Origin of the sequence: Lampropedia aestuarii (assembly GCF_004803635.1) — a bacterium.
GTDB classification, from domain to species: Bacteria; Pseudomonadota; Gammaproteobacteria; order Burkholderiales; family Burkholderiaceae_C; genus Lampropedia; species Lampropedia aestuarii.
Genome location: NZ_SSWX01000017.1, coordinates 32,891 through 90,561 on the forward strand (window position 1 = coordinate 32,891; position 57,671 = coordinate 90,561).

The following is a 57,671-nucleotide window of genomic DNA, read 5'->3' on the forward strand; positions in this document are numbered from 1 at the left end:
CGCTTTTGTGCCGCTGGATGTCCAGCGGTTTCATGTGCCCGCGCATGGCTTCAAACTGTTGATCAACCTGCTGCAAGAGGCGTTGTTGCTCGCTCAGCGTATCGCCTTGTTGGGGCTTGCGTTGGTAGAGCTGCAGCAGGGGTGTGAAGCTGCCGGGTTCGTAGATGGTGCTGGTGGTGCCGTGGGGGCTTTGGGTGCAGGTGAGGCGGTCGCCATCCCAGCCGTAGTAGGTGGTTTCTGGCTCGCTCAGCGGGTTTTCTTGCCCGTCAATGGCATCGCGCTGCACGGTTTGTGCCACGCGTCTGCCTAGGCTGTCGNTTCATTGAGCGGACATCTAGTGTGACAGTGAGTGACAGGTCACAAGCCTGTCCGACTAAAATTTTTTCATTTTCAATTAAATATTCAAAATATTATTTTATATATACATATCAGCACAAAAAATATTATTTGAATGGCATAGAAAAACAAATAAAGCAACTTTTTTTCAAGCAAAGCATTTTCTATTCCTATTTTGTATAAAAGAGAAAAATAAACAAAGGAATAAGTTATTATTAAAAAATAAGATGGCTTGCTAATTATAATTCCCCGGTATATTACGGATGATAAAACAAGACAAGCAAATGCAGATAGTTGATGCGAATATTTCTCAAGCAATTTTAGTGCAGACCCAATTTCAATCACGACTAATTTCCAATGCTGATTCTGTTATTGATTTTCCTGATGAAAAGCCCTGAAAAGCATCTAACGCAAGTTGTTGCTTTTTTGTAAACATTGTGCTAACAGGTAGTCCCCAAGGCTTATCTATATCCATTCCCCAAGTGAGAGGTAATTTTATTTTTGTGTCGATAGGAATTCTTCCACTGCCTAAATCAATGCTCATGTCTAAGATATCAGCTACGGCCATTGCTTCTGAAGAACAACTTATTGGAGAAATTAGTGCACGCGGTAGCGTTGAGTACATCCTCAGGGATGTCGTAGCTATCATCATCACTCCATGCCCTTGTGATCCCATACCAACTAGCGCCCCATCCGTACGTAGATTTAGACAAAACGACCGCTCCGCCAAATTTTGATAAAGTGGTAGGCTCTGGTGCTGCCAACAACGCGCTCCCTACAATCATGCCCGCTCCGGATGCGAGCATACCCAATGTATTGAGCGCGAGGCTACCCCATCGAACCAATCCAAGCGGATCACTGTCATTCGTCGGGTTGTTTGGATAACTGTAATGATTGAATCCACCAAACAACCCAATCGGATCCTGATTAATATAAGCCCCCAGCTGCGGGTCATAGTACCGATAGCGGTTGTAATACAAGCCCGTCACCCTGTCATGGTGCTGCCCCGGCATCCGAATATCCTGACGGATGGCATCAGGATCGGCGTTGTATTCATCTTGCAAATTGCCCCAAGGGTCGTATTGCCCGGCCCAAATGATGTGGCCTTGCTCGTCGCTGAGCGCTAAAGGGGTGCCAATCTGGTTGCAGTGGTAGTAACGAATTTGCAGCGGGTTGGCGGCTGCTTCATCGTCGTGCCATTTGCCCAGGTGTTTGAGTTGGCGCTCCACTTCTTGCAGCACCGCGCTTTTGTGCCGCTGGATGTCCAGCGGTTTCATGTGCCCGCGCATGGCTTCAAACTGTTGATCAACCTGCTGCAAGAGGCGTTGTTGCTCGCTCAGCGTATCGCCTTGTTGGGGCTTGCGTTGGTAGAGCTGCAGCAGGGGTGTGAAGCTGCCGGGTTCGTAGATGGTGCTGGTGGTGCCGTGGGGGCTTTGGGTGCAGGTGAGGCGGTCGCCATCCCAGCCGTAGTAGGTGGTTTCTGGCTCGCTCAGCGGGTTTTCTTGCCCGTCAATGGCATCGCGCTGCACGGTTTGTGCCACGCGTCTGCCTAGGCTGTCGTAGCGGTAGAGGCTGATGCTGCTGCGCTGGCCTTGGGCGTTGAAGGTGGCCACAGCGGTGAGTTGGTTGCTGCTGTCGTAGTACAACTTTTGGCGGCTGCCATCGGCCAGTTGGACGCTGGCGGTGCGGTTGCCTTTGCCGTCGTAGCGGTACAGCGCCGCTTCGCTGTAGGCCACGCGGTTGTGCGGCCATTGGTGCACGGCTTCGTTCGGTTGCATTTGCCCTTGGCCCAGCGGGTTGAAGTGCGGGTTGCTCCATTGCGCGCGCACTTGTTCGGCCCAGTTGTCTTGCGCCTGGCGGTCATGGCCTAGGCTGGGCAGGCGGTTGCCTGCGGCATCAAAGCGCCAGTAGTGCGGCTGGCTTTGGCTGCGTTGCTGCGCGGCCGTTAAGCGGCCTTGGCTGTCGTAGCGGTAGTAGGTGTCGTAAGGGGTGTGCTGGCCGTGGGTGATGGCGCTGATTTGGCCCAGTGCGTCGTAGTGGTAGTGGCGCTGTTGGATCTGGCCGATGAGGGGCTCGGCCACGGTCAGGTTCTGTTGGGCGGGCAGTTGCCAGTGCTGTTGGTGCAACTGGCCCAGGGGGGTGTAGCTTTGCACTTGACTGGCGCCGTTGCCGTAGCGCCGCTGGGTTTCGCGGTGCAGGCTGTCGCGCTCAATGGCCAGCACTTCGTGCTGGCCTAAGTGGATGCCGTGCACGTGGCCTGCGCCGTAGAGCAGGTATTCGATGGCGGGCAGCTGTGGGTGCCGGCTGCGTACGCGGTTGCCCAGCGCGTCGTATTGGTGGCGGATGTGGTATTCGTGCTCGGGTGGGTTTTGATTTTGGCGAGCTTGTGGTGAGGAGGTTCTGAGGGGGCCTCGCTGTCGGGTTGGGCCCACAGGCGTTGGATTTCGCCGCTGGTGCGTCCATACGGGTCGCGCTCTAGCAGGGTTTCGCTTTGCAGCCAGGGGTTGGCATCACCGGGCTGCTGCAGGTAGCTGCAGGCGCGGCTGAGCAACCCGGTGCTGTAGTGCAGCTCTTGCAGGCGCTGCACGGTGCCTTCTGCGCTGTGTTGGCTGCTGATGGCCTGCAGCAGTTGCCCGTCTGCGCTCCAGCGGTATTGGCTGTAGAGCCAGTGTTCTTTAGGGCTTTGGGCGTGGCCGTCGCGGTGGGCGCTGAGCTGGCCGGCTGCGTCGTACTGGTAGCGTTGGATGCGTCCGTCAAAGCCTTGCTCTTGGGTTTGGCGGTCCATCACGTCCCAGTCAAAGTAGCTGCTGGCACCGTTTTCGTTGATGAGCTCGATCAGGCGCCCGGCGCTGTCGTAGCGCATGTGCAGGCTGCTGGCACCTTGCTCGCGGTGGGTGAGGCGGCCCCAGAGGTCGTAGTGCAGTTGCACTACGGAGTCGGCGATGGCCTGGCCTTGACTGTCTTGCAGCCAGCTGCGGGTGAGCAGGCCCGCTTCGCTCCATTGGTTGCAGATGCGTTGGCCGTTGGCCAGCTCGGTGCCCAGCAGTTGGCCGGCTGCGTCGTAGTGGTGCTGTTGGCTGTGGCCTTGGGCGTCGCTGGTGCTGCTGAGCTGGCCCCAGGCGTCCCAGCTCCAGTAGGTGCTTTGGCCTGAGCAGTCGCTGTAGCGTGTTTGCTGGCCTGCGCTGTTGTAGCGCAGGTGTTTGTTGCCGCCACGCGCATCGGTGATGGTGGTGGGCAGGTGGGCGATCAGGGGCTCTTGCGTGGGGTCGGGGTAGTGGTAGCGCTGGGTGAGGGGCTCTTGCTCGCGCCCCATGCCCCGGGCGGTGGTGGTGGTGAGGACAAGGCGCCCGTAGCGGTCGTAGCTGTAGTCGGTGCGGATGCCTTGGGCGTCTTCGGTGTGGCTGAGTTGGCCCAGGGGGTTGTAGCGCACTTGGGTGTTCAGACCTTGGGCGCTTTGCGTGCCCATGACGCGCCCTTGTCCATCGCGGCGGATGTAGCTGGTGTGCCCCAGGGCGTTGGTGGTGCTGCCCAGGTGGCCAAAGCCGTTGTAGGTGTGGGCGATGCTGGTGCCGTCGGCGCGGGTGTGGCGCGCCAGGCGTTTGAGTCCGCCCAGGCCGTGGTAGTCGTAGCGCTCTTGGCGCCCGAGGCTGTCGGTGACGAGGGTGCTGGTGCGTTTGGGGTCTAGCCGATCGTGCTGGTAGTCAAACTGCCAGCTCAGGCCTTGTTCGTTGGTGTGGATGCGCACGCGGGCGCCGGGCAGCGCGGGGCTGTGGTTTGCGCTGGCGTCTTCGCTTTCACTTTCATACACGTAGCGGTGCCAGGGGCCTTGGCGATGGCGGTGCGCGACCATGAGGTGGTTGGCGTATTGGAATTGGCGCACCAGCGCGCCGCTGCGGTCGTAGACGGCGCTGAGGTCGCCCTCTGCGCTGTAGGTGTAGCGCACCAAGGCAATGGGCTGGGTGGCGAGCGGGCTGTCGACTTGGGGGCTGTGTTCGAGCGTGATGCAGCTCAGGCGAATGCCACTGTCCATCTGCCAGCCCGCTTGGCCCCGGTGGCCTGTGCTGCAGTCCCACTCGGGGGGTGGCTGGTCGTTGGCCAGGGCGCGCTCGCGCGCTTGCTGGCGTTGCTGCCAGGCCGTGGCTGCGGCCGCGTTGCTGCAGTGGTAGTGCAATTGGTAGTGGCGACCTACCCCGTCTTCGATGGCCACCAGCATGTGCGCAGGCAGCGCCATGTCGCTGCTGTGGCCTTGGGCATCGAGCAGGCGGCGCTGGCCTTCGGGCAGGTGGGCGGCGTAGTGCAGGCGTTGCTGGCGACCAAGGGCGTCGCGCTTGCCGGTGAGCAGCCAGCGCTGCGCGGCCACCAAGGGGTGGGCAGTGGTTTTGGGCTCAAAGCACCACAGCACTTGGCCGTTGCCGCTGGTGGCAATGATGCAGTGGGGGTTGTCCACCCACTCAGCGGGGATGTGTTGCCAGCGCTGGTGGGCGCCCCAGTGGGCCGCGTCGGAGGCTTCGATGTAGTGCACAAAGCTGACGGGCTCGTCATGCGCTTGTGGGGTGGAAGCTGTGGGTGAGCGTGAGGGCGGTGTGATGGAGGGGCTTGAGGCAGCCCGAGGCTTGAAGGCGGGCACGGGCTGGCCCAGCATGCCCCCGCGCAGCAGCCAGATGTCTTCGCTGGGGCTGTAAAGGCTGGTGCCGGGCAGCAGGCGGTCTTCGAAGGTGATCACCCGCCCGCTGGTGTCAAAGAGTTGGGCCTGTGCGTCGACCAGCAGCAGTTGCAGCTCCAGCGGGCTTTTCCAGCCATAGCCAAACACACCGCAGGCGCCGCCGTGCTCGGCGTTGACGTAGCTGGAGTATTGGCGCTGCCAGGCCAGTGGCATGACCCCGGGCAGGGCAAAGTCCAAGTCGATGGTGCCCCAGAGGACTTTGGCGCCGAGCGAGACGCTGACGGGGCTGCCTTTGGCCACACCGCCAGGGCACTCTGAGCAGGCCACCCCACCTTGGCTGCCAATGAGCACGGTGCGGCTGCCCTGGATGATCTTGCTGCCTTTGACTGCATCGCCCAGGCGGGCGGCTGGTTGACCGCTCATGCTTTCTTTCCTGCTCGTGGTGTTGTGTGGGAACGCGACGATGGCTGGATAGCCGCACTGACCGGGCAGATTCTAGGGAGCCAGGGGTGTTTAAGAAATGCTCTGAAGGTGAACGAGTGTGAATTTGAAGAGTGGGATTTACAGAGCTGAGAGTTTGAGGTTGTAGTGTTGCCGCTCAGAGCCTGTTCACACTCTTGACTGCGTGGGGGTGATGAACAGGCTCTCAGGGGCGGTGCTGGAGGGGCGCCATTTATCGGGGGCGCAGCAAGGCGCACGTTTTAAAAAATGCATGGGGCGTGTCTTGCAATGCAGGGCTGCAGGTGCAGGTGCAGGTGCAGGTGCTGGTGGTGAGCGTCAAGGGCGGGCTCGATGCATAGCGTTCTTGGGGGCAAATCGTGCCTGCTCGGGTATAAGCACATGAATTAATTGTTGTTGTGCTGAGGTGCATTCCTTTTTGTAATGGTCTTTTATTGACCAGTTTGGGCTGGCGGCGTGGTGTTGGCCAAGCCATTGCATTGACGGCTGCCGGTTTGAACTCACCTGAGAAAGTCCGATTGCATGCAACTGTCCACGTTTGATCTGCCAACGGCTGAGACTGAGTCGATACGGGCCTGCGCATTGGTGTTTAGTGACCCGCAATCGCAGCAATTGCTTGACCATGTTGAGCATATTGCACCCAGCGAGGCCAGCGTTTTAATGGTGGGGGAGACGGGCACCGGCAAAGAGTTGTTGGCGCGGCATATTCACAGGCTCAGCCATCGCGCAGATCAGGCGTTTGTGGCGGTCAATTGCGGGGCATTTTCTGAAACCTTGATCGAGTCGGAATTGTTCGGCCATGAAAAAGGTGCATTCACTGGGGCGATTTCCGCCAAAGCCGGGTGGTTTGAGGAGGCCAATGGCGGCACGGTGTTTCTGGATGAAATAGGCGATTTGCCGCTGCCGCTGCAGGTCAAGTTGCTGCGGGTATTGCAGGAGCGGGAAGTAGTGCGCCTGGGCTCGCGCAAAAGCATCGCCTTGGATGTGAGGGTGATTGCTGCGACCAATGTGCACTTGGACGAGGCGATTGTGGCGGGCACTTTCCGTGAGGATTTGTTGTACCGCCTGAATGTGGTGCATTTGCAGTTGTTGCCATTGCGTGAGCGCCGCGGCGATATTGTGCCATTGGCGCAGCATTTCATGGGTGTGTATTCGCGCCGTTTGCGTCGCCCCAGGGTGGCGTTGGATGAGTCGGCCAAGCACAAATTGTTGGCGCATGACTGGCGCGGCAATATTCGTGAGTTGGAGAATGTGATTCACCACAGTTTGCTGCTGGTGCGGCACGGCCGAGCGCTTGGGGCCGATGATGTGCGTTTGGCTCCTGTCAGCACGCGGGCGAGTCCTGCGGCGGCTGCACAGGCGAGTTTGGCAGCTCCTAAGCAGGAGGCGCCCAGCGGTTTAGAGCCTTTGGAGCAAGTGCTGCTGCGTTTGCTGGAGGACGGGGTGGAGCATTTGCACGAGCGGGTCAATGCAGCGCTGCTGCACAAGGCGTATGAGTTTTGCCATCACAATCAAGTGCATACCGCGCAGGCGCTGGGAATGAGCCGCAATATGTTGCGCAGCCGCTTGATGGAGCTGGGGATGCTGGCGGGCAATCGCCGTCGCGGCGCTGGTATGGGGCAACAAGCCAATGCTGCGACGCACAGCGCGTTGGAGCGTGTCAACACTATCACTAGGGTGCAGTGAGGCCGCACGCATGGTGCAATGCGGTGGTCATCCGGCTGCCCCACTTACGCCACCGGCCATGTCAGTTCAGGCAATGGCATAAGAGCCGCTGATTGAGGCGCTGAGTGAGCACAAGAGCGGTGGCTGCTACAGCATTCAAAGGCATCAGCCGTGCCCTGGGAGGGGCGCAGTGCCAGGAGCGCAAGCGCCCCTCCCTGGAGACAGCAGTATGCCTTTTATCGGCCCTATTCAAGCGTGGCGTACCCCGGCGCTCCATTGGTAGGGCAGCGGGTCACCGTTGAGCAGGTTGGCTCCTAGCGAGCGCAGCTTGTAAGCCAGCGGGTTGTGGGTGGCGATGGTGCGGGCATTGCGCCAGTAGCGGTCGTGGCCATGGGCGCTGCCAACCAGCGAGGCGCCGCCCACTTCAAAGAAGCGGGTGCTGGCGTCGAGTGTGAGGCCAATGACCACGTCTTGCGCTTGGGCAGCTGCACGTTCAGCCTCGTCCAGTAGCGCCGGATCGCTGCCGCCCGCATCGATCACATGGTCCAGCACATCGGCCACAGCCAGCACGGCTGCGCGTGTGCCAAATGCGGCGGCACTGAGTTTGCCGATGGTCTCTTGCACCAGTGGATCGTGCTTGGGCAGGGCCGCAGGCGCATGGCTGAAGGTGCGCGTGCGCTGGCGCACCCAAGCAATGGCGTCTTGCTCCACCCGTTGGGCAATGCCTGCCAGCGAGGCCAAGAGCACCAGCTGTAAATAAGCAGTGCCCCAGGTGGGGCCTGGCGAGCCGTAGCCGCCTGGGGCAATGTCTTCTTCGCGCACCGCGACATTGGCATAGGACGAGTGCCCGCTGGCGGTCAGGCGTTGGCCAAAGCCATCCCAGTCATCGCGCTGGCTCAGGCCGGGGGCATCGACGGGCACGACTACGCTGACGCGTTGGCCGTTGTGGTCGGCAGCGACTGCGATGTAGTCCGCGTAGAGGGAGCCGGTGCTGTAGTATTTTTCGCCATTGAGCCGCCAGCCCTCAGGCGTCTGGGTGACGGCGGTTTGGTAGCGCTTGGCCGCGCCTTCGCCCAATTCGGTGACCGCATTGCCAAAGAGTTTGCCCTCGACCACTTTCGCCAGCCACTGGCGGGCTTGGGCTTGGCCTTGGAGGGCTTGCAGGCGCTGGTCTTCGACAAACAACAAGTGCGAGCGAAAGGCCTGTGAGAGGTTGGAGTCGGCCGCGGCCAGAGCGATCAGGAGCTCAAAGGATTGGCGAATGCGCAGGCCTGCGCCGCCCCATTCTTGGGGCACGCGCAGGGCACCAAAGCCCGCATGGAGCAGGGCTTTGACCTCATCATGGGCGAGTTGGCGTTGCGCCTCACGCGCTAGAGCGCCTTGGGCGATGTGTTCAAACAAGGGGGTGAGGCGCGCTTGCAATGCGGCGTAGTCGGTGTTGCTGCTCATGCGGCTTCCTTGGTGGTAAAGCGGCTGGCGGGGGCAAAGCGCGCCAGCAGGCTCTCAATGGTTTGACCAGTTGCGGTTTCGATGTATTGCGCGCTGTCTTCTTTGGTGGGCTGACTCAGGAGGAGTGATGGCTCTGATAGAAAACGAAAGAAAGCGGCGCCTGCCTTGGCAGGCTCGACTGCGGCGGCGGGAAAGAACAGGCCGGCGTGGTCGGCGTATTTGGCATCGCCCAGGAACAGCCGAGTGACTTCGGTGGCGCCGTGGCCGTGGCGTTGCCAGTGGGTGTCGAATTGCTGGGTGATCCAGTTGGCATCGAATGCGCCTTGGTGCGCTTTGGCTGCATCGACCAAAGCGGCCACTTGTACAGAGATGTTTTGCGCGCCTTGGCCGGCAATGGGGTCGAAGCTGATGGCGGTATCACCCAGTGCAGCGATGGTATGGCCGCCGTGCGTGTAGCCCACCGGTTTGTGCACTGTGGGGACAACGGCGCCTTTGAGCCAGGTGTAGGGGTCGCTGTCAATGGTTTGCAGTTGGTTGATTTCGGCACAATCTTCCGGAAAGTAGTCGTAGAAGATTTTTTTGAAAATGGCCAGTGCCGAGGCGCTGTCATGGGCTTGGCTAAAGCGCTGCTGCCAATCGCTGCCGGGCTTGGCAAAACCAAGAATCACCCAGCTGGGGATGCCGTCTTTGTGTAGCAGGGGGCCGGTGAAGATTTCGCCTTGTGTGGCATGGGTGGTGAACAGGTTGTGCTTCCAGCCCACCTCGCTGCGGTAGTCAAAAGTGCTGCGGTCGTAGGCCAGGCCGGTGACGTTGACGGTGAGTAAATGGCGCTGCGGCTCTGTGTATACCGTGCGCTCTTGGTCCACTTCAAAAAGGCTGCCCAAGCCTTTTTTGCCGGTCGCCACCAGGGTCAGGTCATGGCTGGCGGCAATGGCATTGAGTGTGTCGGGGGGGACGGCTTGCACGCGCAAGTCGCCGCCTTTTTCAATAAAACGGGCAAGCCGGTCATCGGTGCGCAGTCGCACATCAATGGCTTGGGCCCGGTAGTAGTGGTAGTCGGTATCAAAGGCCAAGAGCGGCGTGTGATCGGCGTTGTAGGCGCGCACGGAAAAGCCGTCGATGTAGTAATCATCGCCGTAGAGGTTTTCGATGATGTGTGCATCGGCATCTTGAGAGATTTGGCCAAAGTAAATGGCGGTGCCTGTGGCGGGGGCTTCGTCGCGCAAGGCTTGGCGTGATTTGTCGCTGTAGAGCGTGACGGCAAAGCCGGCATTCACAAAGGCCAGTGCAGCACTGGCGCCTGCCAAGCCTGCGCCGATGATGGCGACGGTTCTTTGTTGGGGCATAGTCAAGAATCCTTGTTGAGGGTGGGGCTCTGAGGCGCGTTTGGGTGGGCGTTTGCGCGTTTGTAGGCTTCGATATCGCGGTACTGCGCGGCTGGATGGTTTTCGGGCAGCAAGGGGCCTTTACCGAACAGCTTGTCGCGCAGCGTGCCTGGGCGGTATTGCGTGGGGTAGACGCCGCGGCGTTGCAGCTCGGGCACGAGGTGCTCAACCACATCAGCAAAGGTTTCGTGGGCGACCGCGTAGGCAAGGTTGAAGCCGTCCAGGTCGGTGGCTTCAATCCATTGCTGCAATTGGTCGGCGACGGTGGCCGCTGAGCCGACAAACAGCGGGCCCAGGCCGCCAATGCTGGCCCATTGGGCGAGCTCTTGCACGGTCCAGGTTTTGCTGCCTTCGGCCAAGGCCTCGACGGCGGAGATGATGGCGTTGGTCTCGACTTTTTTGACGCTGTCACCCGGCGCGTAGCGGCCAAAGTCGATGCCCGTCCAGCCCGAGGTCAGCACCAAGGCCCCGTCGTAGCTGGCGTATTGCTGGTACTCTTTGAGTTTGGCGTGGGCTTTGGTGTCGCTCTCATCCACCACCAGGGTGACCAAGGCGTAAATGAGCAGCTTTTTAGGGTCCCGCCCCGCCAGCGCAGCACGGCGGCGTATGTCGTGGACGTAGGCGCGGGTCGTCGCTTGCGTGGGAGTGGAGATAAACACCAGCTCCGCATGGTGGGCCGCAAAATCTTTGCCCGCATGGGAGGCGCCGGCCTGGAATAACACCGGTGTGCGCTGTGGCGAAGGCTCGCAAAGGTGGTAGCCGGGCACCTCGAAATACTGGCCTTTGTGGCCGATTTCGTGGATTTTCTCGGGAATGGCGAAGAGGCCTCTCTCCCGATCGCGCACGACGGCACCGTCCTCCCAGCTGCCTTCCCAGAGTTTGTAGAGCACCTCCAAGTACTCGGCGGCGACCTCGTAGCGGTTGTCGTGGCGTTTGAGGCCGCCTTGGCCAATGTTTTTGGCTCCGCTTTCGAGGTAAGAGGTCACAATATTCCAGCCCACCCGGCCTTTGGTGTGGTGGTCAGCGGTGGAGAGGCGGCGTGCAAAGGTGTAGGGGTGTTCGAACGAGGTCGAGGCGGTGATGCCAATGCCCAGGTGCTGGGTGACCGACGCAATCGGGTTGGCTAGCTGCAGCGGGTCGTTGACTGGGATTTGCACGCCCCCCAGGAAGGCGTGGTCGTTGTTGCCTTTGTAGACGTCATAGTAGCCAATGACGTCGGCGATGAAGATGGCATCGAAAATACCGCGCTCCAAAATCTGCGCCAGATCGCTCCAATACGCGACATCTTTGTACTGCCAGGAGCGGTCACGCGGGTGGCGCCACAGACCGGGCGATTGGTGGGCGACGCAATTCATTTCAAAGGCATTGAAGCGGATGGGTTTGCTCATTGGAAGTTGGAGAAGATCAGATGCAATGACAGGGGAGCCGAGTCGCTTGACAGGGCCTGCAGAAAAACGCGACGTTGGTAGAGCCTGCGCCTGCGTTCAGCACGTTCATAGAGCCTGTAGCATGAGTTGTGCCAAATAATTGGTTATTTAAATTCAATAACTTATGTGAATTTTTTGGTGTTTGCGTGCTGTCCGGTGGACAGCTTGTTGCCGGTTTGACTGCTGTGCAACAGCTGGACCCATGTGCTTATCCCCTTGGGTCATGAAGCCGTGCGGGGGGATAGGTGCTATCGCATTGCGCCAGAGCCGGTCCGGTGATTGGCTGCTGCTGATGGCCGAGTGGCTAAACAGGCTAAAGAGGCTCTTAAGCCCAGGAAGCGGCTGGGCCACTCGCATCGGCCACGCTTTCCTGGCCCACGTAGTGCTGGCGCCAGTGGCTGGCCGGGTGAGAGGCGCGGGTTTGACCACCCGCGTCGCCCAGCAGCTTTTCGCGCAGCGTGCCCGGACGGTAAGCGGTTTGCACGCGACCGCGTTGGCGCAGCTCTGGCACCACGAAGTCGATGAAATCGGTCGTGGAGGCCGGTGTGACGGCATACGCCAGGTTAAAGCCATCGACACCGCCCTCGTCCACCCAGCGCTCTAACGCGTCGGCGATTGTCTGCGGCCCGCCAACCAGCACGGGGCCTAAGCCCCCGATGGAGCGCTGGCGAATCACCTCGCGCACGGTCCATTGTTGGCCATCAGCGACCAAGGATTCCAGCGTGGTGCGCAAGCTGTCGTTCTCCACGGCCTCGAGCGGTGCGTCAGGGTCGAGTGAGGCAAAGTCCAGCCCCGTCCACCCCCCATAGAGCGCCAACATGCCAGTGGGGCTGGCGTAGGAGAGGTATTCCTCATGCTTGCGCCGTGCGGCTTCGTCATCGGGGCCGGTGATGATGGTCAGCAAGGTGAAGATTTTGAGCGCATCTGGCTCGCGCCCGGCAGCCGCCACTTCGGCGCGGATTGTGTCGGTCAGGGCACGAGCCGATTCTGGGCTGGTGGCCAAAATAAACATCGACTCGGCATGGCGCGCCGCAAAAGCCCGGCCTGCGGTGGAGGCGCCGGCTTGAAAAATCACCGGTGTGCGCTGGGGTGAAGGCTCGGTCAGATGAAAGCCGGGCACTTTGAAATATTGGCCTTCGTGCTTGATGGGGTGGACCTTGCTGGCATCGGTGAAAACACCGCGCTCTTTGTCGCGCAGCACGGCCCCTTCTTCCCAGCTGCCTTCCCAGAGTTTGTAGACCACCTCCATGTATTCTTCGGCAAGGTCATAGCGCGCATCGTGCGCAATTTGCTTTTCCATGCCGATGTTGCGCGCCGCTGAGTCGAGGTAGGACGACACCACGTTCCAGGCGACTCGGCCTTTGGTCAGATGGTCCAGCGTGGACAGGCGCCGCGCCAGCAGGTAGGGGTGCTCAAACGTGACGGCTGCAGTGATGCCAAAGCCCACGTGCTGGGTGACCGCGGCCATGGCGGAAATGGCGCCAAAGGGGTCGTTGACTGGCACCTGCGCCGCATCGTGCAATGCGCCCTCCGCCGAGCCACGGTAGACGTCGTATACGCCCACAACATCGGCAATGAACAAGGTGTCAAAGCAGCCTCGTTCAAGCTCCATGGCCAGTTGGGTCCAGTATTCCAAATCGTTGTAGCGCGATGCTTGGCTGCTGGGGTGCCGCCAAGTGCCGGCGGCTTGGTGGCCGACGCAGCTCATGTCGAAGGCATTCAAAATAATGCGTTTTTTTGTTGTGCTCACAGGTTCAGTGCCTCAAAACAATGACAAGTTGCCAAGTTGGATGGTGTGCGGGGCATCCAGTGCACAGACAGGGCCTGATGGCGGCAATTGCGGTGGGTCTGCACACGGAACACAGTGCAACCATGCAATTTGCAAGCCAGTAAAAATATTGATTAAAATCAATTGGTTATATATTTTAGAATGTTTTGATGTGATGGAGCTCAGGCATTGTGTTGCGTCGCTGTTGCCGAGCAAACACTGCCAGGCATGAGCTTATGCCTGCGAAGGATGAGGTGCTTGTTGCTGCTCCTGCGTCTTGATGGGCACAACGGGCAACGCCGCAATGCGTTTTTTTGTGCCTTGTCTTTTGGGCTGCCACGCGGCTGCGTGGAGATGATGAACAGGCTCTAAGGTAGCAAAGGGACGACGAAACCGTCCGAACCGACGAGGACAGCAGCAGCGCTCGCGCCAAAAATACCCCTATCGAATCTGAAACTCTTGATGACTGATAGGTGGTAGACAATGTCCCAAGCATATATTGTGCAGGCGGTGCGCACGGCCGGTGGCCGTCGCAATGGCAAACTCTCTGGTTGGCACCCGGTCGATTTGGCCGCTCAGGTGCTCAACGCCTTGGTCGAGCGCAGCGACATAGACCCAGCGCAGGTCGACGATGTGTTCATGGGCTGCGTCAGCCAGGTCGGCGAGCAAGCAACCAATGTGGCGCGCAATGCGGTGCTGGCCTCGCGCCTGCCTGAGTCTGTGCCAGGCACCTCGATTGACCGCCAGTGCGGCTCATCGCAACAAGCCGTGCATTTCGCTGCGCAAGCGGTGATGTCGGGTGTGATGGATGTGGTGATTGCCGCTGGTGTTGAGTCCATGAGCCGCGTGCCGATGTTTTCGCCGAATGCGCTGGCGCAAAAAGCCGGCATGGGCTATTACCAAAGCCCAGCGATGAACAAGCGCTACAACGGCATTGAGTTCAGCCAGTTCATGGGCGCTGAGATGATTGCCAAAAAATACGGCCTGAGCAAGCTGCAACTGGACGAGTATTCGCTGCAAAGCCACCAGCGCGGTATTGCGGCCAGCCAGGCGGGCGTATTCAAAGACGAAATCCTGCCGATTGAAATTCGCAATGCCGAAGGTGAGGGCACGGGGGAGTGGCACACAGTCGACGAAGGCATCCGCTTTGATGCGACGCTCGAAGGCATTCAAAACGTCAAGCTTTTGCAAGAAGGCGGTGTGATCACGGCGGCCAATGCCAGCCAGGTCTGCGATGGCGCCACCGGCGTCATGATCGTCAGTGAAAAAGCGCTCAAAGCCCTGGGCCTGAAGCCACTGGCGCGCATTCACCACATGACGATGATTGGCCATGATCCGGTGATCATGCTTGAAGCACCGCTGCCAGCGACTGAGCGGGCGCTGAAAAAAGCCGGCATGCAGATCGATGACATCGACTTGTACGAAGTGAATGAGGCGTTTGCACCGGTGCCGCTGGCCTGGCTGCAAGCGCTGCATGCCGACCCGGCCAAAATCAACGTCCATGGTGGTGCGATTGCGCTGGGGCACCCGTTGGGGGCCTCGGGCACGAAGCTGATGACCACGCTGGTCCATGCACTGGGCCAGCGCGGCAAACGCTGGGGCCTGCAAACCATGTGCGAAGGCGGCGGCATGGCGAACGTGACGATTATTGAGCGCTTGTAAAGCGCCTGGGCCACCGAGGCACACAAGCGCTGTCGGTGGCTGCTTGCATGGCTAGAGAGAAAAAATAACAACGTCCATGCCTGCTGGCTTGGGCGATGCAGCACAGATCGGGGCTGAGGAGCAACAGCCTGCACACAAAAAAGGGGACCTATGAGCCACCCAACTAGACGATCAGAAGAGCCAGAGCGTTTGCTGTCGGTGCGCGATGTGACCGTGCGCTTTGGCGGTATTGTCGCGCTCGATGGCGTCACTTTCGATGTCTACAGCGGCGAGATTTGTGCCTTGATTGGCCCGAACGGCGCAGGCAAAAGCACGCTGTTTAACTGCCTCTCGCGTTTGTACGACTGCAATAGCGGCTCCATCACGTTTCGCGGCAAAGAAACGCATCGCATGGCCCGCCACCAGATGGCAGAAATGGGTCTGGGCCGCACGTTTCAGAACGTTGCCTTGTTTGCCAGCATGAGCGTGCGAGAAAATATTCTGGTGGGCTGCCACAGCCGCCAGCATGCAGGCTTTTTGCGCAATACCTTTCGCTTTGGCGGGGCCGCGCGCATTGAGCGCCACGCGCAGGCCAAGGCCGACGAGCTGCTGGCCTATTTGGAGCTGGAAGACGTGCAAGATCGCATCGTCTCTGACCTGCCATTTGGCACACAAAAGCGTGTTGAGCTGGGCCGCGCCTTGGCGGCTGAGCCGCATTTGCTGCTGCTGGACGAGCCTGCCTGCGGCCTGAACCACGAAGAGCTGCATGCCTTGGGCGCGATGATCCAGGACATCCGCGACCGCTGGCGCGTGACGGTCTTGCTGGTTGAACACAATATGAGCCTGGTGATGGGCATTTCCGACCGCGTCGTGGCGATGAATTTTGGCCGCAAGATTGCTGAAGGCCTGCCGACGCAAGTGCGCCAGGACCCCGAAGTGATTCGGGCCTATTTGGGAGAACCACAGGAGGTGCTGGTATGAGTGCAGCGATGTTGGAATTGCGCGGCCTGCATGCCCGCTATGGCAATACCAAGGTACTGAACGGCATCGACCTGGATGTGGCGCAGGGCCAGATCACTGTGGTGCTGGGCGCCAACGGCGCAGGCAAGACCACCACGCTGCGCAGCATTTGCCAAATGGTGGCGCAAACGACAGGCAGCATCACGTTTAATGGCCAGCGCATCGATGGCCAAAGTACCGAGAACATTGCGCGCGCTGGTGTTGGCCACGTACCCGATGGACGTGGCACCTTCATGGGCTTGACCACCGAAGAAAACCTGCGTTTGGGCACCTATGCAAGGCCAAGCCGCGCTGGTGTGGAAGAGGATTTGGAGCGCATCTACCAGTACTTTCCCAGGCTCAAAGAACGCTTGCACCAGCAAGCGGGCACCTTATCAGGCGGTGAGCAGCAAATGCTGGCGATTGGCCGGGCGCTGATGGGCAAGCCGCGTTTGTTGCTGCTGGATGAGCCCTCGTTTGGCCTGGCCCCGTTGGTCGTGCGCGATATTTTCTCGATCATGCAACGCATCAACCAGGAAGAGAGGGTTGCGATTTTATTGGTTGAGCAAAACGCCCAGCTGGCGCTGGAGCTGGCCGATTACGCGTTCTTGTTGGAGACCGGCAGCATTGTGTTGTCGGGCACGGCTGCTGAGATGCGCAGCAACGATGCGGTGCGCCGCGCCTACCTCGGTGATTGAAGGAGCTGCCAACATGACTGAATTTCTGCACCAACTGCTGGCAGGTTTATCGACCGGCGGTATCTACGCCTGCGTGGCCTTGGCGCTGGTGATGATTTACCAGGCCACGCACCACATCAACTTCGCCCAAGGCGAGATGGCGATGTTCTCGACCTTTTTGGCCTGGATGATGATCAATGCCGGCATCCCTTACTGGCTGGCCTTTGTGCTGACCGTGGTCGTGTCGTTTGTGATTGCTGCGGCAGTGGAGCTGGTGATTGTGCGGCCGATGCAAAAAGCCCCCGAGCTGTCGATTGTCGTGGTCTTTATTGGTCTGCTGGTGATTTTTCACAGCCTGGCTGGCTGGTTGTTTGGCTACACGATCAAGCAGTTTCCCAGCCCGTTTCCGCAAGATGCCTGGTATGGCTCGGCACTGATGTCGGCGCATGAAGTCGGCACCATTTTTGTCGCGCTGGCGATGGTCGCACTGCTGTTTGCCTTTTTCCAGTGGACACCGCTGGGTCTGTCGCTGCGCGCTGCAGCACAAAACCCCGCATCGGCCAAGCTGGTGGGTATCAACGTCGGCCGCATGCTGATGCTTGGCTGGGGCCTGGCGGGGGCGATTGGTGCAGTGGCCGGCATGATGGTAGCACCGGTGGTGTTCCTCGATCCGCAAATGATGATTGGCGTGCTGCTCTACGCTTTTGCCGGTGCCCTGATTGGCGGCATTGACAGCCCCATTGGCGCGGTCATTGGCGGTTTCATTGTCGGCGTGCTCGAGAACCTGATGGGCAGCTACGTTGTGGGCACGGAGCTCAAACTCTCGGTCGCCTTGATCCTGATTGTGGGTGTTCTGATTGTGCGGCCGCAAGGCTTGATGGGCCGTCGCATTGTCAAACGGGTTTGAACAAGGAAGCACCAGCATGAGCAATTCACTACCAACTTCTATGGCACGCACAGGTGTTGCTGTGCCAGTGGCGCAAGCCGTGACTCCATCGCCTAGCGAGCCTGCCCGCCCAGCGCCGCGCCATGCCAGCGCGTGGCTGCGCTGGGGCCTGCCCTTGCTGCTGACCGTGCTTGCCGTCGCCTTGGCTTTTTTGCTCAAAGGCTACCAGTTGTTTCAGGGCACGATGGTGCTGGCCTATGCAATCGCACTGCTGGGGCTGAATATTTTGACTGGCTATAACGGCCAGATTTCGCTGGGCCACGGCGCGTTTTTTGCGCTGGGTGCCTATTCGACTGGCGTGTTGATGGAGCATGCGAGTGCGCCGTATTGGGCGACGATTCCAGCCGCTGGTGTTGTCTGCCTGGTGGTTGGCTATTTGTTTGGCCGCCCGGCGCTCAAGCTCGAGGGCCTGTACCTGGCGCTGGCGACTTTTGCGCTGGGCATTGCGATGCCGCAATTGCTCAAATACAAGCACCTGGAGCAGTGGACCGGGGGCGTGCAAGGCATTGTGCTGATGAAGCCCGATGCGCCCTGGGGATTGCCGCTGACGCAAGACCAATGGGTGTATCTGTTTGCGGTGATCGTCACCGTGGTCATGTTCGCTTTGGGCCGCAATCTGATTGCCAGCGGCAGTGGCCGGGCGCTGCGCGCAATTCGTGACCAGCCTTTGGCTGCGCAGGCTTTGGGGGTGAACAGCAGCCACTACAAATCGGTCGCGTTTGGTATTTCGGCGGCCTACACCGGGGTGGCCGGTGCCTTGTTTGCGATTGCCGTGCAGTTTGTCTCGCCCGACTCGTTCACGATGTTCTTGTCCATCTCTTTCCTGGTGGGCATTGTGGTGGGCGGCGTCGGCACCGTTTACGGTGCGTTGTTTGGTGCGGTATTCATCATGTTTGTGCCGAATGTGGCCGAGCAGATCTCCAAAGCCGCGCCTTGGGCTGTGTATGGCGTGGTGCTGATTCTGATCATGTTTGTGATGCCAGGCGGGGTGATGGGCTTGCTGCGCACCCTCCAGACACGTTTGCAAAAGGACACGCGATGACAGCCCACACAGTCGTGCAACCGATTCGACCTTGCATTCAAGCCCATTGGTTGGCAGCCGATGGCGGCGTCACTGCGGTGACCGGAGCCTGAGTGGGCCGCGCCTACTATGAATGCAGCGAACGATCCCCCCTATTGCCATATCTACCTACTCTGATTTGAACATGACACCAGCTAGCCCCACTTCCTTGCTGCAATTGGAGCGTCAAGGCGCGATTGCGATCCTGCGCTTGAACGACGCCAAGCGCCTGAACCCGCTCAGTACGCCCTTGCAGCAGGAATTGCTGGCGGCTTTGCAGACGTTGGCCAGCGACACCAGCGTGCGTTGTTTGGTGCTGACCGGTGAAGGACGCGGCTTTTGCGTGGGTGCGGATTTGTCTGGCATGCAAGCGCCAGAAGGCCAAAGCCTTGGTGCGCACACTGGGCATGTGATGCGCACGCAATCGAACCCGGTGATTGAGCTGCTGCAAAGCATGCCGTTTCCAGTGCTGACCTCGGTCAATGGCCCCAGCGCTGGCGCTGGCGTGGGCCTGGCTTTGGCTGGCGATATCTGCGTGGCGGCCGAGTCGGCCTATTTTGTGCTGACTTTTATGCCGCGCCTTGGCATTGTGCCGGACCTGGGCATTACCTGGTGGCTCGAGCGCTTGCTGGGCCGTGCGCGCGCGATGGGCATGGCCTTGCTCGGTGAGCGCCTGAGCGCAGCCGATGCCAAACACATGGGCCTGATCTGGGACTGCGTGCCCGATGCGCAACTGGCCGAGCACACGCTGGCACTGGCTGCGCGGCTGGCGGCGTTGCCCAAACATGCGGCGCTGGAATTGCGCGCTGCCTATGCGCATGCGGCCAAGCAGGATTTGCCCGCGCAACTGGCTTACGAGGCCCAGCGCCAGCAGGACTTGATTGACCGGCCCGAGTTCAGCGAAGGCGTGGCGGCCTTTTTGGAGAAGCGCGAGCCGCGTTTTTAAGAACGTAAACACGTTCTGAGAGCCAGGTCCATGTGCTGCACTGCAATGCAGCCGCTACGAAAAAAAAGGCAGCGCAAGGCTGCTTTTTTTGTGTGCGCTTGTTGCGTGCATTTGGTGGCATTTTTCGTCGCTTCAGACGACGATCATCGCGCTCCAAAGCCCTAGCATGGCTTGCATAACGAGACAACGGTTTGTACCAGCCTGCCGTGGTGGCAGAGTCTGGCGACACAGGCTGAAACAGAGGATGACTATGCACTACACACGCCGCACCATCGCTGTGGGCTTATTGGCTCTGGGCCTGGCTGGGTTGCCTGCCTGGGCGCAAAAGCAATACGATCAGGGTGCCAGCGATAGCGAGATCAAGCTGGGCAATCTGGTGCCGTACTCGGGTCCGGCCTCGGCCTATGGTGCAGCAGGCAAAGCGATGCAAGCCTACTTTGAGCGTGTGAACGAGAAAGGCGGCATCAATGGCCGCAAGATTGTCTTTATCACGTTGGACGATGCCTACAACCCGGCCAAATCGGTCGAGCAAACCCGTAAGCTGGTCGAGCAGGACGGTGTGCTGGCGATGGTCGGCTCGCTGGGCAGTGCGCAAAATCTCGCGGTGCAAAAATACCTCAATGCACGCAAAGTGCCGCAGCTGTTTGTGAATGCCGGCACAACCCGCTGGGGCGACCCGAAAAATTTCTACTGGACCATGGGCTGGCAACCTTCGTACCAGTCTGAGGCACGCGCTTACGCCAAGCACATTCTGAGCACCAAGCCCGATGCCAAAATTGCTATCTTGCAGCAGAACGATGAATTTGGCCGTGACTACCTGCGCGGCTTTCAAGAGGCGATGGGCGAGCAGTTCAAAAAGCAAGTGGTCTCGCACCTGACCTACGAAATCTCTGACCCCACGATTGACAGCCAGATGGTGTCCTTCAAATCGTCTGGGGCCGATGTGTTTGTGAACATCACCACCCCCAAATTTGCTGCGCAAGCGATTCGCAAGGCCAAAGAGATGGACTGGCAGCCGCAGCACTATTTGGTCGCGGTGTCACAGTCCAAAGAGGCCGTACTGCGCGCAGCCGGTTTTGACAATGCCAAGGACATTGTCTCCAGCACCTATGTGATGATTCCTGGCGATGCCCAGGCCCAGGGCCATCCCGAGGTGGCTGAATACATCGAAACCCTGGCCAGGTATGCACCAGGGGCAGATCCAAACGATTCACTCAATGCGATTGGTTATGCGACCGCCGCGACGATGGCCAAAGTGCTGGAGCAGGCTGGCGATGAACTCACGCGCGAGAACATCATGAAGCAAGCGGCCAGTCTGGACTTTGTTCCTCCAATGCTGTATCCGGGGGTAGATGTCAAAACCAGCGCTGACGATTACTTTCCGATTCAGAAGAAAACCCTGATCCAGTTCGATGGCGAGAACTACATCGCGCTGGGCGATTTGTACGACTGAGCCTGTGCGCGGCCATCCTCTGCGGTGGCCTACAGATAAGAGGGAAGTTCTGCAAAGCGTCCCTAGAACCAAGACAAGAGACAAGCAGCCAAGGAAAGGATGCATATGACAATCAGCCGCAGAGAGGCAATGGGCTGGCTGGCCGCCAGCGCCAGCCTGTGGGCCAGCCGCAGTGCCTGGGCCCAGCAATACGACCAGGGCGCAAGCGACAGCGTGATCAAAATTGGCATGCCCGCACCTTACAGCGGTCCAGCCTCATCCTACGGCATCATTGGCAAGATCAATGAGGCCTATTTCAAGATGCGCAACGACCAGGGTGGCATCAATGGCCGCAAGGTCGAGTTTGTCACCTACGACGACCAGTACAACCCAGCGCGCTCCACAGAAGTTGTGCGCCGCATGGTCGAGCAAGATGGTGTGCTGGCAGTCTATGGAAATTTGGGCTCGGCCGCCAATGCGGCGGTGATGCGCTATATGAACATGCGCAAAGTACCTCATATCTTTTTGGCCGTGGGCGCTGAGCGCTTTGCCGAGCCTGAGAAGTCGCCCTGGACCATGCCCTTCATGCCCAGCTACCAGGACGAGGGCCGCACCTATGCGCAGCACATTCTGAAGACCCACCCGAGTGCAAAAATAGCGGTGCTCTACCAGAACGACGACTTTGGCAAAGACCTGCTGCAAGGTCTGCGTGATGGCCTGGGTGACAAGGCCAAGGACCTGCTGGTGGCGACTGCTTCGTTCGAGGTCAGCGACCCGACAGTGGACTCACAAATCATCAGCCTGCATGCGTCGGGGGCGGATGTGTTTGTGAATTTTGCCACCGCACGTTTTGCCGCGCAGGCGATTCGCAAGATTTGGGACATTGGCTGGCGGCCGCAGCAGCAATACCTGACCTATGTATCGGCCTACGTGAAGATGACCCTGGAGCCTGCCGGTCTGGAGAAATCCAATGGCATTTTGGCGATTGCATTTTTCAAAGATGCCATACAACAGCGCTGGGCAGGCGATGCTGAAACGCAGCGTTTTCTGGCTTTTATGCAGCAGTACGCACCCAACGAAGACATCCACAACTCGTCGGCTGTGTATGGCTACTGCGTCTCACAAACCATGGCCCATGTGCTTGAGCAATGTGGCGATGTACTGACCCGTGACAACGTGATCAAGCAAGCGGCCTCATTGCAGAACTACCGCCCTGAAATGCTGCTGCCTGGCATCGCGCTCAATACATCCGCGACCAACTACTGGCCGATTCAGTCACTGCAAATGGTGCAGTTCAATGGTGTGGAGTTTGAGCCGGTGGGGGACACGGTGCAATTGGGGGCTTGATGCCGTGTTGGCTCCAGACCCAATTAAGCGCGTTTTTAGAATCCGTGAAATTCAATCCTATGGGAGACACTATGTTGCAAGGTCTGATGCAGGATCGCCCGCTGTTGATCTCGTCTTTGGTCGAGCATGCCGCACGCTTTCATCCCGAGGCCGAGATCGTCTCGCGTTTGCCAGAAGGCGGCATGCACCGCACGAACTGGCGTGGCATTCAGCGGGGTGCCAAGCAAGTCGCCAACGCCTTGCAAACGTTGGGTGTCAAGCCCAGCGACCGCATTGGCACGCTGGCCTGGAATTCCTATCGCCACCTGATGCTGTACTACGGTGTCTCGGGCAGCGGCGCGGTCTTGCACACGGTCAATCCGCGTTTGTTTCCTGAGCAGATCGAATACATCGTCAACCACGCTGAAGACCAGGTGCTGTTTTTTGATGTGACGTTTGCGCCGCTGGTCGAGCAGTTGGCCGCCAAATTCACCACCGTGAAGCACTTTGTGTTGATGGCTTCGCGCGCGCATTGCCCGCAACTCAATATCCCGAATTTGCTGTACTGGGACGAACTGATCGACACGCAAAGCACAGACTACGACTGGCCCGAGTTTGATGAGAAAAGCGCCTCGTCGCTGTGCTACACCTCGGGCACAACCGGCAACCCCAAAGGCGTGCTCTACAGCCACCGCTCGACGGTGCTCCACACCTTGATGGAACTGGCGCCCGACACCTTTGGCATCAGCTCCAACGAAACCTTGCTGCTGGTCGTGCCGATGTTCCATGCGAATGCCTGGGGCTCACCGTATGCGGCAGCGATGGTCGGAGCCAAGATGGTGTTACCTGGACAGCATTTGGATGGGGCGAGCATTTACAGCCTGATGCGCGATGAAAAAGTCACCTTCTCGCAAGGCGTGCCGACGGTGTGGATGATGCTGTTCCAGTACCTGGATGCGAACCCACAGCTTGACCCCAGCGAGCTGGGGGTCAAGCGCGTGGGCATTGGCGGCGCCGCCGTGGCCCAGTCGATGCTGGAGCGTTTTGAAAACGAGTTTCAGGCCGAGGTCGTGCAAGGCTGGGGCATGACTGAGACCAGCCCGATTGGTGTGGTCAGCAAACTGCTGCCCAAGCACGCGGGCTGGTCGGCCCAGGAGTTGCTGCCAGTCAAGCTCAAACAAGGCCGCGGCGTCTGGGGGGTGGATTTGAAAATCGTCGGCCCAGACGGGCAGGTACAGCCTTGGGATGGCGTGGCCTCAGGGGCTTTGCATGTGCGCGGGCCCTGGATTGCCAGTGGTTATTTCCGCGCCGAAGGCGGTGCGGCGCTGGACGACGAAGGCTACTTTGACACTGGCGATGTGGCGACCATCTCGCCCGATGGTTATCTGCAATTGGTGGACCGCTCCAAAGACGTGATCAAGTCTGGTGGTGAGTGGATTTCTTCGATTGATTTGGAAAACACGGCGACCACGCACCCAGCGGTCGCCGAAGCTGCCGTGATTGGCGTGCAGCACCCCAAATGGCAGGAGCGACCGTTGTTGATTGCCGTGGTGAAAGACGGCCAGCAAGTGGACAAGCAAGAGCTGTTGGACTTTTTGGGCGAACGCGTAGCCAAATGGTGGGTGCCCGACGACGTGGTGTTTGTCGATAGCCTGCCGCATACCGCGACAGGCAAATTACTCAAGGTGCAATTGCGCGAACAGTTTGGTGCACACCGTTTGCCCACGCTGTAACGCGGCGCTGTATTACAGGCCTATTCTAGAGAGTGGAGGACACTATGGCAGGACCATTGCAAGGCTTGAGAGTGGTGGAGATGATGGGCATAGGCCCTGGCCCGTTTTGCGCGATGATGCTGGCCGATATGGGCGCCCAGGTGCTGCGCATCAGCCGGCCCGGCACGCAGGTCGATCCCACGGATGTGCTGGCCAGAGGTCGCACCACGCTGGAGTTGGACCTCAGAGCGCCAGGCGCTGCTGAGCAGGTCTTGGCGATGATCGCACGTGCCGATGTGCTGATTGAAGGCTACCGTCCCGGCGTGATGGAGCGCCTGGGTCTGGGCCCCGACGCGTGTTTGGCACGCAACCCTGGCTTGGTTTACGGGCGCATGACTGGCTGGGGCCAGCATGGGCCTTTGGCCAAAGCGGCAGGGCACGATATCAACTACATCGCCATTACAGGCGCTTTGAACGCCGTAGGGCGAGCGGGCAGCGCGCCAGTGCCGCCACTCAATTACGTGGGCGATTTTGGCGGCGGCGCGATGATGCTGGCCTTTGGCATCGTCTGTGCGTTGCAGGAGCGACAACGCTCAGGCAAGGGGCAGGTGATTGATGCGGCCATGACCGATGGCGCGGCCTTGCTGTCGGCGATGATGTACGGCTTTCATGCCAAAGGGCAGTGGAGCAACGAGCGCGGCGACAACCTGCTCGATGGCGCCGCGCATTTCTACGACACTTATGTGTGCGCCGATGGCAAGTTTGTCGCGATTGGTGCGATTGAGCCGCAGTTCTACGCCTTGCTGCGCGAGCACTGCGGTCTGGTCGATGACGAGGCCTTTGACCAGCAAATGGACCCTCGCGCGTGGCCATTTTTGAAAAGCCGGCTGGCTGAAGTGTTCCGCTCGAAAACCCGCCAGGAGTGGTGCCAGATGATGGAGGGCACGGATGTCTGCTTTGCGCCGGTACTCGATTGGGATGAAGCGCCGACTCACCCGCACAACCTCAGCCGCCAGACGTTTTATACCGAAGCGGGCGTGACTCAGCCCTCACCTGCGCCACGCTTTAGCCGCACACCGGCAGCGCAGCCGACGGCCGTGGCGGCTCAAACGCCAGAAGCATTGCTCAAACAATGGGGGGTGGCTGGCACCTTTTTGGCCGCTTGAGTGGTTGCCTGCGCGCAGTGGCCAGCAAACGATTTTTTGAATTCATGACACCAGGTTTTCCTTATGCCAATTTCATTTGAACGCAGTTGGATGGATGCCGATTTGGCACTCTACCAAGACACAGTGGTGCGCTTTATCGAGCAAGAAATGCAGCCCCATGACGAAGCAGCCCGCAAGCGCGGCCATGTCGGCCAGGAGATCTGGCGCAAAGCGGGGGCGCTGGGCTTGCTGTGCAGCGATATTCCCGAAACCTACGGTGGCGGTGGCGGTGATTTTCGCTACGAAGCCGTGCTTTACGAAGCCATGGCCCGCCGAGGCTTGAGCGGCATGAACAGCTCGGTGCATAGCATCGTTGCGCATTACTTTCTCAACCACGGCACAGAGCAGCAAAAAGCCTATTACCTGCCCAAAATGGCCAGCGGCGAGCTGGTGGGCGCCATTGCCATGACCGAGCCGGGCGCGGGCTCCGACTTGCAAGGCATTCGCACCACGGCCATCGCCCAGGACGGCGGCTACCGTATCAATGGCTCTAAAACTTTTATCTCGAACGGCTTTTTGGCAGGCGTTGTGCTGGTGGTCTGCAAAACCGACCCCAGCCAAGGCGCGCGCGGCACCTCGATCCTGATCGTTGAAACACAGGATTGCCCCGGCTTTCAGGTCGGCCGGGTGCTGGACAAAATGGGCATGAAAGCGCAGGACACCTCGGAGCTGTTTTTTGACAATGTCCAGGTGCCGGCTGGGCAATTGCTCGGCGGTGTCGAGGGGCAAGGATTCTTCCAGCTGATGGCCGATTTGCCGTATGAGCGCACCATCATCGGCGTGTCCGGCCTGGCCGCGATGGAAGGCGCGTATGAAGCGGCTCTGGCCTATACGCGTGAGCGCCAGGCGTTTGGCAAGAGCGTGTTTGATTTCCAAAATACCCGATTCAAACTGGCTGAGGTGGCCACGCAGATTGCCGTTGGCCGGGCGTTTGTCGACCAATGTGTTCAGCGCCTGGTCGATGGCAGCCTGGACACGGCAACGGCTTCAATGGCCAAGCTGTGGGTCTCTGAGACACAAGGCAAGGTGATTGACGAGTGCTTGCAGCTCTTTGGTGGCTACGGCTATATGAACGAGTACCTGGTCGCGCGGCTGTATACCGATGCACGCATACAGCGCATTTATGGCGGCACGAACGAAATCATGAAAGAAGTGATTGCGCGCAACCTATGAGTTCCGTGTGGGCCGCCAGCAGGTTCTTTCATAAGCCCAACCAGTGGGGCGCGATAGCCGACAGCGTTGTGCCGATACGGAAAGAGCGGGCAGATGGTAAACACGTTCTTGGAGCCTGTTCAAAGTCTCCACGCAGACCGCGTTGGAGCCCAAAAGGATACGCTGCGCGGCAAAAAACGCAGTCGGGCTATCTGCCCGGCGAGGATTTTTAACAAGGCAGCGTGCCTTTTGGGCGCCAACCTGAAGGGCAAGGCACAAAAAAGCGCATGACTGCGTTGCCCGTTGTGCTCATACAGACGCATGAGCTGCAACAGGCGGCTTGTACTGCCTCTTTTTGTGCCTTGCGCGACTGTGTCGAGGCATTGAACAGGCTCTTAGGGCACCAAACCCAGCTTGCGGGCAAAGGCCACCGCTTGGGTGCGGTTTCCGGCGTTCAGCTTGGTGTTGATATTGCGCAAATGCGTGCGCACCGTGCTGTCGGAGACAAACAGCTTTTCTGCCATTGCGCTGTTGGAATAGCCCTCGGCCAACAGCGTCAGCACGCGCGCTTCTTTGCGGGTCAGGGCTTCGAGCAAAATGGCGTCGTTGGCAGCGCTGGGGGCTTCAGGCTCTTCAGGCAGTGGGCCAAAGGCTTGCAGCAAGCGCGCCAGGTACTCTTGCATGAGTGGGCTGCTATGGTGTTTGTCCTGTTGCAGCGTCTGGTAGCGGCGCACCAGCACGCCCAGCTCCGGGCCTTCGTCCAGCAGCAAGCGCATAAAACCTTCCTCGGCCAAGGCGCTCAATTGCTGGCCTAGCACCGCCATCGCATTGGTGAGATCGCCTTGTTTGGCCAGTGCCATGCTGCGCAACAATTGCAGCAGGTGCATGCGCGGCTGGCGGCGCGTGTGCGTGGCCAGCGCCAGTTGCTCATCAATGCGCTGCAGCGCCAGAGCGGGTTGGCCAAAATGCACTTCCCAGCGGGCCATGCCAAGGCCATAGGATTCGGTTTCATGTGCAAACATGCGCTCATGGCTTTCGCGCGCCCAAACCTCGGGCAAATTGGCTTTGAGCAGCTCGCTCTTGGCCGCCTGCGCATTGCGCTGCAGCGTGTAAAACCGTGCCCGCTCCAGGTTGCCTGCGGCGACAACGCGGGGAATTTTGCGGCGGTGACCGACAAACTCCAACTCGGTCAGCAGCGCCAGTGCGGTATCGACATCGCCGCGCCAGAATGCAATGCGCGCGCGCATTGCATGGCTCAGGATCATGTGGTCAGGCAGGCCAACATCGCGGGCCATTGGCAGGTAAACGTTGAGCAAATGCTCGGCTTGTTCGAGCTGATTGACTTCGTAGACCACATAGGCAAAAAACACCCCGGCCCAGGCATTGCCATGCGTGTGGTTGTAGCGCAGTGAATGGGTCGAGTCGACTGCCAGGCGAAACCGCGCAGCCGCTTGGCGCAGCCGGCCTTCTTGCATGTCCAGCAAGCCCTCTGTCGTTTCGGTGTACATGTGCTGGAAGGTGCTGGTGCTGCGGCTTTGCTCGCGCGCCGCTTGCAGCAAGGCGCGCGCTTCACTGGGCTGGCCCATGATGGTGGTGATGTGCGCCATCGCCGTCAGCAAGGTGTTGTCCGCAAAGTGCAGTCCGGTGGGTGGGCGTTGCAGTGCGCTTTTGCCCACGGTCTGGCCTTCGGCAGTGCGGTCCTGCATTGCCAGCAGCATTGGCCAAATGCAGTCGGCATGGGCTTCAATCGCCGCATCACCGGCGTGTTGTTGCAAGGCTTCGCGCAGCATGGTTTCGGCCTGCCACGGGCCATAGGTAAAGCAAATGGCCCAGACGGCGGCCATTTGCAGTTCGGGGCGCTCGTGCAACAAGCCGCCCGGCAGACTGGCAAACCAGCGCGCCAGCAAGCGCATGCGTCCGCGCTGCAAAAACTCTTCGGCATGTGCGCTCAGCATGTCCAGTCCGTACGGGAAATCGCCGCCTTCAAACGCGTGGTCAATTGCGGGTACCGGCCGGCCTTGCGCTTCAAACCATGAGGCGGCTGCCAGGTGCAGGCGGGCGGCTTCTTCGGGCATGCGCGCGTGCAGCTCGCGCTTGAGGTAGTCGGAAAACAGGCTGTGGTAGCGCCAGGCCTGGCGCTCGCTGGCCAGTGGAATGAGAAACAGCGCCGAGTCATTGAGCCGCTCCAGCAAGGCGTTGCTGTCCAGTCGCGGCAGCAAGGCTGCGCATACTGAGGCATCGAGCTGGCGCAGGATGCTGGTTTTGAGCAGAAAGTCCTGCATTTCAGGACTTTCGCGGTAGACGACTTCTTCGGCCAGGTAGTCGGCAATGTCGCGGTGAGAGCCAGAGAAGCGTTCGACGAAGGCGGCTTTGTCAGCCTGGCGGCTGAGCGCCAGCGAAGCCAGCCACAAGGCGGCGACCCAGCCCTCAGTGCGCTCATGCAGGGTTTGCACCAGCGACGGGCTCACGCCATCGCCGCTGGTTTCGCGCAGAAATTGCTGGGTTTCTTCCAGCGTAAAGCGCAGGCGCTCGCCGTCGAGCTCTTCGAGCATATCGCGGCTGCGCAGTCTGGCAATGCCCAATTGCGGTAGCGTACGCGTGCCGATGATCAGGTAGCAGCGCCTGGGCAATTGCGCGATGATTTCGCGCACAATGCCCAGCACTGTGTGCTCGTGCACGTTTTCAAAATCATCCAAAAACAAGGCGTAAGGCGTAGTGGCCTGCTGCCAGGGCAGGGCGGCGTCCAGCGGCGTGGAGCGTTGCTGGTCCCACAGGCCCAGGCTGCAGGCAGCGTGATCCAGGCAGTGGCAAAAGCGCGAGGCGTCGTTGTCAGAGCGGTCCAGACTGATCCAGGCCGTGGCAATGCCTTTGTCTTCCAGCATCAATCGCGCCTGGTTCATGATCGTGCTTTTGCCAAAACCGGCCGGTGCCCGCACCAGAGTCAGCTTGCCTGCGCTGGCGGCAATCAGATCCCGCAGACTGGCCCGCAGCACTTGCTTTGAGTGTGCGGCCGGTGGCGCCAATTTGGACTCGGCCCAGTAGGTGGCCGGGTGCAGACGAGTTGACACTGTGGCTGGTGGTGACGCGGACGGCGTGGGCAGTTCGGGGGTGGCTGGCACAGAAGCATCCTTGAAAGATCACTGCTTAAAACGTGTTTGCGATCTTTTTGCAGTCGCGCAAGGCACACAAAAGCGGCAGTGCAAGGTGCCTGTTGCAGCTCATACGTCTATATGAACACAACGGGCAACGCCGCAATGCGTTTTTTGAGCACCAACGCGGCTGCGTGTAGATGGTGAACACGTTCTAAGGCGCTAGGGGCAGCAGGCGGGCATGTGGCTCGGTGCTGCATTCTCGCATTCTGTGCGCCGCTATTCAGTCGAGTGCATGACAGCGCTGTAGAGCGTGTGCGGCATTACGCGATTTTGCGCGTGTGCGGCATTACGCGATTTTGCGCGTGTGGTTCGCCCAATAAGGCGCACGCAGCTGGAATTTTTGCAGCTTGCCTGCGGCTGACAAAGGCAACTCGCTGCGAAACTCGACGCTGCGCGGGCATTTGTAGCTGGCGATCAGGGTTTTGCAATGGGTGATTACTTGCTCTTCGGTCAGCTCATGGCCAGGGCGCAACTGGATTACCGCATGCACACTCTCACCGTAGACGGCATCTGGGATGCCGATTACGGCCGACATCAGCACGGCCGGTAGTTCGGCCAGCGCATTTTCGACTTCGGCCGAATAGACGTTTTCACCTCCGGTGATGATCATGTCTTTGACGCGGTCGACCACATAGAGGTAGCCGGCTTCGTCCTGGTAGGCGCCATCGCCGGTGTGCATCCAGCCCTGTGCCAAACTGCTGGCCGTGGCCGCTGGCTGATTCCAGTAGCCTTGCATCACATGCGGGCCGCGCACTTGTAGCTCGCCAACCTGGCCGCGTGGCAATTCCTGGTTTTCAGTATCGGCAATGCGCACATGTGAGATGGCCACTGGCCGCCCGGCTGAGCGCAGGCGCGCCGGCTGGCCTGCTTGGGGCAAGTGGTCTTCGTGCGCGAGGATGCTGGTGACCGGCGCGCACTCGGTCATGCCGTAGGCCTGGTAAAAACGCGCATTCGTGAACGCGCGCATTGCTTGCAGCAGCAGGCTCTCATCAATCGCTGCTGCGCCATAAATCAGCGTGGCGATGCTGCCCATGTCGTGCTGGGCAAACTCGGGGTGTTCCATCAGCATTTTGAGCATCGTCGGCACCAGGAACATTTCGGTGGCACGCTGTGTGGTGATGGCCTGCAAGACGGTTTGCGGGTTGAACATGGGCAGCATCACCAGCGTGCTTAAGCTGTGCAGGCTTTGCAATACCATACCCCAGCCCCCAATATGGAAAATGGGCGCGCACACTAGCGCAATGGCGCTACTGGAGCGTGGCACGGCAATCAGCACGCTCAGCGCATTGCTGAGCAGGTTGCGGTGGCTGAGCATCACGCCCTTTGGCTTGCCGGTCGTGCCGCCGGTGTACATGATGGCTGCCAGGTCATCGCCTTGGCGCTGCGCGTCGGCCGCTGGGCTTGCGCCAGCCAATAGCTCTTCGTAGCTCGGCAGATCTGGTGGTGCTGTGCCATTGCCTGCATAAATGACGGTGCGCAGTGCGCGTGAATGTTGGCGGATCTCGGGCAATAGCGGCAGAAATTGGTCATCTACCAGCAAGACCTGGGTGTCGCAGTCGTCCAGCGAATAAGCGATTTCTCGTGCGCTCCAGCGGATGTTGACCGGGTTGACGACTGCGCCTGCCCACCATGTGCCAAAGTAAAACTCGACAAAACGGTGAGAATTGAGTGCCAGCATGCCAACGCGGTCATTCGCGCCAACGCCATGCTGGTGCAGCACTTGCGCGAGTTTGGCTACGCGCTGCGTGAACGCTTCGTAGCTGAAGTCCTGGCCAGCATAATGCAGTGCGCGTTGCTGTGGGCATTGCGAGGCGGCTTTGTGCAGAATCAAAGTGAGTTGCAGGTCCATGAAACGGGTCCTCAAAGTATGGGATAACTGGGTGTGGGGTTTGGTGGTTAGGCAGGGGGGCGCATTGCGGCTGTAATGGCGCTCGAGCCCCCCAAGGCGAGACCTCCATCGACGGGCAAGACCACGCCATTGATGTAGGACGCTTGTGATGAGCAGAGCCACATGGCGGCCTGGGCGATGTCTTGCAAAGTGCCCAAGCGCTGCAATGGCACGGCTTCGGTCCAGGCTTGTAGCGAGGCTGCATGGGGGGCCAGTCTGGCCATGCCTTCGGTGCCTGCAATTGGGCCGGGTGCGATCGAGTTCACGCGCACCCCACTTGGCCCCCATTCCAGTGCAGTCGTGCGGGTGATCTGGTCAATGCCGGCTTTGGCCGCGCAGACATGCACCTGCATGGGCATCGGCAACCAGCTTTGCGCGGCGCTGATGTTCAACACCGCAGCGCCGGGCTTGCGCAGATGCGGCCAGGCTGCGCGCAATACATTGAACGTGCCTTGCAGGTCAATCTCCATGACGGTTCTGAAACCGTTGGCTGACAAGTTGGCCGCAGCGGCAAGAAAGTTGCCGGCTGCGCCCGAGACCAGCACATCGATCGCCCCATGGGCTGCGGCCGCTTGCGCCAACGCGGCGGCAACCGCATCGTATTGCCGTACATCGGCTGCAAAGCCGCTGACGGCTGCGGCGCCCGCAGCGCGCAATTGCTGCACTGCCGCTTCAATGTTGTCCGGGTTGCGACTGAGGATGCTGACGCGGGCGCCGCTCTGCGCAAAGGCCGTTGCAATCCCCAGATTGATGCCACTGCTGCCGCCTGCAACGAACAGGTGTTTGCCTGCAAATTCCTGCATAAAGCTCCTTGAAGGGGCGCGCTTTAAGGCTGTGCGCTCGGTGGTGCGGTGAGTTGCGCGCCCATGTGCGCAACCAGCGTTTGCAGTGCTTTGAGGGGGCGCACCATCACAGTAAAACGGGTGATGCGGCCATCCGTATCCCAGTCGATCAGGTCGACACCGTTGATGGCGATGCCATCGATCTGGGCGGTGAACTCCAGCACCGCCGATTGCGCACCCCGCCATTCGCGCTCGTAGCGAAACTGTGCAGGTCCCAGCACGGCCAAGGCCGCCAGCAAATACTGCTGTGTTTTGGCTACGCCCACTTGCGGTGTGTGCATCGCAGGGGACTGGAACACCACATCAGTGTGCAACAGCGCACGCAGTTGATCGGCATCGCGGTTGCGCACTATCTCGTGCCACTGGGCAATCGGGTCGGTCATGGTGTGTCTCCTAAGGCTTGTCGTTGTTGCCTGCAGCCGCCCTCTGGTGCAGTGCGTGCTGCAAGGTGGGTATCTGATGATTGAATGTAGTGGGCCGCAGCGTGGCTGGAATCGTCGTAACAGACGATTCCAAAGGCGCACAGTGCGGCGTAGCCGGTGTCAGCGGCCGGTAAACACCGGTGCTCTTTTTTCTGCAAAGGCGCGCATGCCTTCGGCGCAGTCCTGCGTTAGCAAACCCAGAATCTGCGCGCGGTTTTCCAGCTCTATGGCCTCGTCCAGGCTGGAGGCATCCAGCGAGCGCCACATGATTTGTTTGGTGTGCTTGGTCGCAAACGGACTGTTGGAGAGAACCATTTGCGCACGCTCCAGGCACAGCTGCTCCAGCGTTTCAGGCGCGGTGAGTGCGGCCACCAGGCCACAGCGCTCGGCTTCTTCGGCCAGCACCGGGCGGCCAGTCAGCATGATGTCGAATGCACGCGTGCTGCCGACGGTGCGCGGCAAGTGGTAGCTGATGCCGCATTCACCGGCGCTCAAGCCAATTTTGATGGCCCCGACATGGAAGCTCGCAGCATGGCTGGCATAGCGAATATCAGCGGCCAGCGCCAGACCAAAACCAGCTCCAACGGCCGCGCCATGTACGCCAGCGATGATGGTTTTGTCCGAGCGCCTCAAACGCTGCATCAGGCTCGCAAAGGTTTCTTGTAGCGCATAGGCCTGCGTAACATCGGTGTGCATCTGGCCTTGCGCATCGAGCATGGATTGGATGTCCAAGCCTGCGCAAAAGCCCGCGCCATTGGCCGTAAACAGCACGACACGAATCGCGTCTGCGGCCAGCACCGGGTCCAGTAATTGGTGCAGCGCCTGCATGTCGCACAGCCGCAAGGCATTGCGTTGCCTGGGGCGATTGAGGGTGATGTGGGCCAAGCCGGGCACTGGGTAGTGCAATACACAGCTGTCGTGCTTGGCGGTGTGGTCGGTCATGCGCATCTCTCCTGCGTAGGGGCTGGTGTTTTTCTTCAGGCCAGCATAACCAGCGCAGCGCGCGAGGGCAATTCGGGTGGGCTTGATTTCGTCGTTTCAGACGATGCCGCGGGCTTAAGGCGCTCTCTACACTTTCAAACTATGCACAGTGCCGAGCGGTGCTGCACGGGCAGACCAACACCACGGCAATACAACAAAGGAGTGCTGCATGCAATTGGATCACAGTGTTGCGGCCGTCGTGACTGGCGGCGCTTCTGGACTGGGCGCGGCGATGGCGCGGCGATTGGCTCGCCACGGCGTCAAAGTCGCTATTTTTGACTTCAACGAAACGGCCGGAGAAGCCCTGGCCAAAGAGTTGGGAGGGGTGTTCTGCAAGGTCGATGTGACCTCTGAAGAGCAGGTCGATGCCGGCTTTGCCAAAGCCCGCCAAGCCCATGGGCAAGAGCGGGTGCTGGTCAATTGCGCCGGTACCGGCAATGCAGTGAAAACCGCCAGCCGCGACAAGGCAACAGGCGAGGTTCGGCATTTCCCGCTGGCCAATTTCGACCGCATCATTCAGATCAACCTGGTTGGCACTTTCCGCTGCATTGCCAAATCCGCCGCAGGCATGCTGGCGCTTGAACCCTTGCAGGACGGTGAGCGCGGCGCGATTGTCAATACCGCCTCGGTGGCTGCGCAAGATGGGCAAATGGGCCAGGCGGCGTACTCGGCCTCTAAGGCAGGTGTGGTCGGCATTACTTTGCCCATTGCACGTGATTTGATGGCCGAGGGCATCCGCGTCAACACCATCATGCCCGGCATTTTCAATACACCACTGATGCAGGCCGCGCCCGATGCGGTGAAGGAGGCGTTGGCCGCTTCCGTGCCATTTCCCAAACGCTTGGGTGCCCCCGATGAATTTGCGCAATTGGCCGAATTGATGATCACCAACGGCTATTTCAATGGCGAGAGCGTGCGCCTCGATGGTGCGATTCGGATGGCGCCGCGTTGATGCTGCGCTTGGCGACAAGCACTTGTAGCTATTTGTCATGACCGCTTGGATAACGCCGCTTTTGCGGCGTTTATCTTTTTAGGCGCGTAGCATGGCAGCAGCTGGTGCAGTTAGCGCCTACACGTTCTTAGGATGTCAAACCCGAAAAGCACACAGACAACATGTGCTTGACGATGTCATCGTCGCTCATCTTGGCATAGAGGCGCAAATACTCGACCGCAGGATCGCAGGTGCGGGCGTAGAAGCTGTAGAGAATCACATCCGCTGGTAATTCTTTGCGCAGTTCGCCGGCCTTTTGCCCTTGCTGGACGATTTTCTTCAAGCGGCTATTGAGCTTGATGGCGGCTGCCACGTAGCGGATATTGCGCGTGAGCATGCTGCGGATGTGCGGGCTGGTCGACGGCAAAAATGGCAAGCCCCCGGCCAAGCGTACGCGCATCGCCCACTCCAGCAAGGCGCTGAGTGTGGCGGTCGGACCCAGGCCTTGGTCCAGACCATCCAAAAAACCTTCCGCCTCGTGCAGCAGCCGCAGCATCGCAGCGGCGGCCAAATCGTCTTTGGACTTGAAATGCTTGTACAGGCTGGGCTTGGAGATGCCCACTGCCAAGGCCACATCGTCCATGGTCATCAAGTCAAAGCCCTTGTTGGCAAAGAGCTGGGTGGTCGCATCCAAGATAGCTGTCTCACGCAGTCGGAATGCCTGGTCTTTAAAGCTTAATTTATTGAAGATACTCATTGGTATTTTTTTCTACTGTGTAGTAAACTAAGTTTCCGATTAGTAAATGTAATTGATAGACCGCCACAATTCAATGGAGCTTGAATGCCTGATTCTTTGCGTCAACCACTTGCAGCCGATTTTCAGCCATTGCGGCGTGTGGCGGTGATTGGTTCGGGCATAGCCGGTTTGTCCTGCGCCTATTTGCTCAGCGAGCATTGCGAGGTGACGCTGTTCGAGGCGGATAACCGCCTGGGTGGCCATGCACATACGGTTGATGTGCATTTGGACGGCCTCAGTGCACCGGTCGATACCGGCTTTCTGGTGTTCAACAACAAGACTTACCCCAATTTATTGGGGTTGTTTGCGGCGCTGGGTGTGCAGCGCATTGCCAGCGATATGTCATTCGGTGTCTCGCTCGATAGTGGCCGCTTGGAATGGGCTGGCACCAATTTGCAAACCGTGTTTGCCCAGCGCAGCAATCTGTTGTCGTGGCGGTTTTGGGGCATGCTCAAGGACATCATGCGCTTTAACCGCAGTGCCCCCCAGTCGCTGCAAGAGAGTCTGGCCAATGGCCAGACCCTGGGAGAGTTGCTGGCCAAGCACCGCTACAGCACCAGTTTTAAAGAGCAGTACCTGTTGCCCATGGCGGCGGCGATTTGGTCGAGCGCTCCCGGTGATATTCTGGATTTTCCAGCTGAGACATTCCTGCGTTTTTGCATCAACCACGGTTTGTTGCAAATAGCAAACCGGCCACAGTGGTACACGGTAGCCGGTGGCTCACGCAGCTACGTCAATGCGATTGCCAGTTATGTGCAAGATATTCGACTCGGTTGCGCCGTGCAGCAGGTCACACGCACTCCTAGCGGGGTGCACATCACCACGGCCTCCGGTTTAGAGCGGTTTGATGGCGTGGTGCTGGCCACGCATGCGCCGCAGTCCTTGGCGATGCTCAGCGATGCCTGTGATTTGGAGCGCCAGGTGCTGGGCGCGGTGCGCTACCAAAGCAACCAGGTGGTTTTGCATACCGACGAGGCTTTGCTGCCGCGCAGGTTGCAAGTGCGCTCGGCCTGGAATTACTTGCGGCAGTCAGCCCAGGATGGGCGCTCGCCGGTGTGCGTCAGCTATTTGATCAACCAGTTGCAGCCTGTGCCATTCAAGCAGCCGGTGGTTGTCACGCTCAACCCGGACAAGGAGCCTGCCAGCGGCAAGGTGCTGGGGCGTTATGTGTATGAGCATCCGCTATTTGATACGGCTGCGATTGCGGCGCAGAAGCAATTGCCGCTGCTGCAAGGTAAGCGTCGCACCTGGTTTGCCGGAGCATGGACGCGCTACGGCTTTCATGAAGATGGCCTGCTGTCGGCCTTGCATGTCGCCAGTGACTTTGGCATCTTGCCGGACTGGGCTGAGCTATGAAAGACGCCGCGCAAATCATTGTGGGTCATGTGATGCATGCGCGCCTTAGGCCACGCAAACACGCATTCGTCTACCCGGTGTTTTGCTTGCGGGTCAACGTCGCACGGCTGCCAGAGCTCAATAACGCCTGGTTTGGCATTGACAAGCCGAGGCCAATGGGTCTGCGCAGCAAAGATTTTGGCCCCCGCGATGGCTCGTGCTTGCTCAGCTGGATTCGCGCCTTGCTGCAAGAGGCAGGACTGCCCTGCGATGGCGAGGTGCACTTGCAAACCTTTCCTCGCGTGCTGGGCTATGGCTTTAATCCGGTGAGTTTTTGGTATTGCCACGATGCACAGGGTGCACTGCGCAGTGTTCTGGCCGAGGTCAACAACACCTTTGGCGAGCACCATATGTATTTGCTGCAGGCCGCAGGTGCCCAGCCGATCACAGCCCGCACCAAGTTGCAGACCACCAAGGTTTTTCATGTCTCGCCGTTTTGCAAGGTCGAGGGGCATTACGAATTCAGCTTCCGCGACGGTGAGTTCAGCCGCTTTGCGGGCATCAACTACCACGACAGTGAAGGCTTGTTGATGCGCACCAGCATCAGTGGCACTAGTCGGCCTTTCAGCGCGGCACAGTTGCGGCGCTGTTTCTTCAGGCAACCTGTGCTGACCGCTGGCGTGATGGCCCGAATCCATTGGCAGGCCTTGCTGCTATGGCTTGGCAAAGTGCCTTTTCACCGCAAGCCCGAACCGCCACAGACCAGCCTCAGCCATGAACTTCCCCCCCACATGCGAGCGCGCACACCCAGGAGCCCTTATGAACCAAAGTGACACCCTTGCACTGGCCAATGCGCCGGTGGATATGCCTTCCAGCGGGCGCATTTTGATGGCGCTGCTCGCTCGCCTGCAACACGGCCATTTGGTGGTGCGCACGCCCGACGGTGCGCATTTGGAGTTTGGCCCAGCCGACAGTGATTTGCGGGCTGACTTGAGCATCCATGACTGGCGCGCGTGCCAGCAAATTTTTTCGGCTGGCGATATTGGCCTGGCGCACGCCTGGCGCCAGCAATGGCTGGGCAGCCATGACCTGACGGCCTTGCTGCGCCTGGCACTGCGCAACCAGGCCGCAATCCAGCGTTTGATCTCGGGCTCGATGCTCACACGCTGCTGGTTTTGGCTGCAACACCAGTTGCGCCCCAATTCACGCAAAGGCAGCCGAGAAAACATCCATTCCCACTACGACCTAGGCAACCATTTTTACGAGTTATGGCTGGACGGGTCGATGACCTATTCTGCCGCCCTGTTTGAGGGCAATTACAACCAAAGCCTGGAAGCTGCGCAACACGCCAAATACCAGCGCATCCTCGACCAGTTGGGCGTATTGCCAGGCCAAAGTATTTTGGAGGTGGGCTGCGGCTGGGGTGGTTTTGCGGTGTATGCAGCCACACAAGGCATTCGCGTGCACAGCATCACGATTTCAGCGGCCCAGCTGGAGTGGGCACAAAGGCGCGTGGCGCAATTGCAGTTGCAGGACTGGGTCAGGCTGGAGCTGCGCGATTACCGCGATCTCAGTGGCCAATACGATGCCATTGTCTCAATCGAAATGTTTGAAGCCGTTGGCCAGCGCTATTGGCCCGGCTATTTTCGCTGCCTGCAAGAGCGTTTGAAACCCGGTGGTAAAGCCCTGGTGCAATCGATCACGATTGACGAGTCTTATTTCAAGCAATACCAGCGCAGCAGCGACTTTATTCGTGAATACATCTTCCCTGGAGGCATGCTGCCCAGCCCCGAGCGGTTTGTTGCTGCGGCCCAGCAGCAAGGCCTGCAGCACCTGGACTCGTACGCGTTTGGCCGCGATTATGCCGAGACCCTGCGCCGCTGGCGGCATGCGTTTGGTGCGCACAGCGAGGCGGTGCAGGCCCAGGGTTTTGATGCGGCATTTCAGCGCACCTGGCATATGTACCTGTGCTATTGCGAAGCCGGCTTTGACGAAGGCCGCACCGATGTCTACCAATTCCTGCTGCAAGCCTAGGAGCACTGTATGCACAGACGCCAATTGCTCGCTTGTGTACCTGCTTTGGCGCTGCTTGGCCAGCAGGTATTTGCGAGCCAGGAGCTCGCTAGCCAACAAAACGCTGCGCCTGTTTGGGCTGCCAATTTGCCGCAGGCCAGATTGCTGGGTGAGGGCGATTTTCGCTGGTTTGGCATGCGCATTTACCGTGCGCAACTGTGGGTCAGCCCCAGCTGGCCCACAGCGCCTGCAAGCAGCGCCTCGCCTGCCTGGCAGCAACAGCCGCTGGTGTTGCATATTGCGTATTACCGCACGATTGAGCGCGCGCAGTTTGTGCAGGCGACCATGCAGGAAATTGAGCGCCTGTATGGTGAGCAATTTTCTGACCAGCGGCTGGCCGAATGGGCCTCTGCTTTAACGGCAGTGTGGCGCGATGTGCAGCAAGGCGATGTGCTCAGTGCCTGGTACCAACCGGGGGACGGCTGCCGCTTTTACGACCAGCACGTGCCCCTGGGCGAACTGGCCGATGCCGAGTTTGCCGACGCCTTTTTCTCGATTTGGCTGCACCCGCAGGCGCGCGATGGCCGCTTGCGCCGCCAGTTATTGGGGCTGGCATGACTGGCGCCGTTATCCAGTGCATCACCAGGCCACCCCGTGCCGCCTTGCTGTGCTATGGCATGCTGGGCTTGCCATTGGCGATGGTGGCACTGCCCATTTATGTGCAAGCGCCCACCTACTACAGCGAACAACTGGGAGCGCCCTTGGCCTTGATTGGCGCGGTCTTGTTTGCCGCCCGGCTGGTCGATACTGTGCAAGACCCTTTTATTGGCCAATGGCTGGACCGCCTGGCGCAGCGCCAGCAACTGCCTTGGGCACTGTGGCTGGCCGCTGTCGTGCTGGCGCTGGCGTTTGCTGGCATCTGGCTGCCACCGGCAGATCTGGGTGCCTGGGGCTTGAGCGCTTGGTTGGGCGCGATGCTGATGCTGGCCTACAGCGCCCATAGTGTGTTGCAAATCGCTTACCTGGCATGGGGCGCACGCCTGGCCGGGCTGGCGCTGCAGCAGCGTGCCGCCGCCTGGCGTGAGGCCTTGGGGCTGGCTGGTGTGGTGCTGGCCAGCACGGCAGGGGTGGTCTTGCTGCAAGCAGATGCCACTGCGCTGCAGGGCATGGCAAGCAATCGCCTGTATGTGCTGCTGTTTGCTGCGCTGCTGGTCGTTGGCTTGGTGGCCTTGCTGCGTGGCGCGCCTGTGTGGCAGGGGCAAAGCGCAGACCGTGGGGGCGACTGGCTTGGTGCCTGGCACACACCCGCATTCAGGCGCGCTTTGGTGCCATTTTTTCTCAATGCGCTGGCGATGGCCTTGCCCGCGACCTTGGTGATGTTTTTCATCGCCGACCGTTTGGCTGCGCAGGTCTGGACCGCGGCTTTTCTGGCCAGCTATTTTGTGGCTGCTGCACTGAGTTTGCCGAGCTGGAATGTGCTGGCGGGCAAGCTTGGCATGGTGCGGGCCTGGCGCTTGTCGATGCTGCTGGCCGTGGCTGGTTTTGCCATCACGCCGTGGCTGGGGCCAGAGAGCGCCTGGGTGTTTGGCGCAGTGTGTCTGGTTACTGGCTGGGCCTTGGGCGCTGACTTGGTGATTGTGCCGGTTTGGCTGGGCAGCCATATACCTGCGCACGCCCAGGCCGCTGGCTACTACGGCCTGAGCTCCTTGCTGGGCAAGCTGGCGCTGGCGTCGTCGGCCTTGGCTTTGCCATTGCTGGCAGTTGTGGGCTACGAGCCAGGCCTGGGCGGCGCGCACGCGTTGTGGCTGGGATGTTTGTATGCCGGTTTTCCGTGTGTGTTCAAACTGCTTGCGTGGCACCAGCTGCGCCACTCGCCAAGCGCCAAGGAGTCTGTATGAAACGTCGACATATCGCATTGACCGTGGCCGCAGTGGCCCTTATAGGCGCGGCCTTGCAGGGCTGTAGCAGCCCCAAGCTGGCCGATTATGCGGACCGAGAGCCCAAGCTCGACCTGGCGGAATTTTTTGCTGGGCGCAGCCAGGCCTGGGGTCTGGTGCAGCAACGCGGCGGCATGGTGCTGCGCCATTTTTATGCCAGTATCGAGGGCCGCATGGACGGTGACAAACTCATTTTGGACGAGCAGTTTGTTTTTGACGATGGCGAAAAACAAAGCCGCGTTTGGACCTTCACACCGGTGGCACCGCAGCGCTGGACCGGCGTAGCCCATGATGTGGTGGGCACGGCCGATTTGCAAACCGCAGGCAATGCCGTGCACCTGCGCTACACGCTGCAAGTGCCCGTCAGTGGCCGCGTGATTGACATGCGCATGGACGACTGGATGTTCCAGCTCGATGACAAGACGCTGGTCAACCGCACCTCCATGCGCAAATGGGGGGTGGAGCTGGGCGAATTGACCGTTTTTTTCCGCAAGCAAGACGCTGGCGCTGACAAGCAGCTTGGCCATACAGGCCATACAGCCCATGCACCAAGCACCCAATAGGGAGGTCTTATGTTTGCAGCACTGAATCCTCAAATCAGACAGTGGCAGGGCAAAAAGGTCTGGATCGTTGGCGCCTCCAGTGGCATTGGTGCGGCGCTGGCCAAAGAGCTGTTGAGCCTGGGGGCCGAGCTGGCCTTGAGTGCCAGGTCAGAGGGGGGCTTGCAGAAGACGGCCCAAGGCCATGTGAATGCCCTGGTCTTGCCGATGGATGCGACGCACGCCTACGAGTGGCGCCAGGCCCATGCCCGCCTCAAAAGCCATTGGGGCGATAGCCCGTATTGGGTGGTTTTTTGCGCAGGCGTGTATCGTCCCGAGCACAGCTGGGAGTTGTCGAGCGCGAGCACGCAGAATACCTTGCAAACCAATTTGGCCAGCGTCTTCTTTGGCATCGAGGCGGTGCTGCCTGGTATGCTGCAGCGCCAAGAGGGTGGTTTGGTACTGGTGGCGAGTGTGGCCGGCTACATGGGCCTGCCGAATGCGACCGTGTACGGCCCTAGTAAAGCCGCGTTGATCAACTTGGCCGAGCTGCTCTATGCCGAGCTGCACCCGCGTGGCTTGGGCGTGTACCTGGTCAACCCCGGTTTTGTCAAAACCCGCCTCACCGAGCGCAACGATTTTCCCATGCCCGCACTGCAAAGCCCGGAGCAAGCGGCCCGAGCGATTGTGGCCGGGCTTGCGCGTGGGCAGTTTGAAATCAGCTTTCCCAAACGTTTTACCTGGTGGCTGCAGTTGGTTCGACTATTGCCTCAACGCTGGCGTTTTGCCGTCATCTCCCATACCACCAAGCCCTGAGGGAACACATGGACAAACTGATTGCCTGGTATACGCAGCTGAGCCCAGAGAGCCTGGCGCAGATCAACCAGATCTACTGCGCAGATGCCCACTTCAAAGACCCGTTCAATGAAGTGCAAGGCACGGCTGCGATTGAGCGGATTTTCAGGCACATGTTTGAGGCCATGCAAGCGCCTCGTTTTGTCGTCGATGAATGCGTACAACAGGGCTGCGTGGCATATGTGCGCTGGGATTTCCATTTCTTGCTGCGCCAACGTGCCTATTGCATCCACGGCACAAGCCGTTTCGAGTTGGCCGCCGATGGGCGTGTGCAAGACCACCGAGACTATTGGGACACGGGGCAAGAGCTGCTGCAGAAGCTGCCGTTTGTGGGCGTGATCTTCAGGCAGTTGGGCAAGCGCTTTGCCACGCCGCAGGTGTAGCAGAGTTAGCGGCAGAGGGGCCTTGGCAGGTCAGCGGGACAATGCCTGTTTGCGTTGGCAGTGAGCGGGGCGTAACTAACCCGACGCAACGATCTTTCGGTCTTCATGATGGGGTAGGGGACGCAAGCACGCTGTTGAGTCCATTGCGGGTGTGGCAGATATTGGCAAGATCGGTATTTGTGTGCAGCAAAGCCGCCCATGCGGCATTGCTACAGAAGCCCCTCTGCGTGCGGCAGCCGGTTTATTCCCTATTGAACTGCCTCGAATCCTTGAGCCAGGCTTTGAACGCGCTGGTGTCTTGGCTGAATACTTTCAGTTGCATGCCCAGCACTGTGAGGTTGTGTTTTCTGGCTGCGACTTCGGCAGCCAGCATCGGTCTGAGTTTTTTGGGTGCCAGCTTGTCACGTGGCGAAAGGCCAAAGCAGGCCTTCAAACTGTTTTCTATCGATGCAACTTCCTGTTTGATCTCACGCAATTGCTCTTTGAGTACCTGGCTGTAGTGCTTGAGCCGCTCATTGCTCAATCCGGCCATGTGCGTGGCATCGATTTGCTCGACCTCCAGCTGCAGCTCCAAGAGTTGCAGCAGTTGCCCGGCTGCATAAGCCTGGTTGGCGCGTTGCATCAACACGGTTTTGCGCTCGCGCTCTAGCGGGTCTGGTTCGCGGTCGGGGTGCAGGCTGCTGGCCAGCTTGCGGTAAACCGCCCGCACCGATTGGCTGGCCTCTTTGTCTGCCTCTTGCTGCTTGCGGGCTTTGGCGGCGTCTTGTCTTTGGGCCTTGCCTTTGGCACGCGCGGCTTCAGCGGCCTGGTGACGCGCTTCTTGTTCGTCGGCCGCTTGCTGGAATTGCGCTAGCAGTTCCTCAGGCGATGCTTGGGTATCGCTATTGGACTGCAATCCATCCGTTTGCTGCGTCTTGTCTCGCTGCAAGGAGGCGTGCTGCGGCAGCGTGTCATCCATCTCAGCGTGGCGGTTGAAAATGGCTTGGAGCTCGGCTGATTTGGCTTTGTTTTGCACTGATGCCAGCACTTCATCGACGTAATGGCAAATCAGCTGGTCCAAATGCGCCTGATCCGCCTTGGCCAGTTTCTGGTCAGAGAGCCGGTCAAACAAGCGCAGCAACTGCTCTTTCAGCGCCAGGTCTTGTTGCTGTAGCGGCACGATCTCGGCCATATAACGCTGGTGAAACAGCGCCGTCGCCGCCTCCCATTCACGCAGCAACTCACGCTGTTGCTCGATCTGCTGCATCAGCGTATTGAATGTGGCCTGCTGCGGCGAGCATGTTTGTACTGCGCCAGCGAGCACTTGAAGAGAGGATTGGGACATAGGCGTGCATTATCGCCAACAAGCGCTTGTCATCCCTCCAGCGCGCTGCTTGTCCTGTATGTTTTGTTATTCATTTATCTATTCATTAAATTATTCACTTTGCATACAATGGCGGTATGGCATCTACACAATCCTCGCATGCTCGCAGTATTGAGAAGCTCCTTAACTCCGGGCCTCTTACCAGTAATATGCTGTGTGAATCACTGGGCCTCAGCCAGCCAACGGTTTCTCGTGCTCTCAAAAGCATGGGGGCGGACGTACTTAGATTCAACATTCATAAATCTATTCATTATCTGCTCAGAGACCATGCACGTGGCCACCTGATCGCCCCTATTGCGCGCGTCACGAAAGATGGTCAATTGCAGCGGCTTGGCGTTTTGGAGCCTGTTCGACCAGAAGGGTTCGTGTTGCTTGGCGCTACCGGTCAGGACAGTTATTCAGAAGGGCTGCCATGGTGGCTGTTTGACATGCGGCCACAAGGCTATTTGGGCCGTGCTTTCGTGCACAAGAATGCCAAGCAGTGGGAGTTGCCTGAGCGCTTGGTTGACTGGAGCGATACGAACGTGCTGCAAGCACTGCACCTGTATGGGGATGATTTGCCAGGCAATGTGCTTGTCGGTGAGCGCTCGGAGCAAGTGTTTATCAACCAGCCAATGCCGACTCCACTGGGATTGGATGGGCGCGGCCAGGCTTATGCGACGCTATCGGCCAAGGCCGATGCAGGTGACATCGCTGGATCATCTGCCGGTGGCGAGCAGCCCAAATTCACGGCTTATGTGCAAACAGAAGACGGTCCAGCACATGTAATCGTCAAGTTCACTGCGCGCGATAACAATGCGATTTCTGAACGCTGGCGTGATCTGTTGCGGGCAGAGCACCATGCGCTGGAGGTGCTGCGCCAAGCGGGTGTACCTGCAGCCAAGACGCAGATCGTAGACAGTCAAGGCCAGCGTTTCCTGGAGGTCGTGCGTTTTGATCGCATTGGCGCTTTGGGGCGCGCCGCCTTGCTATCACTGAGTGCGCTGGATGCAGAGTTTGTTGGAATCGGCAGTTCCTGGTATGCGATCACGCGTGCACTGGTACAAGCGCAATGCGTCGTGCCTGAGGCAGCACAAGGCGCCGATTTGCTGTGGGCGTATGGCACATTGATCGGCAACACCGATATGCATGCGGGCAATCTTTCTTTCACCACGGACAGTGGCCGTCCCTACGCATTGGCCCCAGCCTATGACATGACTCCCATGGCCTTTGCACCTAAAGCCAGCGGAGCGATAGCCAGTACATTGGCGCCCGCCACAATCGTGGCAGCCATCAGTGGTGAGATATGGCGCAAAGCGTATGTTTTGGCAGTGTCTTTTGCAGCGCGGCTGCGCAATGATGCTCAACTGAGTGAGCGGTTTGCCCCTTGCATCGCTGCGCTTGACGAGCATTTAGACATCGCCAAACAGCGCATTGACCGTATTGCTTAAGCCCGCTCAAGGCCTTGTTCAGCCACTTTGGGGCAATGCAAGTGGTCGTGGGACGTAGGGTGGCGCAGCTTCGCTGCCCACATCAGCTGCAGTTGAGTGTTTCTGAGCTGCAAGCGGCTTCTGACAGACGTTGCTGTTTCTTTTTGATCTGGTACTTTTTTGCGCAAGCAATAGACCCGTCCAAACTACCTTACTCCTCGCGAGTGAGATCTGTGTTTTTATAAGCTTTTGTTTCGCCTGTGAAAAATCCTTTTAAATGGTGTGTAATCATGCAGTGCTAACCTTGAATCATCACAGTTACCAACACTGAGGAGAAGGTTCATGGCTATAAATAGCGGAGCATATTGGGTTCGATGGGCGAAAGATAATATTCCAGACAGTTCGCAAATCATTGATCTTAGGCTCGGGTTTAGAGAGAGTGTGCAAGCATTTATTGATGCACTGGAGGCAGCTAATGCAACTGTCCTCATTGAATCCACCCGAAGAAGCGTAAAGCGCGCCTATTTGTTCCATTGGTCTTGGCGGATTGCAACTGAAGATGTTAGAGCATCAGAGGCAATAGAAATGGATGGTGTCGACATCCAGTGGGATCATGGCAATGATGCTGAGAGTAAGAATGGGGCATTGGAGATGGTACGTGGCTTTCGTCTAGCTCTTCCGCCAAGAAGTACAGTTGCACCATCGATGACGAGCAATCATATTAGGGGAGAAGCCATTGATATGAAAATTTGTTGGCTTGGCGATATGTCGGTTCAAGACGCAGACGGCAATATGCGGACAGTACCTTTCAAAACGAATGTCAATACCAACAAAGAATTGCACAAAGTCGGAGCGAGTTACGGTGTCATGAAGCATCTCAATGATGCTCCTCACTGGTCGCTTAATGGGAGATAAACATGTCTCAATGCTTGTTTGTGATAGGTGCAACGCTAATAAGCTTAGTTGGATGCGCTGTTCAGACGCAATCCACGGCAGGTCAGCAAGAAAACACTTTTGGCGTTCAAGAAAATATCGGTTGGACAGACGCCGCGTGCTTAGCCATCAAAAATGCCACGCTTGTGCCAGCGCAAACAGTGTGGTGGCTGGAAACCAATCAGCTACGCCCTGCACGTCGCCTTCAAGTGGTTGCGCAATCGGCTGACCCCGATGTATGCGCTGCCTTGTCGCCAGGACGCGCTGAAGTGAATCAAGGGGCCGGTTATTCTTTCTATGCGTTGTCGGCCAATGCGGCAGAGCTGGATTTCGGCATTGCTTTTTTGGAGCAGGCTGCCAGTGCGCAATACGAAGCCACTTCTTGCGTTACATCGGAAGGCGTTGCTTTTGAGGCAAAAACTCACAATCGCTCCGAGGAGCCGTGGAGCGGTTATTACTATTTGGGCTATGATGTGGAAAGCACTTGTCCTGAATAGGCAGCCTGCTTTTGATGTTTTGAAGAACATGCCAGCGGCCTTTGAGACATCCCACGTTGCAATGCATGCCTAAAAATAGCCACTGCATTGCGTTAACCAGTCACATCCGCACGGGCATCAAGCTACCAAAGCCCACTCAAAGCCCCAACTGAGACAAGCCAGGATGCCCATCCGGCCGGCGTCCAAGCGGCCAATGGAATTGGCGCTCCGACTCTTTGATCGGCATGTCGTTGATGCACGCAAAGCGCCGCTGCATCAGCCCATTGGCCTCAAACTCCCAGTTTTCATTGCCGTACGAGCGAAACCAATTGCCAGCGTCGTCGTGCCACTCATACGCATAGCGAACCGCAATGCGGTTTTCCCCAAATAGCCACAGCTCTTTGATCAAGCGGTAGTCCAGCTCCTTGTTCCACTTCCGTTCTAGGAAGGCTTGGGCTTCGGCGCGGTTATTGGCGAACTCTGCTCGGTTGCGCCATTTCGTATCTGGCGTATAGGCCAGTGCGACCTTGGCCGCATCGCGTGTGTTCCAAGCGTCTTCAGCCAAGCGGACTTTCTGGATAGCGGTTTCAAGTGTGAATGGGGGCAGTGGCGGGCGAGTTTCCATGATTAGCCTCATTAAAATCAATGTAGAACGATCTGTCTACGTTGCGAATTCTAGCCAATGTAGAACGACTTGTCTACAATATGCGCATGCACACTTCAACACAAGCATTGGACGCGCTGCCGCCAAGAGAGCGCATCCTGCTCGCCGCCCATCAACTTTTTTACAGCGAGGGCATACGAGCGACTGGGGTGGACAAAATCATTGAGCGCGCATCGGTGAGCAAGGTCACGTTCTACCGGCAATACCCGAGCAAGGACGATTTGATTCTGGCCTACCTGGATTACCGGCATGGCATGTGGATGGAATGGTTCACCGCCAGCCTGGCGCAAGAGGCGGCGGAGGGCGCATCGGCGGCAGATGCGCTGCTCAGTACGCTTGAGAACTGGTTTGGCCAGCCCGACTTCAGGGGCTGTGCGTTTCTGAATGCAGCCGCTGAGCTGGGTTCTGCTGAGCCCGCAATACTGGAAGTCGTGCGCAGTCACAAGCAAGACATGGCCGAAGTATTGGATGCCTTCTTCAGCGCAGACCGTGCGTCTGCAGGGCAGGTGCTTGAATTGACGATTGATGGCGCAATAGTCCATGCCCAAATGGGGCAGCCGCTGGATGCGGTGATCGCGAGTGTCAAAGCCTCTGTTGAAGGTATTTTGTGCCGCTAGCAAGGCGCTCACTGCCTGGTCTAAACCAATATGTTTGGCGCGCAAAACGCCATCGGCCACGACAAAATCTGCCACGACATCGGCGCGCACACCACGCCAGCAATGTCAGTTGCTTGCGTGCAACTATCCGAGTCGGTAAACACCGCCATCGGCCATTGCCACACGCCCATTGCAAAGCAGCTCTTCCAGGTGCCTGAGGATGGTCCGCGCTTCGACCATCCGCACCCACGGTGCATCAAAACCCGGTGGGTACAGCAGCCGTTTCTCGACCAGTTGCTCAAGGGTTTGAGGGCCCTCTGCCAGCAGTGAGAGCAGGCGCTGCCCGCGCTCATCCAACTTATCCGTGTAGGCGGCCAGATCACGCATGAAGATGTCCCGGTCGGTATAGACACCACGATGGTGTGACGTGATCCAGACGCTCGCTGGTATGTCTGGCAGGCGCGCCAAGCTAGCTCGGAAATCTTGCAGACTGGAGCCAGGATCGCCGTAATAAGGGCCGAATCCGGTCAAATCGATATCGCCAATAAAAGCAATACCGTGCGGCTCGATCACAAGTACGGAGTGACCAGCGGTGTGACCTGGCATGTGGATGGCGCGGATTTGTGTGCCACCGAGCTCCCAGCAGGCGCCATCTTCATAGCCTTGCGCATCGGGTCTTGGGGTATAGAAAAAGTCCCGTTGAAACTGCCCCTGCACTTGGGCTTGCTGGTCCTGCTCTTGCATTCCCATGGTGGTGGCAAAGCCATCCCAGCTTTGTACAGCAGGCAGGTCAGCCACTGGTGCATACACGCGTGCGCCAGGCAGGCGGTGCAAGCCCGCCATGTGGTCCTCATGGGCGTGGCCCAGCACGACGAGCTCGGTCGCATCCAATTCAGCGCCGATATGGTTTGACACAATGGGCGTATCCAGTGCAGCCAGGGTGTCTGCGCCACGAATGAGCACTTGATTGCCGTCCGGGTACTTGCCGTTCTTTTCGCCAAGAAAAACGGCAACTGGGCCGAAATCGACACGTTCGATGTGCTTATTCAAGTGCGTACTCCTTGTAGATTTTCTGGGATGGCTCATGCCGTTGCACACAAGACTGGCGCATAGCCTGTAGCCCCAAAAAAGGGCTGATGATTTAAATCCCATCGGAGAATGCCATCCGATAGGATTTTGCATTGTCCCACTTGGGACTATGCAAGGCGATCTGCTGCAGGCCGCACATGCCGCACATGCGTATGTGTCAAACGGGCCAACGCCGCAAGGCAGCTTTTGTTGCGCTCGCTACTGAAACAGATGTTGAACATGGATTTTGGAGCTGAAAGCCTCTCACTGGTGCCTCTGTATCACAGGAGCATACTGCCTAGTGCGGCAAGCTGATGCTGCAAAGCGCCTTGTATAAATAGGAACACGATGGCTGCTTTGAGTGGACTTCATATGGGTTTGGAGAGGTTGGCCAATAGATCTAAATGCAAACAAACCAAAACTAACACTCCAATTTCCGCTAAAAATGCCCTTTGCATGGCGTGTGTATCTTCCAGCGTTTATGGGGTTCCCACTGTTGCAGATGGCTGCAGTTTTTCAGAGACTTTTGACATGGATTGCGGCTGGAACAGCAACGCCTCAAACCCAAGGCGAAGAAAATCATGTTCTTAAATGGTAGTACATTGCAGGTTTTTTGGATTTCTCTGGTTGAATTATTTCAGTGTCAAGGATGACAATTTATGAATGCATTGCAGCCCATACATATTACTTTTTTTATTTATATCATCGCGATGATTGGCATCGGATTTTACGCGTACAAGTCCACGCAAAATCTCTCTGACTACATCCTGGGTGGACGCAGCCTTGGCAGCGTGGTCACTGCGTTATCTGCCGGAGCATCGGATATGAGCGGTTGGTTGTTGATGGGCTTGCCTGGTGCTATTTTTATTGCTGGTATCTCTGAGTCCTGGATTGCCATTGGCCTTACCTTGGGGGCTTATCTCAATTGGCTTTTTGTAGCGGGTAGACTGCGCTTGTTTACTGAGAAAGCCAATGATGCCTTGACGCTTCCTGATTACTTTCAAGGACGCTTTGAAGACAATAGCCGTTTATTGAAGATTTTCGCTGCAATCATTATTTTATTTTTCTTTGTTATTTACTGCGCATCGGGTGTAGTTGCAAGTGCCAGACTTTTTGAGTCTACGTTTTCAATGAATTACGACACTGCAATCTGGGTTGGGGCATTTGCAACGATTGCCTATGTGTTTATTGGCGGATTCTTGGCTGTCAGCTGGACGGATACGGTTCAGGCCACACTGATGATTTTTGCATTGCTGTTGGTGCCGGTGGTTATTCTCTTGAATATGAATAATTTTTCAGGGTTAGATGCCACGGCGGTGATTGAGACCATCCGCCAAGCCAGCCCAGAGCACCTGAATTTCACGCATGGCCTTTCATGGATCGCTATTGTTTCGTTGATGGCCTGGGGGCTGGGGTATTGTGGTCAGCCGCATATTCTTGTGCGCTTCATGGCCGCCGATTCGGTGAAAACCATCCCTCGTGCGCGCCGAATTTCCATTGCATGGATGGCTCTGTGCCTGTTGGGTGCAGTCCTGGTGGGCTTCTTTGGTTATGCGTACTTTCTGCACAACCCACAAGCAGGAATTCAAGTAGTGGGCGGTGTGAATGCAGCGGGCGAGGTGGTCAAAGGCAATCCCGAGACGGTTTTTATGGAGCTGGCAAAAATACTGTTTAACCCATGGATTGCAGGCATCGTGCTGTCAGGCGTGTTGGCTGCAGTCATGAGCACATTGAGTTGCCAACTGCTGGTGTCATCCAGTGCACTGACTGAGGATTTGTACAAAGGTTTTTTGCGAAAAAAAGCATCGGAAGCCGAGCTGGTATGGGTGGGGCGCATCATGGTATTTATTGTTGCCGCGCTGGCTATCTACATCGCCTACGACCCTAATAGCAAAGTCTTGAGCCTGGTTTCCTACGCTTGGGCAGGCTTTGGCGCAGCCTTCGGCCCGGTGGTGATTTTCTCCATTTTCTGGAAGAAAACGACACGCAATGGCGCACTGGCAGGCATGCTTGTCGGTGCTTTGACGGTGATTGTTTTTCCAGAAATTAAAAAATGGCTGGCAGCCAGTGCAAACATTGACGTCTCTGAAGTGTTGGCGCAATTTCCGCTGCTGGGAGTGTATGAAATTGTCCCCGGTTTCATACTGTCTTGTTTGGCCATCGTGCTTGTCAGCCTCTTAGGCAAACCATCGCAATCCATGGTTGTGCAATTTGAAAAGACAACTGACGAATACAAGAAAGCCATGCAGTCATAAGGCATTGGCATCCAATGTCTTTCAAATAGGAAGCCTGATGCTTAATGCCTCAGGCTTTTTTAGAATGATTGGCATCGTCCGCACGGATTTGAGTGCATGCTGTGGAGTTTTTTGGTAAAAGGTTTTTATATGCTGTCACCAGTTTAAGAAGCGGTTGCTTGGACAGACACCGCTTGCTTGGTGTATTTGTTTCCACAAATATGCATTGGCTTGCCTTCAGATCGGCAGTCGCGCAGCCATACGGCTGTGTGCTGCGCAGTTTGGCATGGACGCTAATAGGCTGGGTGGGAGGGGGCTACTAACAGGGGCGGTTTGCGTAAACGACCGATAGCCGCTCTCACCCCTAGCCCCAAAAATCATAAACATACAAGCAGCTCTTAAGGCTTGATAGGTGTTTTTATTTGCTGCAAGATGAAAGAGCAAAAAATCGTTAAGGATTTTTACTGTACCAAAGAATGCTTGGAGAAAATCAGCCATGGATGAGGATGTGCCGTATGCGAGTTACTATTAGGAGTTGTTAATTCGCCGCAGGGGTAAGGTTGTTAATAGTGTTAAATACGGAGATGTTGGATGAATGATTTTTCAAATAATTTTTGTTGTTATTTATCGGGTGCACTTGATTCTGGGTATTTTTGTTGTAAGGAGCTTGTTGATTGGGCTGATCGAAAAATTCTTCAGTGTGAAGTCCCCAAAATTTGGCTTGTTAATTTATCATTGGTTAAATGTACCGGATGTTTTTACTCCTTGGAGGAAGAGGGTGATTCGGATTTGCGAGCATCTTTGAATAAGGAATGCCTAAATGGCTGTAGTGATGAAGGTTATGAGGGCTTTTTGTTTCTCAAATATTTAGAGGGGAGAGTGGATGAGGCTGGTGTTTTAAGTAGCTATGGAGAGAAAACGACTTTTGATGATGTTGCATGGAGTGATTTGCTGCCAGAAATGAAGAGGCAAGGTCCATTGGCTGAGAATTTTTTGAAATTTATGAGGAGAGATGATTTGTATGAAGTCGCTCCGGAAATATTCAATGCCTAAGATTAAATATAGATTGTTTTCCTTTGCGGACAAAATCATTAAAAAGAATGTTGCTCAGCGAATCAAGACCCAGCCTTCAAACTAGCCCCCCGCACCTCAATCCTTACCTGATCAAACACAGTCTTCCCATCCGCACTGCGCAACTCCAAGGTGAATTGCCCCGGCTGCGGCGGCCAATACCAATGGCTGGGGTCGCGTAAGTCTGTCACACGGGTATTGTTCATCCACCAATGCAGTTGCTTGGCCGGAGCGCTAGATGCAATGCGCAGCATTTGGTTATGGGGCGGAATATCCGGATCCAGTGCCAAAATCGTGCCGTTCAAGGGCTGGCTGATGCGCGGCTGCACACTGGTGGCATCGGCGTTGCGTTGGGATTCGGTGGAGCTTGCTGCGTTAGGGGCGGGCGCGGCGGCGCTCAGTACAAACAGGCTTTGCTCGGTGCCGGGCACAAACCATTCGTCTCTGGCCGTTTCCACCAGCTGCGCACGGTTGCGGCGCGGGTTGGGGGTTTCGGCCCCTTGTTGGTCTGGCTCGTCATAGGTGTAGCGCACGGCTTGGCGCACCAGGTCTGCAGGTGCCTTGGGCGTTGGAGCCGGGTCGATTTGGTGCAGCCAGGCGGCCATGCTGGCCCACACGGGCGCCGCGCCCGAGATGCCGCTGACGTCTTGCATGGGCGAGCCATCGGCATTACCGACCCAGACTCCAATCGTGAAATGCGGCGTATAGCCCATCGCCCAGTTGTCGCGCATGTCTTTGCTGGTGCCGGTTTTGACCGCGCTCCAAAAGCGCGTGGCCAGTTGGCTGTCGGTGCCAAAGGTGAGCAAGCGCGCATGGCGGTCGGACAACATGTCGCCGACGATGTAGGCGACATTGGCAGGCAGGATACGGGTGTGGTCTGCTGCCAGTGACTCACTTGCAAGGGCTGTCTTGTCTGAAGTGGTGCTGTTCGTATCCATCGTTTCAGCAGCAACGGCTGGCGCAGCAGTGCGGGCGATGCGCTGGGTGGCGACCGGGCTGCTCACGCCGGCATTGGCCAGTGTGCGGTAGGCGTTGGTGAGTTGCAGCAGGGTAACATCAACGCCACCCAATGCCAGGCTGTAGCCGTAGTAGCCCGCCGGTTCTGGCAGCGCAAAGCCCAGGGCGCGCAGCTGCGCGGCAAACCGCTCGGGCGTGACCATCAGCAAGGTGCGCACAGCCGGAATATTCAAGGAGCTGCCTAGCGCCTGGCGCACCGAGACCCAGCCTTTGTAGCCCTGGTCGTAGTTTTCCGGGGCGTAGATGCCGTATTGCGTCGGAATTTTGGCGGGGGAGTCGTGCAGCAGCGAGGCGGCGGTCAGGCGCCGCTCGGCAATCGCCTGGGCGTACAAAAAGGGCTTGAGGGTCGAGCCGGGCTGGCGCAGCGCGACTACCGCGTCGACCTGGTCGGCCTGGCTCAGGGCTTGGCCTGAAGAGCCCACCCAGGCGAGGATTTCGCCGCTGGCATTGTCCAGCACCAAGACGGCGCCGTCTTGCACGTTTTTGCCTTGCAGCGCGCCCAGGTGCAATTGCAGCGTTTGCTGGGCATGCAATTGGATGCGCCGATCCAGACTGCTGGGCAGTTGTTCGGGCAGGGCGGTGTGTGGGTTCTGGCTGCGCCATTGCTGCATCGCGTAGCGGGCAAAATGCGGCGCTGGGCCACTGACGGGCTCAAAGTGGCGGTTGCGCAACGCGGCCGAGGTATACAAATTCAGGGCTTTGCAGTCTTCGCCCCAAGGCGATTGGGCTTGTTGCAGGATCTGGCAGGCTCGCTCACTGACCCTGGCGGCTGGCGCGTTGGGTGCGCGCAGCAAGGCGGCGGCAATCGCGGCTTCGCGCTGGTCCAAGCCGTGCGGGGCTTTGCCAAACAGGCTACGTGAGAGTGCGTCAATGCCGATGATCTCGCCCCGAAAGGGCACGAGGTTCAGGTAGGCTTCAAGGATTTCGGCTTTGCTCCAGCCCGCTTCCAGTTCGCGCGAAGCCCAGAGCTGGCGCCATTTTTGCCCCCAGCTGCGGCCACCAGAGCGTGAGCGCAGGCTCTCGTTGAGCAAGCCAGCCAGTTGCATCGTGATGGTCGAGGCACCACGGGTGCGTTCGTTCCAGAGATTGGCCCAGGCGGCTGCGCCCACGGCCGACCAGTCAACGCCGCTGTGCTCGTAGAAATTTTTGTCTTCGGTGAGCAAGACGGCGTGCAGCAAGGCTGGCGAGACGTCGGCCAGGCCGACCCAGTCGCCTTTTCTGGCCGTGAAGTCGGTGCGGATGCGCTGTAGGCGTTGGCCATTGCGGTCCAGCAGCCAATGCTCGCTGCTGCGGTAGTCGCTGTGCACTTGCGCAAAACTGGGCAGTTCTGCGTCATCGCCTGTTTCAGCATTTGCTTGCGCGGCTGCACTGGGTGCGGCCTGCGTGGTGGTTTGTGCCATGGCGGGTTGGGCCAGCAGGCAGGCGAGCGCCAAGCCCAGGCTGCGCCAGCCGCCCAGCAGTGCGCGGGCGATTGGCGTGTCAATTGGCGTGACAGGGGTGAGCGGGGCGGCGTTCATGGCCTGCAAAGATGCCAGCGGCCCGAATGGGTGGCTTGCGCTGCTCCATTCGGTCTGGCGGCTGCCCCAGCGGTTGCGCTTCAACGGGGCAGGTCTCCAATGGTCATGGCCTGGTTGGGCGTTTCAGCAAACACTTGCGGCATGTACAGGGCTTCGGCCCGCGTGGGCGGCAGGAAGAAGCTGCCCGGCTGGTTCAGGCGCACCGTGTACTGGTAGCGGGTCGCGCCTTGTGGCAGGCCGTAGTAGTACACGCGCATCACATCCATTTTGCGCTCTTCCCAGGCAATGCTCCAGCGGTTCGTGTTGTTCTCGTCCTCGTCCTTATTGGTCGATGTGGCAATGCTGGCATCGCGCCCCAGGCCGCTGCCCAGGATGGTACTGCCGCTAGGGATGGGGTCGGTCAGCGCGGTCATGCCGACTTCGACGTTGCTGTGCACAGTCAGTGTGACACGGTAGATATCGCCTTGCTGCCAGACACCAGCTTGCGCTTGCTGGATCGGCGTAATGGTTTTTTCCACACGCAGACCAGACGAGACGGGCTCGGTAATCGGCACGGCAGCCAGCGCACTGATGGTTACCCACGGCTTGCCCATGCCGAACTGCTCGATGGACAAGGTGGTGGTGCTTTGGCTGTCACCTAGCAGGGCAATCGCATCAGGCCATGCAAAGTCCATGCGCAGCTTGTCGGTGCTGGTGTTGACTGGGCGGCTGGCGGCGTTGCCGCTGGCTGCAGGCTGTGGGGCCCAGGCGCGTTCTTGTTTGTCGCCTGCGTAGCTGGCTTCAAGCTGGCCGGTGACTGGCTCCGATTCGTGCAGTTGCGCAAAGGTGCGCAGTGCCAGTTGGCCCCAGATGTTGGCCGTGGTCGTGCCCCAGTTGCCGTTTTTCTGGCGCGCCAGCAAGCCGCTGGCCAAGCCGCCCATGTCGTCGTGCCAGCTTGGCAGATCGGCCGTCAGCAGCAGCAAGCGTGCGGCGTTGGAGTCGCCATTTTGCATCATCCACCACCAGTTGTCGTTTTTCTCCGTGGTAAAGAGAATTGCGCCACCGGTCAGCATGAGGCGGCTGCGCAGTTCTTGCTCAACCACTTGCAGATGCTGCGCGCGCTGGGCAATGCCAGGCAGGTTTTTCAAGATTTGCAGCCAGTCCAGCAGTGCATGTGTGGGCAGGCGTTGCGGGGTGATTTGCATGCTCTCGAGCATGCTGGGGCTGGCGGCATCTTGCGCGCTGAGGGCGGCAATGACAAACAAGCGGTCAACGGTGCGGTTGTTGCGCACGGATTCGTATGGGCGCTCCAGGCGGCCTTCGACCACATTGGTCAGGGCTTCGATCATTGTGCTGCGTGAGGCCTCATCCATGCGCATGCTGTCTTCATCCAGGGATTGCATGACCGCATCGAGGGCGAGCAGGTGCGCAGTCAGGTAGATGCTGCCGGAATCCGGGCGACGCGGTGGGAAGAACGAGGCCAGGCCTTGGCTGTCCAGATAGCTGGGCAGATCGGCTTCGGCGATGTCGAACAGGTCCTGGTCCATCAAACCAATCGCTTTGCTGTAGCGCTGCTCCAGGCAGGTGTACGGGTACCAATTCCACCAGCGTTGCAGGCCAGGCAGGATGTCGCCAGCCAGCGAGGCCTGGGCATCAATTTGCAGGTGGCCACTGCCTTCGACGGCACCGGCAGGCACGCTGGCTTGCACTTGCAGCGGCGCTGTCAGCTGGCGCAGACTGGCTTGTCGTACCGTGACAGGCACAGCAGGCAGCAGGGTTTGGGTGATTTTCAGGCTGTCGCTGAATGCTGGGCCGCTGCCTTGGGTGTCAGCCTGCAGCTCCCAAACAATCGCGCCTTGCGGCGCGGCCGAATGCAAGGCGGGCGCTGTGACGCGCCATTGCACGGTCTGTGCACCGCCCGATGGAATCTCCACCGTGCTGGCTGCCAGTGATGCCTCGTTCTGCTGGCCGCTGACTTGCACAGTCATGGCCTTGTCGCTGCTGTTGCGGATGGTAAAGCGCGCATCGTAGGCGTCACCAGCGCGCACCACCGGCGGCAGGCCGCTGATGATTTGCAGGTCTTGGGAGACGACCAGCTCGCTGCTGCCCGAGCCAAAGAATTGCTCGCCTTCGCTGGCAATCGCTTGCGCGTGGAAGGTGGTCAGGCTGTCGTTGAGTTTCACATCGACCACGGCCTTGCCGTTGGCATCGAGCTGGATACGCGGCTGCCAGCTGACCAGCGTGTCAAACAGTTCGCGGGTGGTGCCGTCAGCACCACTGCCACCGCCACCACCAGCGGGGGCGGATTTGCGGCCGTAGTGGCGCCTGCCCAGCACTTCCATTTGCGCGGTCGAGGTGACCACGCCCCAGCCGCGCGTTTGCATCATCGCTGACAGCAAGTCCCAGGTCGGGTTGGCCGACAGCTCTAGCAGGGCTTTGTCGACCACGGCCAGGGCGACTTCGGCGTTGGCCGCTGGCTTGCCGTTCGGCAGGCGCGCTTCAATCGTCAGCTTGGCAGTATCGCGTATCGCGTATTTGTCTTTGTCGGCTTTGACGCTGACCTGGATGCGGTGGCCTTCGTAGCCGACCTTGATGGCGGCGACGCCAAAGCGGTGGCTAGGTTTGCTCAGGTCGACCATCGCAGTTGGTGCGACGGCTTCGCCGGTGTCGTTGCGCCAGGCTTGCCACCACACTATGGGAGAGCGGAAGCCCCAGGTGAAGAAGCTGTACCAGGGCACATCACGCAGCCGGCCGCGCACAGCCAGCACGCTGACGTACATATTCGGGGCCCAGGCTTCGCCAACTTTGAGGGTAAAGCTTGGGTCCTGGCCACTCAGCTCGATGACGTGGGTCTCCAGAATGCCTTCACGCTCGACTGCGACCAGCGCTTGTGCTTTGCGGTAGGGCATGCGCACCTGGAAGCGAGCGGTTTCGCCAGGTTCGTAATTGGGCTTTTCGGGCAAGATGTCCATGCGGTCCGAGGCTTCGCTGTCAAACCACATCTCGCCTTCGCGTGTGACCC

General features: G+C 58.6%; 45 protein-coding genes (1 of these 45 cut by a window edge). 27 read left to right on the forward strand and 18 right to left on the reverse strand.

What is annotated here, in order from left to right; all coding sequences use genetic code 11:
• Positions 1-673: 673 nt before the first annotated feature.
• From E8K88_RS12900 to E8K88_RS18525, 3 genes are read right to left on the reverse strand one after another with little or no spacing between them, the layout of a single operon-like run.
• Complete coding sequence (locus tag E8K88_RS12900; protein WP_136407089.1) at positions 674-880, reverse strand: hypothetical protein; 207 nt, start codon at positions 878-880, stop codon at positions 674-676.
• 10 nt (positions 881-890) lie between these two features.
• Entirely contained in the window at positions 891-2,588 is a 1,698-nt protein-coding gene (locus E8K88_RS12905) for an RHS repeat-associated core domain-containing protein (RefSeq protein WP_168797327.1), read from the reverse strand.
• Entirely contained in the window at positions 2,570-5,422 is a 2,853-nt protein-coding gene (locus E8K88_RS18525; protein ID WP_136407091.1) for a DUF6531 domain-containing protein, read from the reverse strand. Before E8K88_RS18525 ends, E8K88_RS12905 begins: the two co-directional genes overlap by 19 nt.
• Positions 5,423-5,980: 558 nt before the next feature.
• Between E8K88_RS18525 and E8K88_RS12915 the strand changes: the two genes are divergently transcribed.
• Entirely contained in the window at positions 5,981-7,144 is a 1,164-nt protein-coding gene (locus tag E8K88_RS12915; RefSeq protein WP_136407092.1) for a sigma-54 interaction domain-containing protein, read from the forward strand.
• A gap of 228 nt (positions 7,145-7,372) precedes the next feature.
• Here the strand turns inward: E8K88_RS12915 and E8K88_RS12920 are convergent, their stop codons facing one another.
• The 4 genes from E8K88_RS12920 to E8K88_RS12935 all read right to left on the reverse strand — a co-directional run bounded on the left by E8K88_RS12920 (position 7,373) and on the right by E8K88_RS12935 (position 13,134).
• Positions 7,373-8,572, reverse strand: coding sequence for an acyl-CoA dehydrogenase family protein (locus E8K88_RS12920; RefSeq protein ID WP_136407093.1), 1,200 nt, complete (start codon positions 8,570-8,572; stop codon positions 7,373-7,375).
• Complete coding sequence (locus E8K88_RS12925) at positions 8,569-9,918, reverse strand: styrene monooxygenase/indole monooxygenase family protein (protein WP_136407094.1); 1,350 nt, start codon at positions 9,916-9,918, stop codon at positions 8,569-8,571. Before E8K88_RS12925 ends, E8K88_RS12920 begins: the two co-directional genes overlap by 4 nt.
• A 2-nt stretch (positions 9,919-9,920) precedes the next feature.
• A complete protein-coding gene (locus E8K88_RS12930; protein ID WP_136407095.1) occupies positions 9,921-11,345 on the reverse strand; it encodes an LLM class flavin-dependent oxidoreductase in 1,425 nt (474 codons plus the stop codon).
• 364 nt (positions 11,346-11,709) lie between these two features.
• Positions 11,710-13,134, reverse strand: a complete 1,425-nt coding sequence (locus E8K88_RS12935) for an LLM class flavin-dependent oxidoreductase (protein WP_240754513.1) — start codon at positions 13,132-13,134, stop codon at positions 11,710-11,712.
• Positions 13,135-13,635: 501 nt separating this feature from the next.
• On the opposite strand from E8K88_RS12935, the gene E8K88_RS12940 reads away from it, so the two are divergent.
• From E8K88_RS12940 to E8K88_RS12990, 11 genes are all read left to right on the forward strand, one after another.
• Entirely contained in the window at positions 13,636-14,814 is a 1,179-nt protein-coding gene (locus E8K88_RS12940; protein ID WP_136407096.1) for an acetyl-CoA C-acetyltransferase, read from the forward strand.
• Positions 14,815-14,964: 150 nt separating this feature from the next.
• The gene (locus E8K88_RS12945; protein ID WP_136407097.1) at positions 14,965-15,774 is read left to right on the forward strand and encodes an ABC transporter ATP-binding protein; all 810 of its coding nucleotides are present in this window, start codon (positions 14,965-14,967) and stop codon (positions 15,772-15,774) included.
• Entirely contained in the window at positions 15,771-16,490 is a 720-nt protein-coding gene (locus E8K88_RS12950) for an ABC transporter ATP-binding protein (protein ID WP_205880088.1), read from the forward strand. The genes E8K88_RS12945 and E8K88_RS12950 overlap by 4 nt, the downstream gene beginning before the upstream one ends.
• Positions 16,491-16,503: 13 nt before the next feature.
• Positions 16,504-17,376 (forward strand): branched-chain amino acid ABC transporter permease, encoded by an 873-nt coding sequence (locus E8K88_RS12955; RefSeq protein ID WP_136407098.1) that lies wholly within the window; start codon positions 16,504-16,506, stop codon positions 17,374-17,376.
• Between the two features lie 16 nt (positions 17,377-17,392).
• A complete protein-coding gene (locus E8K88_RS12960) occupies positions 17,393-18,457 on the forward strand; it encodes a branched-chain amino acid ABC transporter permease (RefSeq protein WP_240754515.1) in 1,065 nt (354 codons plus the stop codon).
• A gap of 163 nt (positions 18,458-18,620) precedes the next feature.
• The gene (locus E8K88_RS12965; protein WP_136407099.1) at positions 18,621-19,421 is read left to right on the forward strand and encodes an enoyl-CoA hydratase/isomerase family protein; all 801 of its coding nucleotides are present in this window, start codon (positions 18,621-18,623) and stop codon (positions 19,419-19,421) included.
• 250 nt (positions 19,422-19,671) lie between these two features.
• A complete protein-coding gene (locus E8K88_RS12970) occupies positions 19,672-20,874 on the forward strand; it encodes an ABC transporter substrate-binding protein (protein WP_168797328.1) in 1,203 nt (400 codons plus the stop codon).
• Positions 20,875-20,979: 105 nt separating this feature from the next.
• Positions 20,980-22,200, forward strand: a complete 1,221-nt coding sequence (locus E8K88_RS12975; protein WP_136407101.1) for an ABC transporter substrate-binding protein — start codon at positions 20,980-20,982, stop codon at positions 22,198-22,200.
• 59 nt (positions 22,201-22,259) lie between these two features.
• Positions 22,260-23,912, forward strand: a complete 1,653-nt coding sequence (locus E8K88_RS12980; RefSeq protein WP_240754516.1) for a long-chain-fatty-acid--CoA ligase — start codon at positions 22,260-22,262, stop codon at positions 23,910-23,912.
• A 44-nt stretch (positions 23,913-23,956) separates the two neighbouring features.
• On the forward strand, positions 23,957-25,057 hold the full coding sequence (locus tag E8K88_RS12985; RefSeq protein ID WP_136407102.1) for a CaiB/BaiF CoA transferase family protein: 1,101 nt from the start codon (positions 23,957-23,959) through the stop codon (positions 25,055-25,057).
• Between the two features lie 63 nt (positions 25,058-25,120).
• Positions 25,121-26,269, forward strand: a complete 1,149-nt coding sequence (locus tag E8K88_RS12990; protein WP_136407103.1) for an acyl-CoA dehydrogenase family protein — start codon at positions 25,121-25,123, stop codon at positions 26,267-26,269.
• 374 nt (positions 26,270-26,643) lie between these two features.
• On the opposite strand, the gene E8K88_RS12995 is transcribed toward E8K88_RS12990, so the two are convergent.
• From E8K88_RS12995 to E8K88_RS13015, 5 genes are all read right to left on the reverse strand, one after another.
• Positions 26,644-29,367 (reverse strand): winged helix-turn-helix domain-containing protein, encoded by a 2,724-nt coding sequence (locus tag E8K88_RS12995; protein WP_240754517.1) that lies wholly within the window; start codon positions 29,365-29,367, stop codon positions 26,644-26,646.
• A 319-nt stretch (positions 29,368-29,686) separates the two neighbouring features.
• Positions 29,687-31,249 carry a long-chain-fatty-acid--CoA ligase gene (locus tag E8K88_RS13000; protein ID WP_136407104.1) on the reverse strand — a complete coding sequence of 521 codons (1,563 nt, stop codon included), beginning with the start codon at positions 31,247-31,249 and terminating at the stop codon, positions 29,687-29,689.
• A 47-nt stretch (positions 31,250-31,296) separates the two neighbouring features.
• Positions 31,297-32,091, reverse strand: coding sequence for an SDR family oxidoreductase (locus E8K88_RS13005; protein ID WP_136407105.1), 795 nt, complete (start codon positions 32,089-32,091; stop codon positions 31,297-31,299).
• Between the two features lie 23 nt (positions 32,092-32,114).
• Positions 32,115-32,513, reverse strand: a complete 399-nt coding sequence (locus E8K88_RS13010) for a nuclear transport factor 2 family protein (protein ID WP_136407106.1) — start codon at positions 32,511-32,513, stop codon at positions 32,115-32,117.
• 159 nt (positions 32,514-32,672) lie between these two features.
• Complete coding sequence (locus E8K88_RS13015) at positions 32,673-33,494, reverse strand: enoyl-CoA hydratase/isomerase family protein (RefSeq protein ID WP_168797329.1); 822 nt, start codon at positions 33,492-33,494, stop codon at positions 32,673-32,675.
• A 208-nt stretch (positions 33,495-33,702) separates the two neighbouring features.
• On the opposite strand from E8K88_RS13015, the gene E8K88_RS13020 reads away from it, so the two are divergent.
• Positions 33,703-34,485 carry an SDR family NAD(P)-dependent oxidoreductase gene (locus tag E8K88_RS13020; protein WP_136407108.1) on the forward strand — a complete coding sequence of 261 codons (783 nt, stop codon included), beginning with the start codon at positions 33,703-33,705 and terminating at the stop codon, positions 34,483-34,485.
• Between the two features lie 127 nt (positions 34,486-34,612).
• Here the strand turns inward: E8K88_RS13020 and E8K88_RS13025 are convergent, their stop codons facing one another.
• A complete protein-coding gene (locus tag E8K88_RS13025; protein ID WP_136407109.1) occupies positions 34,613-35,221 on the reverse strand; it encodes a TetR/AcrR family transcriptional regulator in 609 nt (202 codons plus the stop codon).
• 84 nt (positions 35,222-35,305) lie between these two features.
• Between E8K88_RS13025 and E8K88_RS13030 the strand changes: the two genes are divergently transcribed.
• From E8K88_RS13030 to E8K88_RS13065, 8 genes are read left to right on the forward strand one after another with little or no spacing between them, the layout of a single operon-like run.
• Entirely contained in the window at positions 35,306-36,616 is a 1,311-nt protein-coding gene (locus E8K88_RS13030; RefSeq protein ID WP_136407110.1) for an NAD(P)/FAD-dependent oxidoreductase, read from the forward strand.
• Positions 36,613-37,428 (forward strand): DUF1365 domain-containing protein, encoded by an 816-nt coding sequence (locus E8K88_RS13035; RefSeq protein ID WP_136407111.1) that lies wholly within the window; start codon positions 36,613-36,615, stop codon positions 37,426-37,428. Before E8K88_RS13030 ends, E8K88_RS13035 begins: the two co-directional genes overlap by 4 nt.
• Positions 37,415-38,629 (forward strand): SAM-dependent methyltransferase, encoded by a 1,215-nt coding sequence (locus tag E8K88_RS13040; protein ID WP_136407112.1) that lies wholly within the window; start codon positions 37,415-37,417, stop codon positions 38,627-38,629. Before E8K88_RS13035 ends, E8K88_RS13040 begins: the two co-directional genes overlap by 14 nt.
• 9 nt (positions 38,630-38,638) lie before the next feature.
• On the forward strand, positions 38,639-39,226 hold the full coding sequence (locus E8K88_RS13045) for a chalcone isomerase family protein (RefSeq protein ID WP_136407113.1): 588 nt from the start codon (positions 38,639-38,641) through the stop codon (positions 39,224-39,226).
• The gene (locus tag E8K88_RS13050) at positions 39,223-40,506 is read left to right on the forward strand and encodes an MFS transporter (protein ID WP_136407114.1); all 1,284 of its coding nucleotides are present in this window, start codon (positions 39,223-39,225) and stop codon (positions 40,504-40,506) included. Before E8K88_RS13045 ends, E8K88_RS13050 begins: the two co-directional genes overlap by 4 nt.
• Positions 40,503-41,108, forward strand: a complete 606-nt coding sequence (locus tag E8K88_RS13055) for a DUF3833 domain-containing protein (RefSeq protein WP_136407115.1) — start codon at positions 40,503-40,505, stop codon at positions 41,106-41,108. The genes E8K88_RS13050 and E8K88_RS13055 overlap by 4 nt, the downstream gene beginning before the upstream one ends.
• A 9-nt stretch (positions 41,109-41,117) precedes the next feature.
• Positions 41,118-41,900, forward strand: a complete 783-nt coding sequence (locus tag E8K88_RS13060) for an SDR family NAD(P)-dependent oxidoreductase (RefSeq protein ID WP_136407116.1) — start codon at positions 41,118-41,120, stop codon at positions 41,898-41,900.
• Positions 41,901-41,908: 8 nt separating this feature from the next.
• On the forward strand, positions 41,909-42,322 hold the full coding sequence (locus tag E8K88_RS13065) for a nuclear transport factor 2 family protein (RefSeq protein WP_136407117.1): 414 nt from the start codon (positions 41,909-41,911) through the stop codon (positions 42,320-42,322).
• Between the two features lie 241 nt (positions 42,323-42,563).
• On the opposite strand, the gene E8K88_RS13070 is transcribed toward E8K88_RS13065, so the two are convergent.
• Positions 42,564-43,646 carry a coiled-coil domain-containing protein gene (locus E8K88_RS13070; protein WP_136407118.1) on the reverse strand — a complete coding sequence of 361 codons (1,083 nt, stop codon included), beginning with the start codon at positions 43,644-43,646 and terminating at the stop codon, positions 42,564-42,566.
• 116 nt (positions 43,647-43,762) lie between these two features.
• Here E8K88_RS13070 and yjjJ point away from each other — a divergent pair, with 116 nt between their 5' ends.
• The 3 genes from yjjJ to E8K88_RS13085 all read left to right on the forward strand — a co-directional run bounded on the left by yjjJ (position 43,763) and on the right by E8K88_RS13085 (position 46,524).
• Positions 43,763-45,115 (forward strand): type II toxin-antitoxin system HipA family toxin YjjJ, encoded by a 1,353-nt coding sequence (gene yjjJ / locus E8K88_RS13075; RefSeq protein WP_136407119.1) that lies wholly within the window; start codon positions 43,763-43,765, stop codon positions 45,113-45,115.
• A 321-nt stretch (positions 45,116-45,436) separates the two neighbouring features.
• A complete protein-coding gene (locus E8K88_RS13080) occupies positions 45,437-46,009 on the forward strand; it encodes a hypothetical protein (RefSeq protein ID WP_136407120.1) in 573 nt (190 codons plus the stop codon).
• A gap of 2 nt (positions 46,010-46,011) precedes the next feature.
• Positions 46,012-46,524, forward strand: coding sequence for a hypothetical protein (locus E8K88_RS13085; RefSeq protein WP_136407121.1), 513 nt, complete (start codon positions 46,012-46,014; stop codon positions 46,522-46,524).
• Positions 46,525-46,660: 136 nt separating this feature from the next.
• On the opposite strand, the gene E8K88_RS13090 is transcribed toward E8K88_RS13085, so the two are convergent.
• A complete protein-coding gene (locus E8K88_RS13090; protein ID WP_136407122.1) occupies positions 46,661-47,128 on the reverse strand; it encodes a nuclear transport factor 2 family protein in 468 nt (155 codons plus the stop codon).
• An 86-nt stretch (positions 47,129-47,214) separates the two neighbouring features.
• On the opposite strand from E8K88_RS13090, the gene E8K88_RS13095 reads away from it, so the two are divergent.
• Positions 47,215-47,784 carry a TetR/AcrR family transcriptional regulator gene (locus tag E8K88_RS13095; RefSeq protein WP_136407123.1) on the forward strand — a complete coding sequence of 190 codons (570 nt, stop codon included), beginning with the start codon at positions 47,215-47,217 and terminating at the stop codon, positions 47,782-47,784.
• Between the two features lie 123 nt (positions 47,785-47,907).
• Here E8K88_RS13095 and E8K88_RS13100 read toward each other — a convergent pair whose 3' ends face one another.
• Positions 47,908-48,849, reverse strand: coding sequence for an MBL fold metallo-hydrolase (locus tag E8K88_RS13100; RefSeq protein ID WP_136407124.1), 942 nt, complete (start codon positions 48,847-48,849; stop codon positions 47,908-47,910).
• Positions 48,850-49,490: 641 nt separating this feature from the next.
• Here E8K88_RS13100 and putP point away from each other — a divergent pair.
• Together putP and E8K88_RS13110 are read left to right on the forward strand one after the other, a co-directional pair.
• The gene (putP, locus tag E8K88_RS13105; protein WP_136407125.1) at positions 49,491-51,086 is read left to right on the forward strand and encodes a sodium/proline symporter PutP; all 1,596 of its coding nucleotides are present in this window, start codon (positions 49,491-49,493) and stop codon (positions 51,084-51,086) included.
• Between the two features lie 570 nt (positions 51,087-51,656).
• Complete coding sequence (locus tag E8K88_RS13110) at positions 51,657-52,118, forward strand: hypothetical protein (RefSeq protein WP_136407126.1); 462 nt, start codon at positions 51,657-51,659, stop codon at positions 52,116-52,118.
• 62 nt (positions 52,119-52,180) lie between these two features.
• Here the strand turns inward: E8K88_RS13110 and pbpC are convergent, their stop codons facing one another.
• Both pbpC and E8K88_RS13120 read right to left on the reverse strand, forming a co-directional pair.
• A complete protein-coding gene (pbpC, locus tag E8K88_RS13115; RefSeq protein WP_240754519.1) occupies positions 52,181-54,670 on the reverse strand; it encodes a penicillin-binding protein 1C in 2,490 nt (829 codons plus the stop codon).
• An 80-nt stretch (positions 54,671-54,750) separates the two neighbouring features.
• Positions 54,751-57,671 carry the 3' portion of an alpha-2-macroglobulin family protein gene (locus E8K88_RS13120; RefSeq protein ID WP_136407127.1) on the reverse strand. It continues 3,139 nt past the right edge of the window, so 2,921 of the gene's 6,060 nt are visible here — the last part of the coding sequence; its start codon lies off the right edge, out of view; it ends in the stop codon at positions 54,751-54,753.

Coding starts and splice junctions, on each gene's coding strand:
- E8K88_RS12900 (WP_136407089.1), bottom strand. CDS start 880: ATGAGCATTGATTTAGGCAGTGGAAGAATTCCTATCGACACAAAAATA.
- E8K88_RS18525 (WP_136407091.1), bottom strand. CDS start 5,422: ATGAGCGGTCAACCAGCCGCCCGCCTGGGCGATGCAGTCAAAGGCAGC.
- E8K88_RS12915 (WP_136407092.1), top strand. CDS start 5,981: ATGCAACTGTCCACGTTTGATCTGCCAACGGCTGAGACTGAGTCGATA.
- E8K88_RS12920 (WP_136407093.1), bottom strand. CDS start 8,572: ATGAGCAGCAACACCGACTACGCCGCATTGCAAGCGCGCCTCACCCCC.
- E8K88_RS12925 (WP_136407094.1), bottom strand. CDS start 9,918: ATGCCCCAACAAAGAACCGTCGCCATCATCGGCGCAGGCTTGGCAGGC.
- E8K88_RS12930 (WP_136407095.1), bottom strand. CDS start 11,345: ATGAGCAAACCCATCCGCTTCAATGCCTTTGAAATGAATTGCGTCGCC.
- E8K88_RS12940 (WP_136407096.1), top strand. CDS start 13,636: ATGTCCCAAGCATATATTGTGCAGGCGGTGCGCACGGCCGGTGGCCGT.
- E8K88_RS12945 (WP_136407097.1), top strand. CDS start 14,965: ATGAGCCACCCAACTAGACGATCAGAAGAGCCAGAGCGTTTGCTGTCG.
- E8K88_RS12950 (WP_205880088.1), top strand. CDS start 15,771: ATGAGTGCAGCGATGTTGGAATTGCGCGGCCTGCATGCCCGCTATGGC.
- E8K88_RS12955 (WP_136407098.1), top strand. CDS start 16,504: ATGACTGAATTTCTGCACCAACTGCTGGCAGGTTTATCGACCGGCGGT.
- E8K88_RS12960 (WP_240754515.1), top strand. CDS start 17,393: ATGAGCAATTCACTACCAACTTCTATGGCACGCACAGGTGTTGCTGTG.
- E8K88_RS12965 (WP_136407099.1), top strand. CDS start 18,621: ATGACACCAGCTAGCCCCACTTCCTTGCTGCAATTGGAGCGTCAAGGC.
- E8K88_RS12970 (WP_168797328.1), top strand. CDS start 19,672: ATGCACTACACACGCCGCACCATCGCTGTGGGCTTATTGGCTCTGGGC.
- E8K88_RS12975 (WP_136407101.1), top strand. CDS start 20,980: ATGACAATCAGCCGCAGAGAGGCAATGGGCTGGCTGGCCGCCAGCGCC.
- E8K88_RS12980 (WP_240754516.1), top strand. CDS start 22,260: ATGGGAGACACTATGTTGCAAGGTCTGATGCAGGATCGCCCGCTGTTG.
- E8K88_RS12985 (WP_136407102.1), top strand. CDS start 23,957: ATGGCAGGACCATTGCAAGGCTTGAGAGTGGTGGAGATGATGGGCATA.
- E8K88_RS12990 (WP_136407103.1), top strand. CDS start 25,121: ATGCCAATTTCATTTGAACGCAGTTGGATGGATGCCGATTTGGCACTC.
- E8K88_RS13000 (WP_136407104.1), bottom strand. CDS start 31,249: ATGGACCTGCAACTCACTTTGATTCTGCACAAAGCCGCCTCGCAATGC.
- E8K88_RS13005 (WP_136407105.1), bottom strand. CDS start 32,091: ATGCAGGAATTTGCAGGCAAACACCTGTTCGTTGCAGGCGGCAGCAGT.
- E8K88_RS13010 (WP_136407106.1), bottom strand. CDS start 32,513: ATGACCGACCCGATTGCCCAGTGGCACGAGATAGTGCGCAACCGCGAT.
- E8K88_RS13015 (WP_168797329.1), bottom strand. CDS start 33,494: ATGACCGACCACACCGCCAAGCACGACAGCTGTGTATTGCACTACCCA.
- E8K88_RS13020 (WP_136407108.1), top strand. CDS start 33,703: ATGCAATTGGATCACAGTGTTGCGGCCGTCGTGACTGGCGGCGCTTCT.
- E8K88_RS13025 (WP_136407109.1), bottom strand. CDS start 35,221: ATGAGTATCTTCAATAAATTAAGCTTTAAAGACCAGGCATTCCGACTG.
- E8K88_RS13030 (WP_136407110.1), top strand. CDS start 35,306: ATGCCTGATTCTTTGCGTCAACCACTTGCAGCCGATTTTCAGCCATTG.
- E8K88_RS13035 (WP_136407111.1), top strand. CDS start 36,613: ATGAAAGACGCCGCGCAAATCATTGTGGGTCATGTGATGCATGCGCGC.
- E8K88_RS13040 (WP_136407112.1), top strand. CDS start 37,415: ATGAACCAAAGTGACACCCTTGCACTGGCCAATGCGCCGGTGGATATG.
- E8K88_RS13045 (WP_136407113.1), top strand. CDS start 38,639: ATGCACAGACGCCAATTGCTCGCTTGTGTACCTGCTTTGGCGCTGCTT.
- E8K88_RS13050 (WP_136407114.1), top strand. CDS start 39,223: ATGACTGGCGCCGTTATCCAGTGCATCACCAGGCCACCCCGTGCCGCC.
- E8K88_RS13055 (WP_136407115.1), top strand. CDS start 40,503: ATGAAACGTCGACATATCGCATTGACCGTGGCCGCAGTGGCCCTTATA.
- E8K88_RS13060 (WP_136407116.1), top strand. CDS start 41,118: ATGTTTGCAGCACTGAATCCTCAAATCAGACAGTGGCAGGGCAAAAAG.
- E8K88_RS13065 (WP_136407117.1), top strand. CDS start 41,909: ATGGACAAACTGATTGCCTGGTATACGCAGCTGAGCCCAGAGAGCCTG.
- E8K88_RS13070 (WP_136407118.1), bottom strand. CDS start 43,646: ATGTCCCAATCCTCTCTTCAAGTGCTCGCTGGCGCAGTACAAACATGC.
- yjjJ (WP_136407119.1), top strand. CDS start 43,763: ATGGCATCTACACAATCCTCGCATGCTCGCAGTATTGAGAAGCTCCTT.
- E8K88_RS13080 (WP_136407120.1), top strand. CDS start 45,437: ATGGCTATAAATAGCGGAGCATATTGGGTTCGATGGGCGAAAGATAAT.
- E8K88_RS13085 (WP_136407121.1), top strand. CDS start 46,012: ATGTCTCAATGCTTGTTTGTGATAGGTGCAACGCTAATAAGCTTAGTT.
- E8K88_RS13090 (WP_136407122.1), bottom strand. CDS start 47,128: ATGGAAACTCGCCCGCCACTGCCCCCATTCACACTTGAAACCGCTATC.
- E8K88_RS13095 (WP_136407123.1), top strand. CDS start 47,215: ATGCACACTTCAACACAAGCATTGGACGCGCTGCCGCCAAGAGAGCGC.
- E8K88_RS13100 (WP_136407124.1), bottom strand. CDS start 48,849: ATGAGCCATCCCAGAAAATCTACAAGGAGTACGCACTTGAATAAGCAC.
- putP (WP_136407125.1), top strand. CDS start 49,491: ATGAATGCATTGCAGCCCATACATATTACTTTTTTTATTTATATCATC.
- E8K88_RS13110 (WP_136407126.1), top strand. CDS start 51,657: ATGAATGATTTTTCAAATAATTTTTGTTGTTATTTATCGGGTGCACTT.
- pbpC (WP_240754519.1), bottom strand. CDS start 54,670: ATGAACGCCGCCCCGCTCACCCCTGTCACGCCAATTGACACGCCAATC.